The sequence below is a fragment of the Photobacterium angustum genome (assembly GCF_002954615.1).
Lineage (GTDB): Bacteria > Pseudomonadota > Gammaproteobacteria > Enterobacterales > Vibrionaceae > Photobacterium > Photobacterium angustum_A.
In genome coordinates, this window is the sequence record NZ_MSCJ01000001.1 from 1,903,159 (window position 1) to 1,960,829 (window position 57,671).

The 57,671-nt window shown below is 41.1% G+C and carries 50 protein-coding genes (2 of these 50 only partly in view); 20 read left to right on the top strand and 30 right to left on the bottom strand.

Annotated features, from left to right (window positions below; translation table 11 throughout):
* Positions 1-618, top strand: partial view of a formyltetrahydrofolate deformylase gene (purU, locus tag BTO08_RS08215; protein WP_105060623.1) — the 3' portion only. 216 nt of this gene lie to the left of the window's left edge; 618 of the gene's 834 nt are visible here — the last part of the coding sequence; the start codon falls outside the window, past its left edge; its stop codon occupies positions 616-618.
* An 81-nt stretch (positions 619-699) separates the two neighbouring features.
* On the opposite strand, the gene BTO08_RS08220 is transcribed toward purU, so the two are convergent.
* Positions 700-1,284 (bottom strand): VOC family protein, encoded by a 585-nt coding sequence (locus BTO08_RS08220; protein ID WP_105060624.1) that lies wholly within the window; start codon positions 1,282-1,284, stop codon positions 700-702.
* Between the two features lie 418 nt (positions 1,285-1,702).
* On the opposite strand from BTO08_RS08220, the gene argS reads away from it, so the two are divergent.
* Positions 1,703-3,433, top strand: a complete 1,731-nt coding sequence (gene argS / locus BTO08_RS08225) for an arginine--tRNA ligase (RefSeq protein ID WP_105060625.1) — start codon at positions 1,703-1,705, stop codon at positions 3,431-3,433.
* 135 nt (positions 3,434-3,568) lie between these two features.
* Here argS and BTO08_RS08230 read toward each other — a convergent pair whose 3' ends face one another.
* Complete coding sequence (locus BTO08_RS08230) at positions 3,569-4,174, bottom strand: DUF924 family protein (protein ID WP_105060626.1); 606 nt, start codon at positions 4,172-4,174, stop codon at positions 3,569-3,571.
* Between the two features lie 141 nt (positions 4,175-4,315).
* On the opposite strand from BTO08_RS08230, the gene BTO08_RS08235 reads away from it, so the two are divergent.
* Positions 4,316-4,750: an HIT domain-containing protein gene (locus BTO08_RS08235; RefSeq protein WP_105060627.1), complete on the top strand. Its 435-nt coding sequence runs from the start codon at positions 4,316-4,318 to the stop codon at positions 4,748-4,750.
* A gap of 48 nt (positions 4,751-4,798) precedes the next feature.
* Here the strand turns inward: BTO08_RS08235 and BTO08_RS08240 are convergent, their stop codons facing one another.
* The 5 genes from BTO08_RS08240 to BTO08_RS08260 form a co-directional block, all read right to left on the bottom strand.
* Positions 4,799-5,041, bottom strand: coding sequence for a FeoC-like transcriptional regulator (locus BTO08_RS08240; RefSeq protein ID WP_105060628.1), 243 nt, complete (start codon positions 5,039-5,041; stop codon positions 4,799-4,801).
* Entirely contained in the window at positions 5,038-7,329 is a 2,292-nt protein-coding gene (gene feoB / locus BTO08_RS08245) for a Fe(2+) transporter permease subunit FeoB (protein ID WP_105060629.1), read from the bottom strand. The genes BTO08_RS08240 and feoB overlap by 4 nt, the downstream gene beginning before the upstream one ends.
* Positions 7,329-7,556, bottom strand: coding sequence for a FeoA family protein (locus BTO08_RS08250; protein ID WP_105060630.1), 228 nt, complete (start codon positions 7,554-7,556; stop codon positions 7,329-7,331). Before BTO08_RS08250 ends, feoB begins: the two co-directional genes overlap by 1 nt.
* A 292-nt stretch (positions 7,557-7,848) precedes the next feature.
* Complete coding sequence (gene mepM / locus BTO08_RS08255; protein ID WP_105060631.1) at positions 7,849-9,210, bottom strand: murein DD-endopeptidase MepM; 1,362 nt, start codon at positions 9,208-9,210, stop codon at positions 7,849-7,851.
* Positions 9,211-9,213: 3 nt separating this feature from the next.
* The gene (locus tag BTO08_RS08260) at positions 9,214-10,287 is read right to left on the bottom strand and encodes a zinc ABC transporter substrate-binding protein (protein WP_105060632.1); all 1,074 of its coding nucleotides are present in this window, start codon (positions 10,285-10,287) and stop codon (positions 9,214-9,216) included.
* A gap of 169 nt (positions 10,288-10,456) precedes the next feature.
* Here BTO08_RS08260 and znuC point away from each other — a divergent pair, with 169 nt between their 5' ends.
* The 3 genes from znuC (at position 10,457) to BTO08_RS08275 (ending at position 14,202) form a co-directional block, all read left to right on the top strand.
* Positions 10,457-11,221: a zinc ABC transporter ATP-binding protein ZnuC gene (gene znuC / locus BTO08_RS08265; RefSeq protein ID WP_105060633.1), complete on the top strand. Its 765-nt coding sequence runs from the start codon at positions 10,457-10,459 to the stop codon at positions 11,219-11,221.
* Entirely contained in the window at positions 11,218-12,003 is a 786-nt protein-coding gene (gene znuB, locus BTO08_RS08270; protein ID WP_105060634.1) for a zinc ABC transporter permease subunit ZnuB, read from the top strand. The genes znuC and znuB overlap by 4 nt, the downstream gene beginning before the upstream one ends.
* 141 nt (positions 12,004-12,144) lie before the next feature.
* Positions 12,145-14,202, top strand: a complete 2,058-nt coding sequence (locus BTO08_RS08275; protein WP_105060635.1) for a PhoX family protein — start codon at positions 12,145-12,147, stop codon at positions 14,200-14,202.
* A 71-nt stretch (positions 14,203-14,273) separates the two neighbouring features.
* On the opposite strand, the gene sucD is transcribed toward BTO08_RS08275, so the two are convergent.
* From sucD to sdhC, 8 genes are all read right to left on the bottom strand, one after another.
* A complete protein-coding gene (gene sucD, locus BTO08_RS08280) occupies positions 14,274-15,146 on the bottom strand; it encodes a succinate--CoA ligase subunit alpha (RefSeq protein ID WP_005370551.1) in 873 nt (290 codons plus the stop codon).
* Positions 15,146-16,312, bottom strand: a complete 1,167-nt coding sequence (gene sucC / locus BTO08_RS08285) for an ADP-forming succinate--CoA ligase subunit beta (protein ID WP_005370549.1) — start codon at positions 16,310-16,312, stop codon at positions 15,146-15,148. The genes sucD and sucC overlap by 1 nt, the downstream gene beginning before the upstream one ends.
* Before the next feature lie 147 nt (positions 16,313-16,459).
* Positions 16,460-17,665 (bottom strand): 2-oxoglutarate dehydrogenase complex dihydrolipoyllysine-residue succinyltransferase, encoded by a 1,206-nt coding sequence (gene odhB / locus BTO08_RS08290; RefSeq protein WP_105060636.1) that lies wholly within the window; start codon positions 17,663-17,665, stop codon positions 16,460-16,462.
* A gap of 27 nt (positions 17,666-17,692) precedes the next feature.
* Positions 17,693-20,524: a 2-oxoglutarate dehydrogenase E1 component gene (sucA, locus tag BTO08_RS08295; RefSeq protein WP_105060637.1), complete on the bottom strand. Its 2,832-nt coding sequence runs from the start codon at positions 20,522-20,524 to the stop codon at positions 17,693-17,695.
* 117 nt (positions 20,525-20,641) lie between these two features.
* Positions 20,642-21,355 carry a succinate dehydrogenase iron-sulfur subunit gene (locus tag BTO08_RS08300; RefSeq protein ID WP_005370542.1) on the bottom strand — a complete coding sequence of 238 codons (714 nt, stop codon included), beginning with the start codon at positions 21,353-21,355 and terminating at the stop codon, positions 20,642-20,644.
* Between the two features lie 15 nt (positions 21,356-21,370).
* Positions 21,371-23,137, bottom strand: a complete 1,767-nt coding sequence (gene sdhA / locus BTO08_RS08305) for a succinate dehydrogenase flavoprotein subunit (protein WP_105060638.1) — start codon at positions 23,135-23,137, stop codon at positions 21,371-21,373.
* Positions 23,138-23,485 carry a succinate dehydrogenase, hydrophobic membrane anchor protein gene (gene sdhD, locus BTO08_RS08310; RefSeq protein WP_105060639.1) on the bottom strand — a complete coding sequence of 116 codons (348 nt, stop codon included), beginning with the start codon at positions 23,483-23,485 and terminating at the stop codon, positions 23,138-23,140. It lies immediately after the preceding gene.
* On the bottom strand, positions 23,479-23,880 hold the full coding sequence (gene sdhC, locus BTO08_RS08315; protein ID WP_105060640.1) for a succinate dehydrogenase cytochrome b556 subunit: 402 nt from the start codon (positions 23,878-23,880) through the stop codon (positions 23,479-23,481). Before sdhC ends, sdhD begins: the two co-directional genes overlap by 7 nt.
* A 390-nt stretch (positions 23,881-24,270) precedes the next feature.
* Between sdhC and BTO08_RS08320 the strand changes: the two genes are divergently transcribed.
* Positions 24,271-25,560, top strand: a complete 1,290-nt coding sequence (locus BTO08_RS08320; RefSeq protein WP_105060641.1) for a citrate synthase — start codon at positions 24,271-24,273, stop codon at positions 25,558-25,560.
* Between the two features lie 84 nt (positions 25,561-25,644).
* On the opposite strand, the gene BTO08_RS08325 is transcribed toward BTO08_RS08320, so the two are convergent.
* Together BTO08_RS08325 and BTO08_RS08330 are read right to left on the bottom strand one after the other, a co-directional pair.
* On the bottom strand, positions 25,645-26,403 hold the full coding sequence (locus BTO08_RS08325; protein WP_105060642.1) for a Nif3-like dinuclear metal center hexameric protein: 759 nt from the start codon (positions 26,401-26,403) through the stop codon (positions 25,645-25,647).
* Positions 26,404-26,558: 155 nt separating this feature from the next.
* Positions 26,559-26,756 (bottom strand): DUF2517 family protein, encoded by a 198-nt coding sequence (locus BTO08_RS08330; protein WP_105060643.1) that lies wholly within the window; start codon positions 26,754-26,756, stop codon positions 26,559-26,561.
* Between the two features lie 127 nt (positions 26,757-26,883).
* Between BTO08_RS08330 and BTO08_RS08335 the strand changes: the two genes are divergently transcribed.
* Positions 26,884-27,672, top strand: coding sequence for a DUF1853 family protein (locus BTO08_RS08335; protein ID WP_105060644.1), 789 nt, complete (start codon positions 26,884-26,886; stop codon positions 27,670-27,672).
* 55 nt (positions 27,673-27,727) lie between these two features.
* Here BTO08_RS08335 and pgm read toward each other — a convergent pair whose 3' ends face one another.
* Positions 27,728-29,374 carry a phosphoglucomutase (alpha-D-glucose-1,6-bisphosphate-dependent) gene (gene pgm / locus BTO08_RS08340; protein WP_105060645.1) on the bottom strand — a complete coding sequence of 549 codons (1,647 nt, stop codon included), beginning with the start codon at positions 29,372-29,374 and terminating at the stop codon, positions 27,728-27,730.
* Between the two features lie 37 nt (positions 29,375-29,411).
* On the bottom strand, positions 29,412-29,957 hold the full coding sequence (gene seqA, locus BTO08_RS08345) for a replication initiation negative regulator SeqA (protein ID WP_105061328.1): 546 nt from the start codon (positions 29,955-29,957) through the stop codon (positions 29,412-29,414).
* Between the two features lie 104 nt (positions 29,958-30,061).
* On the opposite strand from seqA, the gene BTO08_RS08350 reads away from it, so the two are divergent.
* The 3 genes from BTO08_RS08350 (at position 30,062) to fldA (ending at position 31,938) form a co-directional block, all read left to right on the top strand.
* Positions 30,062-30,826 carry an alpha/beta fold hydrolase gene (locus tag BTO08_RS08350; protein ID WP_005370522.1) on the top strand — a complete coding sequence of 255 codons (765 nt, stop codon included), beginning with the start codon at positions 30,062-30,064 and terminating at the stop codon, positions 30,824-30,826.
* A gap of 172 nt (positions 30,827-30,998) precedes the next feature.
* Positions 30,999-31,217, top strand: a complete 219-nt coding sequence (locus BTO08_RS08355) for a DUF2788 domain-containing protein (protein WP_105060646.1) — start codon at positions 30,999-31,001, stop codon at positions 31,215-31,217.
* Positions 31,218-31,410: 193 nt separating this feature from the next.
* Positions 31,411-31,938 (top strand): flavodoxin FldA, encoded by a 528-nt coding sequence (fldA, locus tag BTO08_RS08360; RefSeq protein WP_005370519.1) that lies wholly within the window; start codon positions 31,411-31,413, stop codon positions 31,936-31,938.
* A gap of 73 nt (positions 31,939-32,011) precedes the next feature.
* Here the strand turns inward: fldA and BTO08_RS08365 are convergent, their stop codons facing one another.
* The gene (locus BTO08_RS08365; protein WP_105060647.1) at positions 32,012-32,497 is read right to left on the bottom strand and encodes a DUF4442 domain-containing protein; all 486 of its coding nucleotides are present in this window, start codon (positions 32,495-32,497) and stop codon (positions 32,012-32,014) included.
* Positions 32,498-32,687: 190 nt separating this feature from the next.
* Here BTO08_RS08365 and fur point away from each other — a divergent pair, with 190 nt between their 5' ends.
* Together fur and BTO08_RS08375 are read left to right on the top strand one after the other, a co-directional pair.
* Positions 32,688-33,134 carry a ferric iron uptake transcriptional regulator gene (fur, locus tag BTO08_RS08370; protein WP_045082713.1) on the top strand — a complete coding sequence of 149 codons (447 nt, stop codon included), beginning with the start codon at positions 32,688-32,690 and terminating at the stop codon, positions 33,132-33,134.
* A 144-nt stretch (positions 33,135-33,278) separates the two neighbouring features.
* Positions 33,279-34,319 carry a linear amide C-N hydrolase gene (locus tag BTO08_RS08375; RefSeq protein WP_105060648.1) on the top strand — a complete coding sequence of 347 codons (1,041 nt, stop codon included), beginning with the start codon at positions 33,279-33,281 and terminating at the stop codon, positions 34,317-34,319.
* Positions 34,320-34,411: 92 nt separating this feature from the next.
* Here the strand turns inward: BTO08_RS08375 and glnS are convergent, their stop codons facing one another.
* From glnS to nagE, 3 genes are all read right to left on the bottom strand, one after another.
* Positions 34,412-36,076 (bottom strand): glutamine--tRNA ligase, encoded by a 1,665-nt coding sequence (gene glnS, locus BTO08_RS08380; protein ID WP_005370511.1) that lies wholly within the window; start codon positions 36,074-36,076, stop codon positions 34,412-34,414.
* Between the two features lie 284 nt (positions 36,077-36,360).
* Complete coding sequence (locus BTO08_RS08385) at positions 36,361-39,024, bottom strand: beta-N-acetylhexosaminidase (RefSeq protein WP_105060649.1); 2,664 nt, start codon at positions 39,022-39,024, stop codon at positions 36,361-36,363.
* Positions 39,025-39,196: 172 nt separating this feature from the next.
* Positions 39,197-40,687: an N-acetylglucosamine-specific PTS transporter subunit IIBC gene (nagE, locus tag BTO08_RS08390; protein ID WP_105060650.1), complete on the bottom strand. Its 1,491-nt coding sequence runs from the start codon at positions 40,685-40,687 to the stop codon at positions 39,197-39,199.
* A gap of 257 nt (positions 40,688-40,944) precedes the next feature.
* Here nagE and nagB point away from each other — a divergent pair, with 257 nt between their 5' ends.
* From nagB to asnB, 5 genes are all read left to right on the top strand, one after another.
* Entirely contained in the window at positions 40,945-41,745 is an 801-nt protein-coding gene (gene nagB, locus BTO08_RS08395) for a glucosamine-6-phosphate deaminase (RefSeq protein ID WP_045082717.1), read from the top strand.
* Between the two features lie 18 nt (positions 41,746-41,763).
* Entirely contained in the window at positions 41,764-42,900 is a 1,137-nt protein-coding gene (gene nagA, locus BTO08_RS08400) for an N-acetylglucosamine-6-phosphate deacetylase (RefSeq protein WP_105060651.1), read from the top strand.
* 2 nt (positions 42,901-42,902) lie between these two features.
* Positions 42,903-44,117, top strand: coding sequence for a DNA-binding transcriptional regulator NagC (gene nagC, locus BTO08_RS08405; protein ID WP_105060652.1), 1,215 nt, complete (start codon positions 42,903-42,905; stop codon positions 44,115-44,117).
* A 115-nt stretch (positions 44,118-44,232) separates the two neighbouring features.
* Entirely contained in the window at positions 44,233-45,825 is a 1,593-nt protein-coding gene (locus BTO08_RS08410; protein WP_105060653.1) for a cation:proton antiporter family protein, read from the top strand.
* Positions 45,826-46,145: 320 nt separating this feature from the next.
* Positions 46,146-47,816 (top strand): asparagine synthase B, encoded by a 1,671-nt coding sequence (gene asnB / locus BTO08_RS08415; RefSeq protein WP_105060654.1) that lies wholly within the window; start codon positions 46,146-46,148, stop codon positions 47,814-47,816.
* 78 nt (positions 47,817-47,894) lie between these two features.
* On the opposite strand, the gene BTO08_RS08420 is transcribed toward asnB, so the two are convergent.
* The 4 genes from BTO08_RS08420 to htpG all read right to left on the bottom strand — a co-directional run bounded on the left by BTO08_RS08420 (position 47,895) and on the right by htpG (position 53,237).
* Positions 47,895-49,199: an inosine/guanosine kinase gene (locus tag BTO08_RS08420; protein WP_105060655.1), complete on the bottom strand. Its 1,305-nt coding sequence runs from the start codon at positions 49,197-49,199 to the stop codon at positions 47,895-47,897.
* A gap of 147 nt (positions 49,200-49,346) precedes the next feature.
* On the bottom strand, positions 49,347-50,324 hold the full coding sequence (gene hemH, locus BTO08_RS08425) for a ferrochelatase (protein ID WP_105060656.1): 978 nt from the start codon (positions 50,322-50,324) through the stop codon (positions 49,347-49,349).
* Positions 50,325-50,549: 225 nt separating this feature from the next.
* Entirely contained in the window at positions 50,550-51,194 is a 645-nt protein-coding gene (adk, locus tag BTO08_RS08430; protein WP_105060657.1) for an adenylate kinase, read from the bottom strand.
* A gap of 141 nt (positions 51,195-51,335) precedes the next feature.
* Positions 51,336-53,237 (bottom strand): molecular chaperone HtpG, encoded by a 1,902-nt coding sequence (gene htpG, locus BTO08_RS08435; protein WP_105060658.1) that lies wholly within the window; start codon positions 53,235-53,237, stop codon positions 51,336-51,338.
* A 194-nt stretch (positions 53,238-53,431) separates the two neighbouring features.
* On the opposite strand from htpG, the gene BTO08_RS08440 reads away from it, so the two are divergent.
* Both BTO08_RS08440 and BTO08_RS08445 read left to right on the top strand, forming a co-directional pair.
* Positions 53,432-54,301 (top strand): transcriptional regulator, encoded by an 870-nt coding sequence (locus BTO08_RS08440; protein ID WP_105060659.1) that lies wholly within the window; start codon positions 53,432-53,434, stop codon positions 54,299-54,301.
* Entirely contained in the window at positions 54,292-54,837 is a 546-nt protein-coding gene (locus tag BTO08_RS08445; RefSeq protein WP_105060660.1) for a regulatory protein ToxS, read from the top strand. Before BTO08_RS08440 ends, BTO08_RS08445 begins: the two co-directional genes overlap by 10 nt.
* A gap of 71 nt (positions 54,838-54,908) precedes the next feature.
* Here the strand turns inward: BTO08_RS08445 and recR are convergent, their stop codons facing one another.
* The 3 genes in view from recR to dnaX are tightly spaced (at most 37 nt apart) and all read right to left on the bottom strand, a layout consistent with a single transcriptional unit that may run on beyond the window.
* The gene (gene recR / locus BTO08_RS08450) at positions 54,909-55,508 is read right to left on the bottom strand and encodes a recombination mediator RecR (RefSeq protein WP_105060661.1); all 600 of its coding nucleotides are present in this window, start codon (positions 55,506-55,508) and stop codon (positions 54,909-54,911) included.
* A 3-nt stretch (positions 55,509-55,511) separates the two neighbouring features.
* Positions 55,512-55,841: a YbaB/EbfC family nucleoid-associated protein gene (locus tag BTO08_RS08455; protein ID WP_005370465.1), complete on the bottom strand. Its 330-nt coding sequence runs from the start codon at positions 55,839-55,841 to the stop codon at positions 55,512-55,514.
* Positions 55,842-55,878: 37 nt separating this feature from the next.
* Positions 55,879-57,671 carry the 3' portion of a DNA polymerase III subunit gamma/tau gene (gene dnaX / locus BTO08_RS08460; RefSeq protein ID WP_105060662.1) on the bottom strand. It continues 433 nt past the right edge of the window, so 1,793 of the gene's 2,226 nt are visible here — the last part of the coding sequence; its start codon lies beyond the right edge, outside the window; its stop codon occupies positions 55,879-55,881.

Genomic DNA, 57,671 nt, shown 5'->3' on the forward strand with positions numbered 1-57,671 from the left:
AAACGCCGTTTAATCAGTTCTGATCGCAAAAAAATCGTCATCATGGTGACAAAAGAAGCGCACTGTTTAGGTGATATTCTAGTTAAAGCCTTCGATGGATCATTAGATATCGACATTGCTGCGGTTGTCGGTAATTACGACACCCTACAAGGGCTAACGGAAAAATTTGATATTCCATTCCATCATGTTTGCCATGAAGGATTAAGCCGTGAAGAGCACGAACAAAAACTATTAGAGGCGGTACAACAGTATCAACCAAATTACGTAGTACTGGCGAAATATATGCGTATTTTAACGCCTAATTTTGTCGCACAATTCCCTAATAAAATCATCAATATTCATCACAGTTTCTTACCTGCATTTATTGGCGCCAAGCCTTACCAACAAGCATTTGAACGTGGTGTAAAAATCATTGGTGCAACCGCACACTTTGTAACTAACGATCTTGATGAAGGGCCAATCATTACCCAAAACGTCATCCCTGTTGATCATAGTTTCAGTGCAGTTGAAATGGCAAAGTCTGGTCGTGATGTAGAAAAATCTGTACTCAGTAAAGCATTAGGCCTTGCGGTAGACGATCGTATTTTTGTCTATGGTAACCGGACGGTTATTTTATAATCAGGAAAAGACACTATTAACCAAGCGAGCGTAGTAATCTTTGGGGATTACTACGCTTTTTATTATTCGTATTTACAGCAACTAGGCTTGTTCACTTTCTAATACTGCTTTTAATGAGTGTCCATGTAATTTAATACATACCCCATCACGTTTAAACGCAAAAGTAGGATTAGCTAAACGCTCATCTTCACCTGATGGTGAACTGGCTTTTACTTTAATCCCCTTCGCATCTAACCCATCCCAATCTAATTGTGGTAATTTTTCTAGTAAATCTGCTTTTAATTCTTCAATCGTTTTGGCACTGGATGGCACCACAAACTCAATATGCTCCCACCCCTGTTGCGGATATACTTTATCACTCGGATAAGGCAACTCTAACGCTTCAATTTTCCAACCATCTACAGCTAATGGCTGTTCAAACCCAATAATCACAATGGGACGACCATTGATCATATTGTTAGACCACTCTTCACCGTAACTCAGCCATGCCAAATGTAACTGATGCGCCACGTCTTGATCATTGACACGTAATGCGATGTGATCGGCTTGGTATCCAGCGAGTGAGATCCCTAAATCATCAATCAATGTATTAATCGCTTTCATAAACTCAGGTAACTGCGCAAGCATCTGCGTTGGATGAAGATTATATTGTTCAAGCTTGTGCATAGATTTATCCCATTATTGACAGCTATAACTATAATTAGACGGAGTGAATAATTATCCATTTTTCGTGATTTAATGAAACATGAATTTAACGCACTCTCTTTTCAATACAATAGCGTGTTACACATTATTTACCCATAACAAAAAAAGTTTAAAAAAAAACGTAAACAATAGGTTTTTCCAGTTGCCAAAGTACCTCCATCTGTGGGTATTATTAGGACAATACCTACTGCGTATTCAAGACTTCGGTGCATATTTAGATATTCGCGACCCCGTCAAAAATACTCACGTTAAACACTTGATTTATTTATGTTGTCATTTTGTTTTATTTCGTGATTATTTTTGACGGTGATCTTGTGATACGTAGACATTTTTGCCTTTTATTAATAATTGGCGTTACAAATGATTTAAGGATCAGCGTGTGAACATTCAAGCACTTATTAACGATAAAGTATCTCAGGCTTTAGAAGCCGCTGGCGCACCTGCAGGCAGCCCAGCCGCAGTTCGCCAATCAGCTAAAGCGCAGTTTGGTGATTACCAAGCGAACGGTGTTATGGGCGTAGCAAAGAAGCTAGGTACTAATCCACGCGAATTCGCACAAAAAGTTATCGACTGCTTAGAGCTAGATGGTATTGCTGAGAAAGTTGAAATTGCAGGCCCAGGCTTTATCAACATTTTCCTAAACAAAGCATGGTTAGCTGAGCGTGGCGAAGAAGCACTAAAAGATGAGCGTCTAGCCGTTAATACTGAAACAGCACAAAATATTGTTGTTGACTACTCTGCACCAAACGTTGCAAAAGAAATGCACGTAGGCCACTTACGTTCAACTATCATCGGTGATGCTGTTGTACGTACACTTGAATTCTTAGGCCACAATGTTATCCGAGCGAACCACCTTGGTGACTGGGGTACGCAATTCGGTATGCTTATCGCTAACATGCAGCGTAAAGAGCAAGAAGGTACTGATGTTTCTATGGACATCAGCGATCTTGAAGGTTTCTACCGTGAATCTAAAGTACTTTATGATGAAGACGAAGAATTCGGTAAAACAGCACGTAACTTTGTTGTTCGTCTACAAAGCGGTGATGAGTACTGCCTTGAGAAATGGAAGCAACTTGTTGCCATTACACTTAAGCAAAACCAACGCAACTACGATCGTCTAAGCGTGTCACTGACTGATGACAACGTAATGGGTGAATCTATGTACAACGACATGCTACCTGGCGTTGTTGCAGATCTTAAAGAAAAAGGTCTAGCTGTAGAAAGTGATGGCGCAATTGTTGTTTACCTAGACGAATACAAAAACAAAGACGGCGAGCCTATGGGTGTGATCATCCAGAAGCGTGATGGCGGTTACCTATACACAACCACTGATATCGCTTGTGCTAAATACCGTTACGAGCAACTTCATGCTGATCGCGTACTTTACTTCATCGACTCACGTCAGCACCAACACCTAATGATGGCTTGGGAAATCGTACGTAAAGCGGGCTATGTGCCAGAGAGTGTATCTCTTGAGCACCACGCATTTGGTATGATGCTAGGTAAAGATGGTCGTCCATTTAAGACTCGTGCTGGCGGTACTGTTCGTCTTGCTGATCTTCTGGATGAAGCTGTTGAGCGTGCTAACAAGCTAATTGAAGAAAAGAACCCAGAACTAAGTGCTGAAGAAAAAGCAAACATTGCACAAACTGTTGCAATGGCTGCGGTTAAGTACTCTGATCTTTCTAAGCACCGTACGACAGATTACATCTTCGACTGGGACAACATGCTAGCATTCGAAGGTAACACTGCACCATACATGCAGTACGCATACACACGTGTAGCATCTATCTTTAAGCGCGCGAATGTTGAGCTTGCAGATCTTACTCACCCAATCGTTATCACTGACGAAAAAGAGCAAGTACTGCTATCTAAACTTCTTCAATTTGAAGAAGCGGTACAATCTGTAGCACGTGAAGGTCAACCACACTTAATGTGTACTTACCTATTCGAACTTGCAGGTATGTTCTCTAGCTTCTACGAAGCATGTCCAATTCTTAATGCTGAAGAAGATGTTAAGCAAAGCCGCTTGAAGCTTGCATTGCTAACATCAAAAACTATCAAGCAAGGTCTAGACCTACTTGGTATCGAAACACTAGAGCGTATGTAATCTACATCCCTCTTAATATTAAAAAGCCTTCCATTTGGAAGGCTTTTTATTTTCTGTTTATCGCACTCTGAAATATGTTTAGAAATTAGGCTCTGTAAATTAAAACATAACCAAAGATTCAATAGTTAGATCTCTTTATTGACCAAATCGCTGACCGCCTTGGTTCAACCACATCAATTCACCTTGCGTAGAAAGTCGTCCCAGCACCGCATTGCGATATGGAAAACGTCCAAATTGCTTAATCACGTCATAATGGCTTCTCGCATAATTATAAAAGCCATCAAATAGTTCACGATTATTCAAAGAAGTAGATTCTCTTAAATGTTGAAAGCGAAACACACTCTCTTCTTGATCTTCCAAATCTTCTGCATGTTCTAACGGTAAATAGAAAAATACGCGTTCAATTGGCGATAAATCTACATCTTGATTCAATGCTAAACCACGTTTACACAATGCTAAGGCTAATGAGTCATAACGAAATGCCGCACTCAAGCCACGGTAGATGTTGCGGCTAAATTGATCGAGTAAAATAATCAGAGCCAAGCGACCATGGGCCGATTCACACCAATGATTTAACTCCCCTTTGCCAGCCTTACTCACCCAAGATTGAAAGTGGGTTTTAATGTAAGCATCAATCTCTTCACCACCTAGAAACCAAAGCGCATGTTTATTTTCTTTGGTTACTTCACCCTCTAACTCGCCAAACCAATAATCGAGTATAAACTGATATTCGCTTGCCATAAGTTGCCTCACAATAATTAGAACTCTTAACCAAATGTTAGAGAATACGTTAAGGATAATACCAATCGTTTTAAATTAGGCATACTATGATAAATAATGCTCTGGCTTGTGAGCCATAATGTACTGTGAAGGAATAATTACATGCGTTTCACTCTTCATCCTCGCCTACAATCTGATACCACTGTACTCGGTGATTTTCCGCTTTCTCGTGTTTTATTATCTAAAGAAGCGCTGGGGCCATGGATTATCTTAGTCCCTCGTGTTGACGAGTTACGTGAGATCCACCACCTACCTGAACAAGACCAATACCAACTAATGCGTGAATCAAGTGCCGTAGCCACATTATTAGAAAACGACTATCAAGCAGAAAAGATTAACGTTGGTGCATTAGGTAATCTTGTGCCTCAGCTTCATTTACACCACATTGCACGCTTTAGTCATGATATAGCATGGCCTGGACCAATTTGGGGAAATACAGATGGTACTCAACGCAGTGAAGCTCTACAAGCAGCACTCGCTGATGAGCTTCGCGAAGAGTTAAGTCAGGTTAAAGGCTTTACAGCAATCTCTAATTAGCATTAAAAAAGGCAGCTTAATTAAGCTGCCTTTTGATTTTATTGCCTTCTATCGCATTACCGTTATCGATAATTCGTTAACGGATAAACAACGGTACCAAATCTCTTTCGCTGGTTGGCAACAGTCTGAACTTTCACAGCCAACCAATTCTTTTCCAACCGAACCTTTACGAATCCATACATCAAGCATTGCTTCTACACCATCTTCAGACATCCCAAAGTGATCAGAAAGTTGCTTGCGACTCACACGTCCATGTTGTTCAATATATTGTTTTAGCTGCTGTAAGATCATTCGACTAATAACCCTTCAATTTCAATATTTTTTTGCTTTTTACCTTCTCGTTTCAATAACAAGAAGAGACCACCATTAATCAAGATAAAGAATGCTATCCAGAATGCACTAGTTGCAGGGTGATCAACAAAGTGAGCAATTTGGTAGAACCATGTTGCAAATGAGTAAGCAAGTAACATTGTCCAACCAGCAATAAACCACGCAAACTTCTGACCAAACTCTCGAACATATGCTCCCATTGCCGCAGCACATGGCGTATACAGCAGAATAAAGATCAAATAAGACATTGCCGCAGCACCACTCACAAAGTGCGCTTGAATATTACCAAAGACAGATTGATTCACACCCTGTTCTTCGGCAACGGCCGTTTTATCTTCCAAATTACCTACTTCAATGCCTAATGGATCACTAAAGCTTAACGCTGCTAAATTATCACCAATTGACTCGACAGCTTCTTTTAGGCTCCCAACCAAATTGTATTCTTCATGACTGTCATCAGTAGCGGGTGCGTATAAACTGTTTAGTGTACCTACGACTGCTTCTTTAGCAAAAATACCGGTAATAATACCAACCGTTGCTGGCCAATTATCAGCTTTTACACCAATAGGTTCTAATACTGGCGTTACAACTTGTGCGGCTTTTGAAAGTACAGATTTAGACGTATCTTCATTGCCAAATGAGCCATCAGTACCTAACGAGTTAAAGAAACTTAATACAGCAACCACTACAACAATTGTTTTACCAGCACCAAAAACAAAGCGCTTTAGTTTTTGCCATGTTTTTATCACTACATTTCGAATTGTTGGTAACTCGTAGTTTGGCATTTCCATAATGAAGCTATCGCTTGACCCAGGGTATAAGGTCGAACGTAGGATCAAACCAGTCATAACAGCTGCGGCAATACCTAACAGATATAATGAAAATACAACGTTCTGCCCATTTTCGGGGAAGAATGCTGCTGCAAATAATGCATATACAGGTAAACGTGCACCACATGACATAAAGGGTGCCATTGCTGCAGCTAACTTACGCTCACGTTCTTGTTCAAGAGTACGTGTTGCCATAATAGCAGGTACGTTACAACCAAAGCCAAGTACAAGAGGGACAAAGGCTTTACCGGGTAGACCGACCTTTTGCATGACTTTATCAAGTACGAATGCAGCACGCGCCATATAGCCTGAACTTTCTAGCACAGCAAGGAACAGGTATAAACAAGCGATCACGGGAATAAAGGTTGCAACCGTTTGGATACCACCGCCAATACCATTGGCTATAATCGTGACTAACCAAACAGGTAAATGATCATCTAATAAATGATGTCCACCATCGACCAATAGTGCGCCAAAGCTGATATCAAAAAAGTCGATAAATGCACTACCGATATTTATAGCAAACATAAACATCACGTACATTACGAAGAAAAAGAATGGAATACCAACCACGCGGTTTAATAAAATACGGTCAATCTTATCGGTTAAGCTATTACTTAAACGACCTTCTTGACGGCGTACTTTTTGGCATAACTGATGTAGAAAAGTATAACGCACATCAGCGACTTGAATATCAGGGTCAACAGTCTCTAATAAACGGCTACGAGCACTACATGCTGTAATTTTATGTTCATCTGACAGCGTATTAATAACGAGAGTATCATTCTCTAATACACGTATAGATTGAGCGCGTGTATTGAGTTTCTCATTCGTTTTAAATAAAGGTTTAAGCTCTGTAACAACTTGTTCAAAGTCTTTGCCATAATCTAATTCAAACTCATTAACGACAACACCTTGTGTCAGCATCTTATGTAGCTTGGTTTTAAATTCAGCAATACGCTCCATATTATTAGCAGATAACGCTAATACAGGGCATCCTAATGCTTTTTCTAACGCTTTAATATCAAGTAACTGACGCTGACGCTTCAATACATCCATCTTGTTAAGCACAACCACCATCGGGCGGCCTAACTCACGAAGTTGAAGTGTCATATATAAACTACGCTCTAGACTCGATGCGTCAACAACGTTAATGATAACGTCAGCAGGCGTAGTTAAAATTGCACGTGACGCGATTGCTTCATCAAGGCTATTCGCATCGTTTGCACTATCAAGGTTATAAATACCAGGTAGATCTGTCAGCGAAAAATCATCACCATTGTGTTGGTAACGACCTGTTTTTTTCTCAACCGTTACACCAGCCCAGTTACCGACTTGCTGTTTAGCGCCGGTTAAGCCATTAAACAACGTTGTTTTACCACTGTTCGGGTTACCAACAGTAAGAATATTATATTGCATTACAGTGCCTCAACCTCGATGTTTTCTGCAATTTGCTTACGTAAAGCGATATCAACACCACGTACACGCACTTGAAGCGGATCACCTAACGGCGCCACACGAACAACGGTAATTTCTGTACGAGGTAGTAACCCCATAACCATCAACTTTTTTCGCGTCGCTGAGGGTAACGCAGACATATTAATGACGGTCCCACAGTTTCCGCATGACATCTCTGACAGCTTCATAGTAAATCGTTACCTTAATAAGAATTATTAGCATTTCTGGTTTGAATTTTACATATTGATACATTTCATGTCTTGTCATAAATCAAAAAAACATTTGTTTTTTGACATTATATTGCTTAAAAGCGACATTAAATTGCCAAAAAAGAACAGAAATACAAACACTTAATTCCTCATAGGGATAATTTGTCAATTTTTAGTTAATTTTAAAAAAGTTTTTGATTAGTTAAATTCAGTGAGAAAAACCATAAAAAAAAAGCGCACGATATGTGCGCTTTTTTTACGATTAAACAACTTAGCTCGATATTACATCGTTAAACTTATTTTTATAAAAGCTAACTTGTTTCATGAAATTTTTACGTTCTTTACCATAGAGTGGATCGGCTTGTGGCAAGGATACTTTCATTGCGTCAACAGGACGACCATTTTTTATCAATTCAAAATGTAAGTGTGGACCTGTTGAGCGTCCGGTATTACCACTTTTAGCAATACGTTGTCCCATTTTAACTTTATCGCCCACCTTCACTTCACGTTTACTTAGGTGTAAATAACGTGTCATGTATTCTCGGCCATGCTTAACGACAATATAGTTACCTGCTAATGGATGGTAACGTGATTTTACAACGACACCATCACCTGCCGCCAAAACAGATGTACCAATCGGAACCGCAAAATCGGTACCGTTATGTGGGGATCGACGTCCAGTAACTGGGTGTAAACGATTTGGGTTAAAAGATGAGCTGATACGGTAACGTTTCGATGTGGGAATACGTCTAAATGCTCGGTTTAAACTGTGGCCACTACTGTCATAGAACTGATCATCATCACCTCTAATGATAAAGGTTGAATTCTTACCATTCGCTGATTTGTAGTAAAAAGCATTAACATCACCTTTACCCACAGCCTTACCATCAATAAATTCTCGATCAATACCTACAGCAAAACGATCCCCTTTACGTGCTTCACGCCCAAGGTTAAATTTCCATTGTAAGGCTTTAACTAATGTTTGGATCTGAGTCGGTGTTAGGCCAGCTGCTCGAGCTGAATTATAAAAACTGCCATTTACACGACCGATGAGAGTAACGGGTTTCATCTCACCTTTTTTAACTATCTTTTTATATACATAACCTTTTTTCGATAGTGTAAAGGCATCCGTCTCTTTTTTACTGCGGATAATTTTAAGTTCTGTTAATTTTCCATCATCATCAACTTCCCACTCCAGTGTTTGTCCAACACGCAAATTCTGTACTGACTTATTAGCATCAATTAAGCGGTACATATCTGAAATAGGCAAACCATACTGTGAAAAGATAATCCCTAACGTTTCACCCGATGCCACTCGATGTTTGTGCTCAACTTCAGCTTTTGCATCATCAAGTTGTTGCTCTATTTCATCTTTTGGCGCTTGGAATTCAGGATCATTTTGATCGAGAGACACACCTAAGGGCTCACTATCTTGTTCAGATAATAAATCCAATTTAGATGGCAATGTGACATCAACACGCTTGTTAACGCTTGATGATGGGAAAGTTACTTGTGGTTTTGATGGCTGCCACATTATGGCAGCCATCATAAGCACAGAGGTGGAAACTAACGCAATTTTGTGCTGACGCGGCAGCTCTTTAATAGAAGTTGCTGCCGCTTGATATAATTTCATTTTCTATTTTAAACACTTGGTAAAGCTCTGTCCGAGTTCCTTAATAAAACGGACGTATCCTCCCTTACCCACTTCGACATTTGTCGCCATTGGATCAAGGGTTCCTATGTTTACCTCTGTGCCTTTAGTTACACTATCAACAACTGCCGGTGAAAACTGCGGCTCACTGAATACACAATAAGCTTGCTTATCTTTTAATGATTCACGAATCGCGATCAGAGTTTTAGCACCTGGCTTACGGTCAGGTTCAACAGTAAAATGCCCTAAGTTATTCAGACCAAATTGATGTTCGAAATACCCATAGCCATCATGAAAAACAAAATAACCTTTATTTGAAACAGGTTTTAGTTCCGCATTAAGTTCACTGACAGCTTGATTAACTTCAGTGGTAAACGCTGAAAGATTATCGAGATAAACAGTTTTATGCAATGGATCATGTTTAATCAATGCTTCCGTGATCACATTTGCGGCTTCAATTGTCTGTTTTGGCCCCATCCAGAAATGCGGATTGAGTCCAGAATGGTTATGGTGATGTCCAGCATGGTCATCATGAGCGTCGTGACCAGCATGATCGCCATGGTCATCGTGAGCATCGTGACCGTCATGATCGCCATGGTCATCGTGATCGTCGTGACCAGCATGATCGCCATGGCCGTCGTGATCGTCGTGACCAGCATGATCGCCATGGCCATCGTGATCGTCGTGACCAGCATGATCGCCATGGTCATCACTCGGTTTAGCGCCATAATTTAGAAAATCGATACCAGCTTGTTTTGTCAAAGCGAAGCTATTTGGGTTTGTAGCCATAAGTTTTGTTAAAAAAGTTTCTAGTTGAGGCCCTACCCAAATCACAAGATCAGCATCATTCAATTTTTTTACATCTGATGGACGTAATGCATAATCGTGTGGAGAAGCTCCTGGTGGTAAGATTGCATCTGACGTTGCTGCACCTTGAACTAACTCACTTACAATAAGATTTAATGGTTTAATGGTTGTAACAACTTTAAAGTCGTCTGCCATTGCAGAACCTGATAAAGCCAGAGCTGCTGCACAAAACAATGATGATATACGCTGCATTATTTTATTATCCTAAAAAATAAGTGTTGCACTTTTATACTGCTAATTATTTATATGATATAACAGTATATTCCCTAACAAACATGATAATGTTATAATATAACACATCAAAAATGTTATATTATAACATTACCTTTTATTTCTAAAGCCTATTAAGACAACTTCCTTTATGTCAACCCTAATCGAACTACAATCAGTCACTGTCTCATTTGGTGAACGTGATGTTTTGGATAATATTACGCTCAAGCTAGAACGCGGTGAAATTACCACCTTAATTGGTCCTAATGGTGCGGGTAAATCAACCTTAGTAAAAGTCATAACAGGACTGAGCAAAGCCACAAAAGGAAAAGTGGTTCGTAAAAAAGGAATTCGTATTGGTTATGTACCTCAAAAGCTACGCCTAAATAATACCCTGCCTCTTTCTGTCGATCGTTTTATGCGTCTTGCTGGACGTTATAATCAAGAACAACGTATCGAAGCTTTAAACATGGTTAATGGTAGCCACCTACTTAACAGTGATATGCATGGGCTATCTGGCGGTGAGATGCAACGTGTCTTACTTGCGCGCGCCTTATTGCAAAAACCCGATTTACTGGTACTTGATGAGCCAGTACAGGGGGTTGATGTAAACGGCCAATTAGAACTTTATCGCCTGATCCAACAATTACGTGATTTACTTAACTGTGCCATCTTGATGGTTTCTCACGACTTACACCTTGTAATGGCGAAAACTGATAATGTGATTTGTTTGCAACATCACATCTGTTGCTCTGGTAGTCCACTAACTGTGACGAGCCACCCTAAATACATTGCATTATTCGGCCAGACATCGACAGAGCAGCTTGCTGTCTATGAACATAAACATAACCACCAGCATGACGATTCAAATAAAACTCATAAATGCTGTAATAACCATAAGGAATCAAAAGCATGATTGAGTTTCTTCTACCTGCACTGATCGCAGGTATTGGTATTGCAATTCTCGCCGGTCCATTGGGCTCATTTGTAGTTTGGCGAAAAATGGCCTATTTCGGTGATACATTATCCCATGCCTCTCTACTCGGTATTGCTCTCGGTTTTCTCTTTAATATCAACTTAAATCTGGCGTTGGTTATCTGTTGTTTAGTGCTTGCCGTTGTACTTGTTACGCTACAAAAACAACGTTATGTGGCCACAGATACTTTACTGGGTATCTTAGCCCATAGCGCTTTATCGCTAGGTCTGGTTGCAGTGAGCTTCCTAGACAATGTCCGTATCGATTTAATGTCATATCTATTTGGTGATTTATTGGCTGTAACCACTAACGATCTATTATGGATATATTGCGGTGGTGCTGTCGTTTTAGCTTTATTGATTTATCTATGGCGACCACTACTTTCGATGACTATTAGTGAAGAAATGGCTCAAGTAGAAGGCGTGAATGTCGATTTAATGCGCCTATTACTAATGTTAATGGTAGGTATGGTAATCGCTGTTGCGATGAAATTTGTTGGTGCATTGATCATTACATCATTACTTATCATTCCTGCCGCGACCGCTCGACGTTTTTCACACAGTCCAGAATCAATGGCAGTATTTGCGTCAATTATTGGCGCGATAGCTGTGGTTCTTGGTCTTGCAATGTCATGGCATTACGACACACCAGCAGGCCCTTCTGTTGTTGTATCTGCCGCTGCAATGTTTATGCTTAGCCAACTTAAACGAACTGCGCGTTAACCTTATCTTCATTAATTGGGTAGCTGACAATATTATTTAAATATAAATTTCACAATAATAGACAAATTCTGTCACTACCCATTCTTACTATCTTTCCTGTTCAACTTATTAAATAAATAATAAACACAGGAAAGCAAAGCAATGAGTAAGGAAACGTTCGATCCTACCCGCTATAACACCAGTAATAACAAAGCATTTGAAGATGTACTTCAAGCTAACTTGCAACGCCGAAGCATCCTAAAGGGTGGCTTAGGTATGAGTGCAATGTCAGCTCTTGGTGCATTAGGTCTTGCTGGTTGTAACTCTTCAGGTTCAACTGAAGCAACGTCTAAGGTAGCAGATCGTTCTCAAGCTGTTTTAAATTTCGATTCTATCCCTGGTTCGTTAACTGATGCCGTATCAATTCCTTCAGGCTACACCGCACAAGTATTAGTCCCTTGGGGTACACCATTAAATGCGACTGCAAAAGCATGGAAAAATGATGGTACAAATAACAGTACTGATCAGTTAAATGCATTAGGTATGCACCATGACGGCATGCACTTTTTTCCATTAAACGAACAATCTACTGATGGATTACTTTGTATTAACCACGAGTACATTGATCAGCAAGCACTGCACTCAAACTGGGACAAAGATGCCGAAAGAGCAAAAGAAGTACGTACTGATATAGACGAAATCCGCAAAGAGATAAACGCTCATGGTATTTCTGTTGTTCGTATCCAACTTGAAAATAACCAATGGAAGTTAATCGACAGCGACCCACTTAACCGTCGCTACACCGGTGCAACTGTAATGGATTTATCTGGCCCTCTTGCACATTCAGAATTAACCGTCACTCGCTTCTCACCTGACGGTAGTCAAGCACGTGGAACACTCAACAACTGTGGTAACGGCTATACTCCGTGGGGAACTTACCTCACCTGTGAAGAAAACTGGCCTGGCTATTTTACTAACACTGGCACTCGCACTAAAGAGCAAGATCGTATTGGTATTTCGGGTACAGGTAAGTATTTACAAGGTCGCTATAAGTGGGAAACGTTAGCAGGCCACAATGAAGAACGTCTTGATGAATTTGCTCGTTTTAATTTGGCACCGACAGGTACTTCATCACTTGACGATTATCGAAATGAAGCCAATGGTCATGGCTATATTGTTGAAATTGATCCATATACAAAAAACTCTCGAGCTAAAAAACGTACCGCGTTAGGGCGTTTCCGCCACGAAGGCTGTACCTTTGGCAAACTAGAAGATGGCAAGCCTGTTGTGTTTTATTCAGGCCATGACTCACGCTTTGAGTACCTATACAAATTTGAGTCAGCAGCGCTATGGGATCCAGCTGATGCTTCACCTTCAAACCGCTTATTAACCGGTGATAAGTATATGGATGAAGGCACACTATATGTTGCTCGATTTAATGAAGACAGTACTGGAACGTGGCTACCATTAACCCTTGATAGCATCACAACTTCAGGTGACACACTGGCTTCACACTTCAATTCTTTGGCTGAGATCATCGTTAATACTGCAGGTGCAGCTGATTTGGTTGGAGCAACGCCGATGGATCGTCCTGAGTGGGCAGCGGTTGATCCATTTACGGGCTCTGTCTACCTCACTCTAACCAATAACACTAAACGCAAAGACACTACTAACCCTGCAAACCCTCGCTTAAATAATAAATTTGGTCATATCATTCGCTGGGATGAAGGTGAAAATCCAACGGATTTCAACTGGGATATTTTTGTTTTTGGTTCACCAAGTGATGGTGATGAAGAGACAAACCGCTCTGGTTTAACTGACCTCAATCAGTTTGCTAGCCCTGATGGTTTAGCATTCGATCAGCGTGGAATTATGTGGATCCAAACCGATAATGGTGCAGATGAAGTTAAAGAATATACCAATGATCAGATGCTTGCAGTAGTGCCATCTCAGTTACTAAATGCAGATGATAACCAAACAGTTATTGCTAGTTCAAATCAGGCTGAGCTAAAACGCTTCTTTGTTGGTCCAAATGGTTGTGAGGTCACAGGTTTTACCATTAGCCCTGACTACAAATCTCTATTTGTTAATATTCAACATCCGGGCAATTGGCCATATAGTGATAATGCCGCTGAAGCAGCACCTAGCGGTACAGAAGTTCGACCGCGTTCATCTACGGTAGTTATTCGCCGTGAAGATGGTGGTGAGATTGGTGTTTAACGCTCTGTATTACTAATCAATAAAAAAGCCCTGCAAATGCAGGGCTTTCATTTTCAATGGGTAGGTAGAGATTACCAGTTAGTTACTTCACGTAACGCCTTACCGATATCTGCTAGACTTTTTACTGTCTTAACACCTGCTTCTTCAAGTGCAGCAAATTTATCTTCAGCCGTTCCTTTACCGCCAGAGATAATAGCACCTGCGTGACCCATACGCTTACCAGGAGGCGCTGTAACACCCGCAATGTAAGAAACAACAGGTTTTGTCACGTTCTCTTTAATGTAAGCTGCCGCTTCTTCTTCAGCAGTACCACCGATTTCACCAATCATTACAATCGCTTCTGTCGCTGGATCTTTTTCAAACATCTCAAGGATATCAATGAAATTTGAACCTGGGATTGGATCACCACCGATACCTACACATGTAGATTGACCAAAGCCTTCATCTGTTGTTTGCTTAACCGCTTCGTAAGTCAATGTACCTGAACGCGATACGATACCTACTTTACCTGCCTTATGGATATGACCTGGCATGATACCAATCTTACACTCATCAGGTGTAATAACACCCGGACAGTTAGGACCAATCATACGAACGCCAGCTTCATCAAGGCGAACTTTAACATCTAGCATATCCAGTGTTGGAATGCCTTCTGTAATCGTTACGATAAGCTCGATACCAGCATCAATTGCTTCTAAGATTGCGTCTTTACAAAACGGCGCGGGTACATAGATAACTGTCGCTGTTGCACCAGTCACTTCAACTGCTTCACGTACCGTATTAAATACAGGTAAGCCTAAGTGTGTTGTTCCGCCTTTACCAGGAGAAACACCACCAACCATTTGTGTTCCGTACTCAATCGCTTGCTCTGAGTGGAATGTACCTTGTCCGCCAGTAAAACCCTGACAAATCACTTTCGTATCTTTATTAATTAAAACTGACATTATTTACCCTCCGCTGCAGCAACAACTTTTTCCGCCGCTTCTGTTAACGAAGTCGCAGCAATAATATTAAGACCACTATCTGCAAGTTTCGCCGCACCTACTTCTGCGTTGTTACCTTCAAGGCGAACAACAACTGGTACTTTAACGCCAACTTCTGCAATAGCGCCGATGATGCCATCAGCAATCAAATCACAACGTACAATACCACCGAAGATATTAACCAATACGGCTTTTACATTGCTATCAGAGAGGATAATTTTAAATGCTTCAGTAACACGCTCTTTCGTTGCACCGCCACCTACATCAAGGAAGTTAGCCGGCTGTCCACCATGCAGGTTAACGATATCCATCGTACCCATTGCAAGGCCTGCGCCATTGACCATACAGCCAATGTTTCCGTCGAGTGCAACGTAATTTAATTCCCACTGTGCAGCATGTGCTTCACGCTCATCTTCTTGAGATGGATCATGCATTTCACGTAGCTTAGGCTGGCGATACATTGCGTTAGAATCGATATTAATCTTACCGTCTAGGCACAATAGGTTATTATCACCCGTGATAACTAGTGGGTTAATTTCAAGCAATGCAAGATCATATTCAGCGAACATATTCGCTAAGCCCATAAAGATCTTAGTAAATTGTTTAATCTGATCGCCTTTCAGACCCAGTTTGAATGCCAGCTCACGTCCTTGGTATGGCTGAGGCCCAACCAATGGATCAATCGCTGCTTTATGAATAAGTTCAGGTGTCTCTTCTGCTACTTTTTCAATTTCCACACCACCTTCAGTTGATGCCATGAAAACGATACGACGAGAGCCACGATCAACCACTGCACCTAAGTACAACTCATTGGCAATATTAGATGCTTCTTCAACTAATATTTTTGTTACTGGCTGACCATTAGCATCTGTTTGATAAGTTACTAGATTTTTACCTAGCCAGTTTTGAGCAAACTGTTTAATACCATCTTTGGTTTCATGTAATTCCACACCGCCCGCTTTACCGCGACCACCAGCGTGAACCTGACATTTAACTACCCACTTACTACCACCAATTTTACCTGCCGCTTCTGCCGCCTGTTGTGGCGTATCGCAAGCGTAACCTTCTGGTACTGGTAAACCATATTCAGCGAATAGCTGTTTTGCCTGATATTCGTGCAAATTCATGATGTTCTATCCGTTTTCTTATCCCTTTGGGACTTGTTATATCCATACGAGGTACTCTTGGGAACCTCTTCGTGATTAGATTTGGCTATTTGACTTAATGTCAGTAACAGGCTGAATAATGAGCATTTATCCAGCCTATTTACCAAATTATACGTCTAGTAGTAGACGCGTTGGATCTTCAAGTAACTCTTTAATCGTTACTAAGTAACCTACTGATTCACGACCATCAACTAAACGGTGGTCGTAAGATAACGCAAGGTACATCATAGGCAAGATTTCAACTTGTCCATTCACCGCCATTGGGCGATCTTGGATTTTATGCATACCTAAAATCGCAGCTTGTGGTGGATTAATGATCGGCGTCGACATCAATGAGCCAAACACACCACCATTAGTGATCGTAAAGTTACCACCGGTTAAATCTTCAACAGTTAACTTGCCGTCACGACCTTTAATTGCAAGTTCACGAATACCCTTCTCAATTTCAGCAAGGCTTAGCTTATCGCAATCACGTAGAACAGGTGTTACCAGACCACGAGGTGTTGATACTGCAATGCTTACATCAAAGAAGTTGTGATAAACAATATCGTCACCATCAATAGATGCATTTACTTCTGGGTAACGCTTTAGTGCTTCAACCACAGCTTTTACGTAGAAAGACATAAAGCCAAGACGAATACCATGACGTTCTTCGAAGACATCTTTGTATTGCTTACGAAGATCCATGATCGGTTTCATGTTCACTTCGTTAAACGTTGTTAACATCGCCGTGCTATTTTTAGCTTCAAGCAGACGCTCAGCTACACGCTTACGTAAACGTGTCATAGGCACACGTTTTTCGCTACGGTGCGCTAGTGGCGCATCGACAACAGGTGCTTTCGTCACAGCAGGTGCTGATTGATTCTTTAAGTATGCTTCTACATCTTCTCGAGTAATGCGACCACCAACACCAGAGCCTTTAACAGCACCAGCATCAATACCATGCTCGCTTAACAAACGACGAACTGCAGGGCTTAATGCTTCACTTGTTTCTTCTGTTAAAGAGGCAGTGTTACGCTTATTCGGTGACGCTTCAGCTTCTGTTGGTAAATCTTTTGTTGGTTCACCAGCAACTGCGCCAACTTTGATTTTACCAATCAACTGTTTGGTAAGAACAGTCGTACCTTCACCTTCAAAAATAGCTTCTAACACGCCATCTTCAGGAGCTGGAACTTCAAGTACTACTTTATCTGTTTCAATATCAACCAGTACCTCATCACGAGATACGGCATCGCCAGGTTGTTTGTGCCAAGTGGCAACGGTTGCGTCAGCCACAGATTCCGGGAGGTCGGGAACCAGAATTTCGATTGTCATATCGGTTTTGTCCTTTTTGTTCCAGTTCTAATTATTATTTTGCTCTTGAGGAGCAATTGTTAAAGCGTCTTCTATAAGTGCTTTTTGTTGTTTCAAATGCACCGACATGTAACCTACCGCCGGTGAGGCTGATGCTGGACGTCCGGCATAACTTAAACGCGCACCAGCTGGTAACGCAGAATAGAAGTTATGTTGACTTGAATACCACGCGCCTTGGTTTTGCGGCTCTTCTTGACACCAAACAAAATCAGTAACGTGCTTATATTCAGCAATTGCAGCTTCAACGTCTTCTTTCGGGAATGGGTACAGTTGCTCAATACGAACAATCGCCACATCCTCTTGTTCATTCTTGCGGCGTTGCTCCAGTAAATCGTAATAAACTTTACCTGAACAGAAAACCACACGTTTCACTTTATTAGGTGCTAAATCATCAATTTCAGCAATCGCAGGTAAGAAAGTACCGTTAGCTAAATCGTCTAACGTAGACGTACATAGCGGATGGCGCAGCAATGATTTTGGCGACATTACAATTAATGGTCGACGCATTGGACGAACCACTTGACGACGTATCATGTGGTAAACCTGTGCAGGTGTTGATGGAACAACGACTTGCATATTTTGCTCTGCACACAATTGTAAGTAACGCTCTAAACGTGCCGATGAGTGCTCTGGGCCTTGACCTTCATAACCATGTGGTAGCAGCATGGTTAAACCACACATACGCCCCCATTTTTGTTCACCAGAACTGATGAATTGGTCAATCACAACTTGAGCACCATTGGCAAAATCACCAAATTGCGCTTCCCATACCGTCAAACCACTAGGCTCAGCCGTTGCGTAACCATATTCAAAGGCTAATACCGCTTCTTCAGATAACACTGAGTCGATCACTTCAAACGGACCTTGTCCATTGTGAAGATTAGCTAACGGCACGTAAGTACTAGCATCTTCTTGGTTATGCAGTACAGCATGACGATGGAAGAATGTACCACGACCAGAATCTTGGCCTGTAATACGAATACGATTACCTTCGTCAACTAATGTGGCATAAGCCAATGTTTCAGCCATGCCCCAATCAAACGCTTTTTCACCCGCAATCATAGCTACGCGATCGTTATATAGCTTTTGAACACGGCTCTGTAAAACATGACTATCTGGATATTGGCAAAGGCGAGCACCTAACTCTTTTAAACGCTCAACTGGCACTTTGTTATTCCAATCAACTGTCCAGTCATGGCCTAAGTACGGTGACCAATCAACTGTATGAAGATGCATTGGACGCCATTCTTTTACCACACACTCGCCACGATCTAACGCATCACGATATTCATTGACTAAGCTCGTTGCTGTATCTAAACCAAACACGCCAGTGTCGGTTAGATAATCTGCATAAATCTTACGAGGCGTAGGATGCTTTTTGATCTTTTGGTACATAAGAGGCTGAGTTGCATTCGGCTCATCCGCTTCATTGTGACCATGACGACGGTAACAAACCAAATCAATAACAACATCACGCTTAAATTCATTACGGAAATCAAACGCAAGTCGAGTTACAAAAGCAACCGCTTCAGGATCATCAGCATTAACGTGGAAAATAGGTGACTGCACCATCTTAGCGATATCAGTACAGTATTCTGTCGAACGTGTATCATTTGGATTAGAAGTCGTAAAACCAACTTGGTTATTGACGACAATACGAATAGTACCGCCAACACCATAACCACGCGCTTGGGACATATTGAACGTCTCAGCAACGACACCCTGTCCAGCAATCGCTGAATCACCATGGAGTGTAATAGGTAATACTTTAGATCCAGTATCATCACCTAAGCGATCTTGACGAGCGCGTACAGAACCCACAACAACTGGGTTTACAATTTCAAGGTGAGATGGGTTAAAGGCAAGAGCAAGGTGAACATCGCCACCTGGTGTAGCAAAATCTGCAGAAAAGCCTTGGTGATATTTTACATCACCCGTACCCCAGCTTTCGCCGTGCTTACCTGCAAACTCATCAAATAAGTCTTGTGGCTTTTTACCTAATACATTAACTAACATGTTTAGGCGACCACGGTGGGCCATGCCAATAACAACTTCGCGTACACCTTGAGAGCCAGCATGACGGATCAGCTCTTTCATCATTGGAATAAGCGCATCACCGCCTTCTAATGAGAATCGCTTAGCACCAGGGAATTTCGCGCCTAAATAACGCTCAAGACCTTCAGCTGCGGTCAATTCATCAAGAAATGAAAGTTGCTCTTCTTGTGAGAAGGAACCGTGCCCCATTACCGATTCAAGACGTTGTTGGATCCAACGCTTTTCCTCAGTATCTGTGATGTGCATGTATTCTGCACCAATAGAGCCACAGTATGTTTTCTTTAACGCAGCATAAATTTCAGAAAGCTTCATGGTCTCTTGACCAACAGCAAACGAGCCTACGTTAAATGTTTCATTAAAATCTTCATCAGTAAGATTATGGAATGCTGGATCAAGATCTGGAACTAAATCACGCTGCCATAATCCTAATGGATCAAGTTTTGCATTTTGATGCCCACGGAAGCGGTATGCATTAATAAGTTGCAATACCTTTACTTGTTTCGCATCAACATCTGGATCACTGACGGTAGCACTTAAAAAGTTGGTTTCTTTCGCTAAACGTCGGAAATAATCACGAACGCGTGAATGAGGTTGTTCTACAGCAGTCTCATTGACTACCGGTAATTCAACGAAAATATCACGCCATTGCTCGTCAACTAATTCTGGGTCGCTAAGATACAACTCGTAGAGATCTTCTACGTAAGTCGCATTGGCGCCAGCTAAATGTGAAGACTCAAGCCATGCCTTCATAACGCCGTTCTGCATTATTTTCCCTTAACCACTAGTTATCGCCGTTTACACCGATTGTTTAATCAGAGCATTAAGGCCGGATCAATTACTCATTCATTGAATTAACGTCACCGGCATATCGATATTATTTTTTTATACTGCTCGTTTAAGCAGCATTGATTTAATGTGACCAATCGCTTTTGTTGGATTTAGTCCTTTAGGACAAACATTTACACAGTTCATTATGCCATGGCAACGAAAAACACTAAATGCATCATCAAGATTTGATAATCGTTCATCTGTTGCTGTATCACGGCTATCAATTAACCATCGATATGCTGCCAATAAGCCTGCAGGTCCAATAAATTTATCAGGATTCCACCAAAATGATGGGCATGATGTCGAGCAACATGCACACATAATACATTCGTACAAACCATCTAACTGCGCGCGATCTTCTGGCGCTTGTAGGTTTTCACGTGCCGGTGGTACTGCTCCATCATCAATTAAGAAAGGTTTTACTTTTGCGTAATTGGTGTAGAACTGTTCCATGTCGATAATAAGATCACGAACAACTGGTAAACCCGGTAAAGGGCGGATAACAATCGTGCTCTTATCCATTAAAGCTGATAATGGTGTAATACACGCTAAACCATTTTTACCGTTCATATTAATGCCATCAGAACCACACACACCCTCACGACATGAACGACGGAAAGACAGCGTAGAATCTTGCTCTTTTAACAGAATAAGTGCATCAAGCACCATCATGTCTGAGCCTTCTGGCACTTCTAAGGTATACCCTTTCATGTGTGGTGCATTATCCACATCAGGGTTATAGCGATATATTGAGAAGTTGAGTTTCATCTTATCTATCCTCCCTTAGTAAGTACGTGCTTTCGGCGGGAAAGCTTCACGATGAACTGGCGACATATTTACATCACGCTTAGACATAGCTTCTGTCTCAGGATTGTAAATAGAGTGGCATAACCAATTAGCATCATCACGTTCAGGGAAGTCGAAACGAGCATGAGCACCACGACTTTCAGTACGGTAGTTAGCCGCTACTGCCGTTGCCATTGCTGTTTCCATTAAGTTTTCAAGCTCTAAGCATTCAATACGTTGTGTATTAAACTCAGAAGAAGTGTCATCTAAACGCGCATGCTTTAAACGTTCACGAATTTCTTTTAGCTCTGTAAGACCCGTTGCCATCGCATCACCTTCACGGAAAACCGAGAAGTTGTTTTGCATACAACTTTGAAGATCTTTACGAATTTGAACAGGATCTTCACCTTTTTGCGTAGTGTTCCAACGGTTAACACGAGCTAAAGAGGCTTCTATATCAGAATCTGTAGCAGGACGAGCTTCTGTTTGTGCAGCCAACGTTTCACCTAGATGTAAACCCGTTGCACGACCGAAGACGACCAGATCAAGTAATGAGTTACCACCTAAACGGTTAGCACCATGCACAGATACAGATGCGATCTCACCACAAGCGAAAAGACCTTGTACTTCTTGATCAACACCAGATGCTGTTTGTTTAAGGGCTTGGCCTGATACCTGAGTCGGTACTCCCCCCATCATGTAATGACAAGTAGGGATGACTGGAATCGGCTCTTTAACAGGATCAATATGGGCAAAGGTACGCGATAATTCACAAATACCCGGTAGACGTGATTCAAGAACATCTTTACCTAAATGATCAAGTTTCAATTTAATGTGAGGTCCCCATGGGCCATCGCAACCACGACCTTCACGGATCTCAACCATCATTGAACGTGCAACCACATCACGACCAGCCAAATCTTTAGCATTAGGTGCATAACGCTCCATGAAGCGTTCGCCATCTTTATTTAAAAGATAACCACCTTCACCACGACAACCTTCAGTTACCAGTACACCCGCGCCAGCAATACCCGTTGGGTGGAATTGCCACATTTCCATATCTTGCATTGGCACGCCAGCACGAAGCGCCATACCAACACCGTCACCAGTGTTAATGTGCGCATTTGTTGTCGAAGCGTAAATACGACCAGCGCCACCTGTTGCAAGGATAGTAGCTTTAGATTTGAAGTAACAAATCTCGCCTGTCTCCATACACAAAGCAGTACAACCTAAAATTGCACCATCTTGGTTTTTTACTAAATCTAACGCATACCACTCAGAAAAAATCGTCGTTTGATGCTTAATATTTTGCTGATAAAGAGTATGAAGTAACGCGTGACCAGTACGGTCAGCAGCAGCGGCTGTACGCGCGGCTTGCTCGCCACCAAACTCTTTAGATTGACCACCGAATGGTCGCTGATAAATCGAGCCATTATCAAAGCGAGAAAATGGCAACCCCATTTTCTCTAATTCTATTACTGACTTAGGGCCATTTTGACACATGTATTCAATGGCGTTCTGATCACCAATGTAATCAGAGCCTTTTACCGTGTCATACATATGCCACTGCCAGTTATCTGGGTGTGAATTACCCAGCGCAACAGTAATACCGCCCTGCGCAGATACAGTATGAGAGCGCGTAGGGAACACTTTTGATAACAAGGCACATTTTAGTCCTTGTTCTGAAATTTGTAATGCGGCTCGCATACCCGCACCACCCGCACCGATAACAACGGCATCAAACTCACGAACTGCAATGCTCACTTACACACCCCACACAATGAAGAAACCCGCAAATAGGTAAACAAAAAGAACTGCTACAACAACAAACTGCAATCCCACTCTTAAAACGGCAGGTTTAATGTAGTCTGTTAACACTTGCCACAAACCAATCCAAGCATGAACAAGAATGGAAACCAAAGCTAACATAGTAAAAACTTTGGTACTGATTTGATTGAAGAATGCACTCCAAGTTTCAAACGTTAGCTCTGGGCCAAACGCAAAGAAACCAACCATGTATACGGTGTAAAGCGTCAAAATGATCGCTGTAGCGCGGATCAAAATAAAATCGTGTATACCATTACGGCCGACGGAAGATACGTTATTTACCATACTAAGCCTCCTGCAAATACTGCTAGTACAGCGACAATTGCAAAACTAATTTTGGTACTTGCAATGCCTGTGTCCATTTCTTCGAAATAACCTAAATCCATCAACAAATGACGGATACCTAAAACAATGTGATAAAACAATGCGGTCAGTACTCCCCACAGAATAAATTTCACAAAAAAGCTATCAGTAATACTGGCAGCGGATGTAAAACCTTCAGGAGAAGATAGAGATAGGTTTAGCAGCCATAGCAAGATGGCAAGGGATACGAATGTAATCACACCTGAAACGCGGTGTAGGATTGACGCTATCGCAGTTAGCGGAAAGCGAATCGTTTGTAGGTCGAGATTGACAGGTCTTGGCTTTTTTACTTTCACGGTTTGCCCACTCAGCTCCATTGAAGCAATTTATTTTTTTATTAAATTCTCTGAGATATACGTACAAGCCAGCAAACAAGTGCAACAAAAATTCAATATTAGGTTATTATTATGTTGAGCAGACGTTGTAAGCGTCATTACCTAACTCTTAAAAATAAATGACACATGTTTGTAAAATCCTGGCGGGTAGTATAACCAGAGACCTAGCCTCACTATACGCCCCGTAACATTCAAAAACAATTCCAGTTACATGATGTCAAACACGATTCTCATAAATTCATACTTTTTGATTTAAAGTTATTAACAAGCGCACACAAAGAAGCACAATAATTGACAAAGGTTGCGCCTAACGGTACAACAAATGCACATCCGCATCGGATTAGGATTATAAAAATAGCAAAGGAGATTGTTATGGCAGATAAGAAAGCTACTCTTCATATTGAAGGGAAAGCACCTATCGAACTGCCGATTATCGGGGGCTCTGAGGGCCAAGATGTAATTGATGTGCGTAAACTTGGTGCAAACGGCTTTTTTACATTTGACCCAGGTTTTCTAGCAACAGCCTCGTGTGAATCTCAAATTACATACATTGATGGCGAAGAAGGAATCTTGCTTCATCGAGGTTTCCCGATTGATCAATTAGCCAATAACGCAGACTATTTAGAAGTTTGTTTTGTCTTGTTATACGGTGAGGTCCCTACCCGAGCTGAATACGAGCAGTTTAGAACAACAGTTACACGCCATACGATGGTGCATGAACAAATCGCAAGCTTTTTCCATGGCTTCCGTCGTGATGCACACCCAATGGCAGTAATGTGTGGTGTTGTAGGTGCTTTATCTGCGTTTTATCATGACTCTCTTGATATTAACAACGATACACACCGTGAGATTGCAGCATTTAGATTATTATCTAAAATGCCAACACTAGCGGCAATGTGTCATAAGTACACCATCGGACAACCATTTATTTATCCTCGTAATGATCTTGATTACGCGGAAAATTTCCTTCATATGATGTTTGCAACACCTTGTGAAGAGTATGAAGTAAGCCCTGTCGTTGCTCGTGCTATGGATAAGATCTTTACCCTACACGCGGATCACGAACAGAATGCTTCAACATCAACGGTTCGTCTTGCGGGCTCTTCTGGTGCTAACCCATTTGCTTGTATTGCGGCGGGTATTGCATCTCTTTGGGGGCCTGCGCATGGTGGCGCTAATGAAGCTTGTCTTAAGATGCTTGAAGAAATCGGAAGTGTTGAAAACATTCCTGAGTTCATTGAGCGTGCAAAAGATAAAGATGATCCATTCCGTCTAATGGGCTTTGGTCACCGTGTTTACAAAAACTACGACCCTCGTGCAACCGTGATGCGTGAAGCTTGTCATGAAGTGCTTGAAGAGCTGAAGATTGAAGATCCACTACTAGATGTTGCAATGGAACTAGAGCGTATTGCGCTTTCTGACGAGTATTTTGTCAGTAAGAAATTATACCCTAACGTAGATTTTTACTCAGGTATTATTTTAAAAGCGATTGGTATTCCAGTATCAATGTTTACAGTGATCTTTGCGATGTCTCGTACCATTGGTTGGATTGCTCACTGGAACGAAATGCACAGTGACCCAACAAATCGTATTGGTCGACCTCGTCAGCTTTATACTGGTGAGTCATTTAGAGAATTTAAGCCTCTTCATGAGCGCGAATAAATTTTCTTGAAAGTGATGATAAATAAAAAGGTTGAGTTTAATACTCAACCTTTTTTATTTCACTTATCGAAAGGGCCAGCTAGCCTATACTGGATTATCAATGTCGATAAACGTCACATCAAAGTTATATTCTTGTGCTAACCATTCACCCAATGCTTTCACGCCATAGCGCTCTGTTGCATGATGACCAGCAGCAAAATAATGAATACCTAATTCGCGTGCAATATGAGTCGTTCTTTCAGATACTTCACCAGAAATAAAGGCGTCACAGCCTTGCTGAAATGCTAATTCAATATAATCTTGCCCGCCTCCAGTACACCAACCCACTTTTTTTATTAAATGAGATGTACTCGGTGCGATATGTAATGGTTCGCGTTGAAGTGCCATTGCAATTCTTGCCGCGAAATCCTCTCCTGTGATCGCTTGATCTAACTCACCATAAATCGCAACAGAACGGGGGTTACCTAACTCTAAACCTCCAGTAATGTCTAAATCTAAACGCTGTGCTAGTTGTACATTATTACCAACCTGCGTATGCACATCTAATGGTAAATGATAAGCATATAAATTAATCCCATTTTCAATCAACGCTTTAATGCGACGATATTTCATACCACGAATTTCAGCCGCCTCGCCTTTCCAAAAAAAGCCATGGTGGACAACAAGAGCATCAGCTTTCTCTTCGATGGCTCTATCAATTAGAGCCTGACAAGCCGTTACACCAGTAACAATTTTTTTAACTTCAGTTTTACCTTCAACTTGCAACCCATTAGGACAATAATCTTTAATCAAGTGAGGAGAAAGAAACTCATTAAGTACAGTTTCTAAAGCAAAATTATTCATCTAATGTTGTCCTTAATCTTATAACTAAAATCTTTTTTAATACTACGATATTAGTTTACTAAAGCTATCTTTATATTAAGAGTTTTCTCTGCATTAACAGTAAATAAATGGTATAAAAAAAGCTGCCAATGGCAGCTTTTCGTATTTCATAGAATTTATTTTAAGCCTTGCTCAACTTTTTTAAGCCATACAGGCTGAGCGCTAGTTTGCACCCAATAACGGTGTAAGAAACTACCCATACGCGTACGTTTATTGACAGGTAATAAAAGTAAAACAGGTAATGAAAGCAATCCTGCTAGTACAACAAAAACACGACGAAAAGTAATATTGAACTTTGAATACTGAGTGTACATAACAGAATCTCTTTATAATCAAATCTGTCACCACTTTAATAGAGTTTATGAAATATTACTACAAATTTTCGTGTGTTTTTCCGTCAATATTGTGTCATACGCCTATATATAAGCGAGTTATGTAAGAATGTTACAAAAAGAAAGAGATAAACAATTATCGAAGGATTATCTCGCTGTACTCAATATGCCAAATTTGATCTCATCATACGATTATGTCTGTGACGACACTTGGTTTGAAGTTTTTAATCGCCACGCACAACTTCCCCACATAGCGCTCTACACTGGAAATCGTCGCTTAGGGTTTTATTATCAATGGCTATGGCAGCAATTAATTATTTCTCACCCTCACTACGAACTGATGGAAGAAGAAGTCCAACTTCATTGGCATAAACAGACTATTGGCTCTATTGATTTTCTTGTTAAAAACCTATTGACTGATGAAATTGAACATTGGGAAGTCGCCATCAAATTTTATCTCGCCTATAACAATAACTGGCCAGGACCAAATGCTAAAGACAATCTTGACAAGAAAACAAACCGAATGATTGAGCATCAACTCACTCTTAGCGAGCATGAGGCATTTAAAACTACATTTGATGAACAACCGACCAAACGTCGACTTATCATGCAAGGACGATTATTTCACGCTTGGCCTGAGCCACAACAAGGCTCAGCTATTAATGTTAACCCAAAGGCTAACACTGGGTTATGGTGCTACCAGTCTGATGCTGCACATCTAGTTTTGAAAGCATTGACGAAAAAACAGTGGATCGCGCCACCAGCTTTCGCTGAACTTGATGAGTATCTCGACCCAAATCAAATTACCGTACCAACACAAGCTGTTGATAGAAAAGACAGGGTGTGGTTTATCGTTCCGAATCATTGGCCAAAGCATAATAGTGAATTGAGAGCATAACCTGCATATATAAAAAAACGCCCATTGTGGGCGTTTTCTTTATGCATATAACAGGTTATAAACCTGCGTCGGCAAAGACTTTACTGACAATTTCCTGTGCTTCTTGCTCAATAAGCGCTAGATGTTCTTTGCCCTTAAAGCTTTCACAATAGATCTTGTAAATATCTTCTGTGCCTGATGGACGCGCAGCAAACCAACCATTTTCAGTCGTCACTTTTAAACCGCCAATCGCAGCACCATTACCTGGCGCATGAGTTAGACGTGCAGTGATTGGTTCACCAGCTAGTGTTTCAGCTGAAACCATTTCGGGAGAAAGCTTACTTAATACCGCTTTCTGCTCTTTATTCGCGACAGCTTGCAAACGAGAATATTCTGAACGTCCAAACTTATCTGCTAACTCTTCGTAATATTCTTGCGGTGTTTTACCTGTTACAGCAGTGATCTCTGCAGCTAACAAACACAGTAAAATACCGTCTTTATCTGTTGACCAAGGCGTGCCGTCTTTACGTAAGAAAGATGCGCCCGCACTTTCTTCACCGCCAAAACCTAACTTACCGCTAAATAAGCCATCAACAAACCATTTAAAACCTACTGGAACCTCAACAAGTTCACGGCCTAATGCTGCAACAACACGATCAATCAAAGCACTAGATACTAATGTTTTACCTACTGCAACTTGCTTACCCCAATCGTTACGATGACGGAATAAGTAATCAATACATACGGCAAGATAATGGTTAGGATTCATTAAACCTGCAGGTGTTACGATACCATGACGGTCGTAATCAGGGTCGTTACCAAACGCTAGATCGTAGTTATCTCTGTACGCCAGTAACCCTGCCATTGCATATGGCGATGAACAGTCCATACGTACTACGCCATCTTTATCTAATGACATAAAACGAAATGATGGATCAATAGATTCATTAACAAGTGTTAGATCTAGCGCATAATATGCGGCAATTTGACGCCAGTATTCAATACCTGAACCACCAAGGGGATCTACACCCAACTTAAGCTCTGATTTTTGAATCGCTTCCATATTTATAACATTTACAAGATCTGCAACATAAGGTGCGACTAAATCTTGCTCAACAACAAGTTGAGAAACTAAAGCGTCAACAATATATACACGCTTAACATCAGCCAAACCGTTTGCAATGATTTCATTAGCACGGCGTTCAATCGCTGTTGTTAATTCACTTTCAGCGGGCCCACCATGGACAGGGTTATATTTAATACCGCCATCTTGAGGTGGGTTATGCGATGGCGTGATAACAATACCATCAGCTTTATCATCATGAGCTTTGTTGTAACAAAGGATAGAATGAGAAATGCCAGGTGTCGGGGTATATCCCTTACCTTCTTGAATAACAACTTGAACATTATTAGCAACAAGTACTTCTAATGTTGAAGTAAAAGCAGGCTCTGATAATGCATGGGTATCTTTTCCTAAAAAAAGTGGTCCCGTCACTCCATTTTCAGCACGCACTTCAGCAATAGCTTGCGCAATAGCCCAAATATGATGCTGATTAAATGTGCCTTTATCTGCTGTTCCTCGATGACCTGAAGTACCAAACTCTACTTGCTGCGATGCATCTTGAGCACTAGGCTCTATAAGAAAATAATTAGCGATAAGTGCTGGAATGTTATGCATATCTTCTTGCTGAGCTCGTTGCCCAGCACGAGGATGAATAGCCATAGTTTTATCCTTGTTATTTGACCTCAATACCTGACGATTAGATTTCGCCACATACCTTATCAATAATGTCTGAACCAAATCCCATCTTAGTCATCAGCTGGTCAATCATTTGACGCTTACGCTCAGTATTTGTATTTGTAATCACCCAGAATGGTGTTGATGGAATCGACTTAGGTTTCGTCGTTTTACCACTTGCTAGCAACGTTTCTTCGTCATGAGCAAAGTAAACGCGGGTACGACCTTTAATTGCAGCAGCTTCAGAAAAACCTTCTGCATCAATGCTATACAAAGAAGATAAGATCATCATAAAACGACCAATTGCTTTTTCTTGTGCTGCAAATTCATCAGAGATCAATACTGTTCGCATTTCTTTAACACGATCCATCGTTGGTACATTGCCAGCATCTTTACTAACAACGATCCCTTTCGGACGAACAGGCATTACCACAGCAGGTTGCTGCTGTAGTTGCTCTTCTGGCACCATAAGCAAGCGACGCAAAATATCAGAAGCACTTTCACCAATATGTTGAGTTTGGCTAGCAATATAACGATATAGTTCTTCGTCTACTTCAATAGTCTTCATCGTATTATTCATTATCGTTCCGTTAAAAAATCTGGCTACGATTATAGCTTGATCCGAGGTTATACTCTACGGTAAATACCACAACTAATTAGAGAAAATAGTCAGTGAATCTTCATTATCAAGTTGAAGGCGATGGAAAAACGATCATTTTGATCCATGGTTTATTCGGCAGTGCCGCTAATCTAGGGCTCTTAGCCAGATCTTTGAAAAATAACTATAAAGTAATTAGCGTTGATCTTCGCAATCATGGATTATCCCCACACAGTGATCATTTTACCTATCAGGAAATGGCGCAAGATGTACTTAATGTGATCAAGCACTTAGGTATTGATCAATTTTCGGTGATTGGTCATTCAATGGGTGGAAAAGTAGCCATGGCATTGGCTGCATTAGCACCAAATCAGTTAGAACATTTGGTTGTACTGGATATGGCTCCGGTTAGCTATCAAGCACATCGACATCAAAATGTGTTTAACGGCTTACAAGAAGTGAATAAACATACCATTACCAAACGTAGTGAAGCCGAACAGTTTCTTGCTCAACATGTTGAAGACGCCGGTGTAAGACAATTTTTACTTAAATCTCTCGCCAAGCAAGGTGAACATTATCAATGGCGATTTAATGTTGATGGGATTATTGCCAACTACAGCACCATTATGGGTTGGCAACCAGCTGTAGAGCCGTTCAAAGGCAAAACATTATTTATTAAAGGCCAAGAATCTGACTATATCATGCCAGAATATCGGGATGAAATTATGCGGCAATTCCCTCAGGCCAAAGCACATATGGTGGCAAATACTGGGCATTGGCTCCATGCAGAAAAACCAGAAACGGTGACCCGTATCATCACAAACTTCCTTGATAAATAAATAACATGACGTACCTCGTTGTTAGCATGCTCACTAGCAACGAGATATTGCATCACCACAGTGTTAAATACCTTTTTTAACTATGCTATAGTCTCACTAGATTGATATACCTGAGTGACTTTAAAAACCAAGTACCTTGAGGTTACTTGGGTATATATCAAAACGATTTGTTTTGCTTCATGAATACATAGGCTTAATTAAATCCATTGGAATTTATCTTGTTTTTACCGTTATTTTTTTCTTTATCGGTATGGCAGTAAAAGATGTCTTAAAACAAGGTAATGTCCTTCCCTTTGGACAAAAAATTGTTTGGCTAGCCTTGTTCCTTGGCTTTGCTGGATTTATAACCAAAGGTATTATTCAACTAAATTGGGAAGGTACTGGGATTTAATTATTAGCGTTAATTGTGTAACTTATGATGATTATATCAACACCTAAACACTTAGTTCTTGCGGGTAATGCTACCGTTTAGACGAAAAAACAAACAAAACGTCAGTAAACAGTAATTATCATTGCACCGTTTCTACTGATTTCTGTAAACTGCGATGCAGCAGTTAACTATTTATATACGGGTAATCTCTACTATGGCAAGCGTTGGACTCTTCTTTGGTAGCGACACAGGTAATACCGAAGCTGTCGCTAAAATGATTCAAAAACAACTTGGTGACAAGCTAGTTGAAGTAAAAGATATCGCAAAAAGCAGCAAAGAAGATATCGACAACTTTGATCTACTACTACTTGGTATTCCTACTTGGTACTACGGTGAACCACAGTGTGATTGGGATGACTTTTTCCCAGAGCTTGAGCAAATTGATTTTTCAACTAAGCTTGTGGCTATCTTTGGTTGTGGTGACCAAGAAGATTACGCAGAATATTTCTGTGATTCAATGGGTACAGTACGTGACATCGTTGAAAGTCGTGGTGCAACGATTGTGGGTAACTTCTCAACAGAAGGCTTTGAGTTTGAAGCTTCAAAAGCACTTGTTGATGACAACCACTTCGTAGGTTTATGTATTGATGAAGATCGCCAACCAGAACTTACAGCACAGCGTGTTAAGCAATGGGTTGAGCAAATTTATGATGAAATGTGCTTAGCAGAACTTGCTGATTAATCACATTGAGATCATCAAAAAAACGCGCTTATCGAGCGCGTTTTTTTATACGTATTTTTAGCGATATTTTCACTCAAGATATCACATTCGATTCCATTCGATATTCTGGTTTTTTTCTTACATATAAGGTTCGCTCAACTTGAGAAACTAACTCCCCTCGGCAATTCAATACATTCACCGTAAAAGAGGGAAAATACTTCTCTCCAGATTTTGTAACACGCTTTATCTCTTCGATACACTGTTCCGAAATCACAAAATCAGCGGTTAAATCACTATCGCCCGGTTTAATAAAGTTGATATTTGCTTGTTTATCCCAGACAAAATACTCACGTCCAAGTATGCCCATTAACATCAAAGAATAAACAGGATCTGTAAGTGAAAAAATACTTCCACCATACTGTGTACGGTTTGCATTCTTATTCCACCAGCGTAATTTCAACTTTATTCTAACAAATCGAAAATCATCACTGATCGTAACAATCTTGATACCAGCTCCCCAGAAAGGTGGCCATAGATTAAGTGCAAACTTTACAATGCTGGGTTTATAAACTTTGTACAATGTGAGTGCCTCATCTGGTACGATGAGTTTATATTTACATAAATTTTACATACATTCAAACACTAGAAATTATACATATCTCCTAGTTTCCTCTGCTTTTAAGGTTTATTGTTATCGTTGCGTCACTTATAATAGTTAGAAATGAAAAGACTACTGCAACATCTTTGCGGATAGCCAATAGGAAATTTTGATGTCAGATAATAATCATGCGCTAAAACAAGCAGGCTTAAAAGTTACTCTTCCGCGCCTTAAAATTTTGGAAGTACTGCAAGAACCTGATTGCCAACATATCAGTGCTGAAGACTTGTACAAAAAACTTATCGATATTGGCGAAGAAATTGGCCTAGCGACAGTCTATCGCGTACTCAACCAGTTTGATGATGCAGGCATTGTCACCCGACATCATTTTGAAGGTGGTAAGTCTGTTTTCGAACTATCAACTCAACACCACCATGATCATCTTGTTTGTCTTGATTGTGGTAAAGTTATCGAGTTTTCAGATGACATCATCGAAGATCGTCAAAAACAAATTGCAGAAAGCTTCAATGTTCGCCTAACAAATCATAGCCTTTACCTATACGGTCATTGCATGAACGGCAACTGCGCCGAAGATGAAACACTTCACGACCCAAAGTAATATTTTAAAAAAGCCAGTGTATCTCCACTGGCTTTTTTATTTGATATTTAGTTATCCTTTCAAACATTGTTACAAATAACCAGATTACAAAAAGGTGGTTTTTCACTATATATCTATGCCAACTATTTTATATGGATGTTATAGATGAAAGTAAAACCATTAGTACTCGCATTAATCACCACCCTATCCCTTTCAAGCCTAATATCTAGCGCGAATGCTTGTACTCGTATCCTTTGGCAAACAGAAGATCATGGCGTCTTTGTTTCTCGTACTATGGATTGGTCTGAGTCCACAAACCCTTACTTAGCAAACTTTCCTCAAGGTTCAGAATATACAACGCACCTGAGTGATAAGAACCTTGTTACATCCAAATTTGCTGTCACGGGGATCACTGCTTACGGCGTTCTAATGGATGGTATTAACTCACAAGGACTCAGTGGTAATATTCTTTATGATGGTGGAATGGATCTAGGCAAAGGTAATAATAAACAAACCGACGGCGCAATTACCTATCTTCGCCATATGTTGTCGCAACATAAAACAGTGAATGATGTTGTAAAAGCAGCCACAGCGCTGGCACCTAACGAAGAGTTTATTGAAGGAATTCCTGTTCGTATTGCTCTGCATTTATCTTTCCAAGATCCAACGGGCGATAGCGCTATTATTGAATGGCGTGAGGGCAAACCTCAAATTTGGCATGGAAAACAATATACCGTCATGACAAATCAGCCTGGTTATGCCCAACACCTTGCGAATATTAAACGTTCTGCACGTGGATGGGGCGAACAAGCTCAACAATGGAGCCAAACAAATTTAGGCACTGGCGGTAACACTAACCCTGAAGATCGTTTCGTTCATGCCACCTATTTTTCAGAGCACTTAAAAGAACCAACCAGCATCATCAATGGCATTTTAAAGCTCGAGTCAACGATGTTTCGTATTCCTCATGATGCGCCAAACCGCCCTATTAACGGAAAAATGGCAGGTTACGCAACTGAGTATTCGGTAAATAGGCATTTACAATCAGGTGAGACTTTCGTTCGCTATCAATGGGGAGATATATTTAGTCAATTTAAATACAACACCCAAGATATTCAAAAATCAGGCAAAATGATTTTCTTCAAATTAAGCAATGCTGAACTTGCGGGGAATATTACAGAGCAAATAATTAATTCGGGACATTAATAGCCATGTAATATCATCGATGAGATAGCTATTAATAAAAAACCGCATCACAAGAGTGATGCGGTTTTTATTAGCTAAAATCAGAGACTAAATTAGTCGCCAATTTTCGCCCAAGTATCACGAAGGCCGACTGTGCGGTTGAAGACTAAATGCTCAGGGCTTGAGTCTTTGTTATCTGCACAGAAGTAACCCATACGCTCAAATTGGTAAGCTTTTTCAGCTTCAGCAGCAACCAATGATGGTTCAACGAAACCGTTAACTACTGTTAGAGAGTCAGGGTTGATCACTGATACAAAATCATCTGCTGCACCAGGGTTTGGTACTGTAAATAGGCGATCGTATAAACGAATTTCTGCTGGAATGCCCGCTTCTGCTGATACCCAGTGAATAACACCTTTCACTTTACGACCATCTGCTGGGTTCTTACCTAATGTATCTTTATCGTAAGAACAGAAGATTGTTGTGATATTACCTTCCGCATCCTTTTCGATGCGATCCGCTTGAATCACATATGCGCCACGTAAGCGAACTTCTTTACCTAACACTAAACGCTTGTATTTCTTATTCGCTTCTTCGCGGAAATCTTCACGCTCAATGTATAGCTCGCGGCTAAATGGCACTTCACGCGAACCCATTTCAGGTTTATTCGGGTGATTAGCTACAGTAAGCATTTCTGTCTCACCATCAAAGTTTTCAATCACAACTTTAACAGGATCAAGAACCGCCATTGCACGTGGTGCGTTTTCGTTTAGATCGTCACGAATACAAGATTCTAGTGAGCTGATCTCGATGGTGTTGTCTTGCTTAGTCACACCGATACGCTTACAGAACTCACGCATAGATGCAGGTGTGAAACCACGACGACGTAAACCAGAGATAGTTGGCATACGTGGATCATCCCAACCATTAACCAATTTATCAGTCACAAGTTGGTTCAGCTTACGCTTAGACATCACAGTGTATTCAAGGTTTAGACGACTAAACTCATACTGATGCGGTGTACAATCGATAGTGATGTTTTCAAGAACCCAATCGTATAGACGACGGTTGTCCATGAACTCAAGCGTACAAATAGAGTGCGTAATGCCCTCTAGCGCATCAGAAATACAGTGTGTAAAGTCGTACATTGGGTAAATGCACCACTTATCACCTGTTTGGTGGTGAGTAGCAAAACGTACACGGTAGATCACAGGATCGCGCATAACCATAAATGGTGATGCCATGTCGATTTTCGCACGAAGACACATTTTGCCTTCTTCAACTTCACCGTTCTTCATTTTGTCGAATAGAGCTAAGTTTTCTTCAACGCTACGATCGCGGTATGGGCTATGCTTACCTGGCTCAGTTAATGTGCCACGGTACTCACGCATCTGCTCTGGACTTAGCTCATCAACGTACGCTAAGCCTTTATTAATTAATTCAATTGCGAACCCGTATAGCTTATCGAAGTAGTTTGATGAATAACAAATCTCACCGCTCCACTCAAAGCCCAACCAGTTAACATCGTTCTTAATAGACTCAACGTATTCGATGTCTTCTTTCTCAGGGTTAGTATCATCAAAACGAAGATTACATTGACCCTGATAGTCCTGAGCAATACCGAAGTTCAAACAAATAGATTTAGCATGGCCGATATGCAGGTAACCATTCGGCTCCGGCGGGAATCGGGTATGTACGCTTGTATGTTTGCCACTTGCTAAATCCGCATCAATAATTTGGCGGATAAAGTTAGTTGGACGAGCTTCAGATTCACTCATCAATTACACCTCGTGTGCTTACAGGATTGAGAACTGTATATGATCCATAAATATGGCTCATGACTCAACAAATAGTATGCATTGTTTGTCGATATGGATAAAAAAGCCCCGTAATAACGGAGTTTGTATACTGACACTATACATTAATGCCCTAATTAGGCGCATTAAAAACATGACCATTAATATGATAGCCATGATTTTTACCTAACTTAATGAAAAAAGCCGATGAAGGTTACCCTCCATCGGCTGATATTTTAACAGTTAAAGCGTGTTTACATCGTAACTTATAGTGATGTTACACGACTGAAACGTTTACCGTCTGCACTTACTGCTCGGATTTCAACTTTACCCGTCACACTTGGTTGTGCTTTCGCATTGTAAGTGTTCCACGTTTTGCCTTCGTCCGTTGAGTATTGTAGCGCTAAGCCAGGCATACTTACGTTCATTGCAAGTTTACCATTTTCAATTTTTGCACCTGGTACTGGTACACGGTACTGAATACCTGCTGCATCAAGTTTAGCTAGTTCACGTTGACCAAGAACGTTAGCAAAACGCTCCCACTCGTTGTGAAGGGCTTTCTTATTCACAAGATTAGAGTCTTGTGAGTACTCAACACCAGCTTGGTACTCATTTTCCCACTCGCCTTTGTGCCATGCACGCTCAGCTGCTGCTAGTACGCGAGGGAATACCATGTACTCGTATTGATCATCGTTACCTACAGTTTCACTCCAAAGCTGCGCTGACAGACCGTGGAAGCCTTTCGATTCAACCGTACCTTTACTTGCAAAGCCATTGCCATCACGATCGAGTGATGTTTCTGCGTTCTGAGGTAAGTTCTCTGGCGCAAAACCAAACATCTTACGGGTGTCAGTTGCACGTGTTGCCCAGTAGTAACCACGCTCTGATGGATCTACTTCATATGGCATATCCATGTATACGTAATCTGGGTTTGATACTACAACATCGTAGCCTTTGTTAGCCCACTCGTATGCAGATGCACCACCGCCCCAGTATAGAACGTCCCAGAAATTCACACGTACGTTATCTGTTTCAAATGCTTTAGCATCTTTCGAGTACTTCAAGCCATCTTGCCATGCTTGGAAGTTCTCAATACCTTTGCCATTCACCACAGCACTTACACGCTCAGCAAAGTAGCTTGGTAGGCGATCGTAATCACTTACCACACCTTCTGCGATCAATTTCTGACACATTGGTGATTTTTGGTATGGCTTATCTTGCTTAGATTGATCAATAGACCCCGTCCAAGCTGTTGGCTCTGCAGCGTTAATATCTTGGAAGCCCGCATTTAACTTAATATTCTTCGCTTCATCACCACCAAAGTGCCATGTATTTAGCGGCATACCCGCATCTTTGTGCATTGCTTGAATTTCAGTAATAACTTTATCAACAAACTTTGCAGACGAATCCATACATGGGTTAATGAAACTACGCTTATCGTAGAACTGTACTGTCGTTACGTTTGACGTATCTTGTGGATCCATCAAGCGATATTCATTCGCTTCATCCATCTTGCCTTCAGCAGCTAGACGCTTGTAACGTGCTTCCATTGCTACTACCGCTGCACGTGCGTGAGCTGGCATATCAATTTCAGGGATCACTTCAATACCACGTGCTTTCGCATATTTTAGAATATCTAAGTAATCTTGCTTGCTGTAGAAACCTGAACCATCGTTCTCAGATGTTGGGCCTGAGCCTAGCTGAGGAAGAAGACAGCTTGTTTCTGATAAATCATGACAACGCTTACCACCAATTTCTGTCAATTCTGGAAGACCCGGAATTTCGATACGCCAACCTTCATCATCAGATAGGTGGAAGTGGAATTTGTTCATCTTGTACGCTGCCATTTGATCTAGCGTACGTAGGATCGCTTCTTTAGAGTGGAAATTACGACCCACATCAACCATTACACCACGATAATCAAAACGTGGTGCATCCAATACATTTAATGTTGGAATGTTGTTCTCTGCACCGGTAGACATCAGTGAGATCAGAGACTGCATACCGTAGAACGCACCTTGGTTATCAAAACCAGTAACGGTTGCGCCCTTCTTAGTGACGTCTAGCTTATAAGCACCAACAATTTGCTGATCCTTCTTAAACGAACCCGGTAAAATTGTTACTTTTACTGGGTACTCACCCTGCGCGTTCACACCAAGCTGTGCTAAACGAGCATCTACTGCAGCCATCATATCTGCAGGTAGTGTTAGGTTGTCGATCTTAATACCGTTAGCTAGAGAAACAGTATCGCCAGTTAATTTAGTACTTAGCGGTGTAGGTAAAATAGTGCCAGCTACTTCTTCAGAAGCCACTAAGTTTACATCGCTGTTTTTCTCAAAACGTGTTTCTGGTGTCGCTAATACGTTGTTATCCGCTTTAACACGCTTAAATTGATCGCCTTTTAGTGGCGTTAAGTAATCTGCAGGGTTAGCTGTATCTGTGCTAACAATTGTTTTTGGTTCTGCATTACCTGCTGTTACGTATGCACGAGGCATGTAATCGTTTTCAAATAAAGTCCAATATTCACCGATGTAAGGGATAACAACCTTTTCACCTTCAGCGAAACCATCGAACTTATCAGTTGGCTCTAGTGTGTGTAGATCACCTGTTACGTGAGTAACTTTGAATTGTTCATTCTGCACTTCTAGGATTTGACGAATACTGCTGAAGTAAATTTTCCAGTCTTTATTCGTCACCGCTGGGCCTTTATTTTCCAGCGTTAAATTAATCAAATCACAAGATGCCCATTCCGCACCCAATGTTTTACATGGCAAGCCTTCTTCTGCACCATGCTGAATAGCGACTTCATAGTTAAGATCTAGGTTTGACGCTAGGTTATTAACTACAGTTTGATCATTGTTTCCCTGAGTTGCACAACCAGTCACCGCTAGTGTAATAAAAGATGCTAACGCCGTAAGTTTAATAGTCATGATATATTCCTTTTCTCCCGATATCTCTTCTAAAAAAGTGAAGAGAAAATCTATACGAGCCCAAACGTTGGGTACTCAAAATGCCGGCCCTATCATTCCATGTTTGAAAATAATAAGGCCGGTTTTATTAAAGGTCTTGCGGTATTACTTAATTACTGAAGAATTCAGGTAATTATGGAAGTTTTACAGAAGATAGATCTTCTGACGCTGGGATTTTCTTCATTTCGCCAGCAACGATTTCAGCTAGAGGGCCAAGGATAACCTGAAGGTTATTTGAACCTAGTTTAACTACACCCATTGCACCTAATGCTTTTAACGTTTTCTCGTTAGCAAGACTGCTGTCTTTTAGCGTTAGACGTAGACGTGTAATACAAGCATCGATGTTCTCTAAGTTACCGTGACCACCAAGTGCTTTTAAGTACTGCTTAGCTAGCTCGCCAGTTTCTGCAGAACCTGCAACAGATGAAGTCTCTTCTTCGTCGTCTTCACGGCCAGGCGTTTTAAGGTTGAACTTAACAATCGCGAAGCGGAATACAAAGTAGTAGATGAAGAAGAATGCAATACCTTGAACAATCAGCATGTACCACTGAACAGCTAGTGGGTTGCGTGATGACAAGAACATATCAACTAGACCTGCAGAGAAACCGAAACCTGCAATCCACTGCATTGATGCTGCGATGTATACAGATAGACCCGCTAGTGCTGCGTGAATTACGTACAGTACTGGTGCTAGGAACATGAATGCAAATTCTAGAGGCTCAGTAACACCTGTGAAGAATGATGCAAAACCAGCAGCGATAAGTAGTGATGCTACACGCTCTTTGTTCTTCGCTTTTGCAGTGTGGTACATCGCAAGTGCTGCACCTGGTAGACCAAACATCATGATTGGGAAGAAACCAGCTTGGTACATACCAGTGATACCTGGAGTAGCTGTACCTTCAGCGATAGATTTCGCGCCGCCTAGGAAGTTAGGAATATCGTTAATACCTGCAACGTCAAACCAGAATACTGAGTTTAGTGCGTGGTGAAGACCAACAGGAATCAATAGACGGTTGAAGAATGCGTAGATACCCGCACCTACAGAACCCATACCTTGAATGCTTTCACCAAAATGTACTAGACCGCCGTAAATTGATGGCCAAACGAACATCAAAATACCAGCAATAACGATACCAGCAATAGATGTTAGAATTGGTACTAAACGCTTACCACTAAAGAACGCTAGTGCTTTATGTAGTTCTACGCTTGAGAAACGGTTGTACAACTCAGCTGACACGATACCTACTAAGATACCTACAAATTGGTTATTGATTTTACCAAATGCAGCTGGAACTGCGCTTGGGTCAATACCTTGGATTTGCGCGACTGCACCCGGTGCAAGAAGCGTTGTAACCACAAGGAAACCAACAAAACCTGATAGTGCTGCTGCACCATCTTTATCTTTAGACATGCCGTATGCAACACCCACTGCAAACAGTACTGACATGTTATCAATAATTGCCGCACCAGCCTTGATCAAGAAAGCAGCTAATGCAGAGTTTGCACCCCAGCCGTTCGGATCAATCCAGTAACCGATACCCATTAAGATTGCCGCTGCAGGAAGTACTGCAACTGGCACCATTAATGCCTTACCTACTTTTTGAAAATATCCAAGAATATTCACCCTTAGTTCCCCCTATGGTTTTCTTAGATGCGATTGAATAACTGAATTTAAGCTATCCGTATTTGGTTATCCGCAGTTTAAGAAATTAATTTCGCCCCGCAAATTAAAAGCTCACCATTTGTGATCTCAATCACCGACGGAGGTTAGAAGTGAGTGATTTTGCTAGCTCGATCATAAAACTTATTTTATCATTCGAAACAAAGGCGCTATGTCGCTAAGATTTTTCCTGTTTTAACTTTCTTCAACGAGGTATCAACGTGAGACTAATCCCGCTTAATAACGCTAAAGATGTTGGTTTATGGTCTGCTCGCTACATTGCAGATCGCATCAATAAATTCGAACCAACAGCAGAACGTCCATTTGTATTGGGGCTACCTACGGGTGGTACACCTCTAGCGACATACAAGCGCCTTATCGAGCTATACCAAGCAGGTGAAGTAAGCTTCAAAAATGTTGTTACTTTCAACATGGATGAGTATGTAGGCATGGCTTCTGATCACCCAGAGTCATACCGTAACTTCATGTACAACAACTTCTTTAACCACGTTGATATTCAAGAAGAAAACATCAACCTTCTTGATGGTAACGCAGAAGATCACGCTGCTGAATGTCAGCGTTACGAAGATAAGATCAAATCTTACGGTAAAATCAACCTATTCATGGGTGGTGTAGGCAACGACGGTCACATTGCTTTCAATGAGCCAGCATCATCATTAGCATCTCGTACACGTATCAAGACGCTAACCCAAGAAACGCGTATTGCTAACTCTCGTTTCTTTGATGGCGACATCAACCAAGTACCTAAATACTCACTAACTATCGGTGTAGGTACATTACTAGATTCAGAAGAAGTAATGATCCTTATCACTGGCCACAACAAAGCCCAGGCACTACAAGCTGCGGTTGAAGGCAGTGTGAATCACCTATGGACTGTATCTGCACTTCAGCTACACCCTAAATCAATGATTGTTTGTGATGAGCCATCAACTCAAGAGCTAAAAGTGAAGACTGTTAAGTACTTCCAAGAGCTTGAAGCGGAAAATATTAATCACCTTTAATCCTATTAAGGAATATTCATGTACGCGCTTACCAACTGTAATATTTTTACCGGTAGCGAAGTGCTGAATAACCACGCCGTCATTATTGACGGCGTGAACATTCATGCAATCTGCCCGATTAATCATTTACTCGATGGCATCGACACTATCGATCTTCATGGTGCAAACCTTTCTCCTGGCTTTATTGATTTACAATTAAATGGTTGTGGTGGGGTGATGTTCAATAATGAAACCACCGCAGAAGCCATTGATATTATGCACCAAGCCAACCTAAAATCAGGTTGTACTAGCTTTCTTCCTACACTTATCACCTCTCCTGACGAAGATATGAAACGTGCAGTTTCAGCTATTCGTGATTATCAAGCAAAATACCACAATCAAGCATTAGGCCTACACCTAGAAGGCCCTTACATTAATGTTGTAAAGAAAGGGGTTCACCGCCCAGATTTCATTCGTCCAGCTAGTGACGAGATGATTACTTTCTTATGTGAAAACGCAGATGTTATAACTAAAGTCACTCTCGCTCCTGAGTTGAATTCACCTGAACATATTCAGAAACTGATTGATTCAGGTATTGTGGTCTCAGCGGGACACAGTAATGCAACATACGAAGAAGCAAGACAAGGCTTCGATCTCGGTATTAGTTTTACTACGCATTTATTCAATGCGATGAGTCCAGTAGAAGGTCGTTCGCCAGGTCTAGTTGGTGCTATTTACGATAGCAGTGAAATCTATACAGGCGTTATTGCTGACGGTTTCCATGTTGACTATGCCAATATCCGCATGGCTCATAAAATGAAGAATACGCGTTTAGTTTTAGTGACCGATGCCACAGCTCCAGCAGGTGCAAACATCGATAGCTTTCTTTTTACTGGGACAAAGGTATATTACCGGAACGGCATGTGTGTAACTGAAGAAGGCACACTTGGTGGTTCAGCACTGACAATGATTGAAGCGATTCAAAATAGTGTTGAACATGTAGGTATCGCCTTGGACGAAGCGATTCGTATGGCCACACTTTATCCTGCTCGCGCTATTGGTGTAGACAAGAAACTTGGGGCTATAAAAAAAGGCATGGTAGCAAATCTTACTGTGTTTGATCGCGATTATAATGTTCAGGCGACAATTGTTAATGGTGAATACAAACAGAGCTAATTATGACAGGCGGACAAATTGGTAATGTTGATCTCGTAAAACAGCTAAACAGTGCAGCTGTTTATCGCTTGATTGACTTGCAGGGCCCTATTTCACGTATTCAGGTGGCTGATGTTAGTCAGCTTGCTCCTGCCAGTGTTACTAAAATAACCCGCCAACTACTTGAGCGCGGCCTAATAAAAGAGGTCGCGCAACAAGCATCAACCGGCGGTAGACGGGCAATATCGCTGACAACTGAATCAGCAGCATTTCATTCTATTGCGGTGCGTATTGGTCGAAATTACATTGAAATAACCCTTTATGATTTAAGTGGTAACCATATAACAGGTACCGCTCACCCATTTTCTTATACCAGCCAACAAGCCTTAATTGATGGTTTACTTGAGCATATCCAAAACTTCATCAGTAATAACCAAAATGTAATGAAGGAATTGGTTGCATTTGGTATTACGCTCCCCGGCTTAGTGAACCCTGAGCATGGTATTGTGGAATATATGCCACATATTGAAATTGATGACTTTCCATTAGCTGACATTATTAAAAAACAATTCGGTGTTATTTGTTTTGTCGGTAATGATATTCGAGGCCTAGCGTTAGCTGAACATTACTTCGGTGCAAGCCGCGATTGTAAAGACTCAATTCTAGTCAGTGTTCACAACGGTACAGGTGCCGGTATTATTGTTAATGGTCAAGTATTCTTGGGCTTTAACCGTAACGTGGGCGAGATCGGTCATATTCAAATCGATCCATTAGGCGATAAATGCCAGTGCGGTAATTTTGGTTGCTTAGAAACAGTCGCAGCCGACCCCGCTATAGTGAAACATGTTCAACAGTTGCTCGACCAAGGTTATCCAAGCTCACTACAAGAGCTTGAAGATATAACAATGCTTGCGATTTGTGATGCGGCAAATGATGGTGATGAGTTAGCAACCCAAGCGTTGATAAAAGTTGGAAATCAATTGGGCAAAGCCCTTGCGATGACCATCAATTTGTTCAACCCTCAAAAAATCATTCTTGCGGGTAACATTACTCATGCCCAAGAGATTGTTTTTCCAGCGATTCGACGTTGTGTTGAAACACAATCACTCTCAAGATTTCATCATGACTTACCGATTGTTGCATCTGAGCTTTATAACCAACCGACCATAGGTGCATTTTCAATGATCAAACGCGCTATGTTAAACGGTGTATTATTACAGCTCCTATTAGAAGACTAATCACAGCAACATATAAATTCAGAGCAAAGGGGCGTATTTAATTAATACGCCCCTAATCTCATCAGCTTCATGCTATTTCTCCAGATTGTTATCTTGCAAGGATGTTGTACAAGATATGGAATTTATCTACATACTTACCGCTTTTATCATTGGTTTTATTGCTCTACGTTGCAAACTCCCCCCTCTTGTCGGATTTCTTGTTGCTGGCTTTAGTCTCAACAGTTTTGGCTTTACTTCTACACCTACATTAGAAACCTTAGCTAACTTAGGGGTGACACTGCTTCTTTTTACCATTGGTTTAAAACTGGATGTGAAGTCCTTACTTAAAAAAGAAGTTTGGGGTGGCGCTACCCTACATAATCTCTTATCAACAACCTTATTTACCCTCTGTCTATTGGTATTAAAACAGCTTGGTTTAACCATGTTCAGCGACATGGCGTTCAGCCAACTTATCCTCATTGGATTTGCGCTGTCTTTTTCCAGTACAGTATTTGCCATTAAGCTGTTACAAGAAAAAGGCGAGTTAAATGCAAAGTACGGTACCGTCTCTATCGGTATTTTGGTCATGCAAGATATCTTCGCCGTTATATTCTTAACTATCTCAAGTGGAAAAATGCCAGAAGTGTATGCGCTTGGGCTTTTCGCTCTACCGTTATTACGCCCTATCCTATACAAGATCTTAGACAAAGCAGGTCACGGTGAAGTACTGGTACTCTATGCCATTACTCTTGCGCTAGTGCTCGGTGCAGGGTTATTTAAACTGGTTGGTATGAAGCCTGATTTGGGTGCACTATTGATCGGGATGCTAATGGCAGGACACAGTAAGTCTTCTGAAATGGCAAAATCACTCTTTAACTTTAAAGAGTTGTTACTTGTTTGCTTTTTCTTAAATATTGGCCTGTCAGAAACCCCGACTCTTAATGGGTTGCTGATGGCATTTGTTTTACTACTCTTATTACCGCTTAAGGGTCTGTTGTACTACGGCATATTCCATTTGTGTCGTTACCGTGTCCGTACCTCAATGCTCGCGACGTTAACACTATTTAATTACAGCGAGTTTGGTTTAATTGTCGGTGGTGTGGCTTATAAACTCGGACTATTACCGGGTACTTTTTTAGTGGCTATCGCCATTGCTGTCTCTTTTTCATTTTTGCTCGCAGCCCCTCTCAACAGCATGAGCCATAAACTTTACACTGAAGCATCAAAATGGCTAAAAGAATTTGAACCAGAAAAACTCAACGCCGATGACAAACTGATCGATCTCGGTCAATCAAAAGTGTTGATTCTTGGTATGGGTCGTATAGGCACGGGAGCATATGATGAATTACAAGCGCGTTACGGCAAGCAAATCATAGGCGTTGAAACCCGAGAGGAATCCGCCGAGCAGCAACGTAAAGAAGGACGCAATGTTATTCAAGGCGATGCGACTGACCCTGATTTTTGGGCGCGAGTGATCAGCAAAGAACGCATAACGCTTATTTTATTAGCAATGCCTCATAGTCAGGCGAATGTTTATGCCTTAGAGCAAATTAAAGCTCGTCATTTCCAAGGTAAAATTGCGGCAATTGCTCAGTACAATGATGATGAGGAGTTACTGTATGAGCAAGGTATTGATGCCGTCTTCAACATCTTCAATGAGGCAGGCAGTGGTTTTGCTCGTAATGTATGTGATCACTTAAAGCCAGACATAACAGCAATCAAATCATAATCCTATAAGTATGCCCCCTTATTTCGCAGTAAAAAATAAACAGTGGTAACAACTACTGTTTATTTTTTTTAAATAAAAAGCCAAACACATTAGATTTAATTCAGTTAAAGGTGATTTAAATGAATATGATTCACCTAAGACGTTTTATTTTAATGGATTGAAGATTTTTTATTGCAATTTACTTCAGAATACGCAATTTTAACAATCAAAGAGAAACACACAGAAATAAAAAGATTTGTTTTCATTATAAAAACCTTTTGGTTACATCAGTGTTTCTAAGATTTATGGATATAAAAAGATAACGTTGGAGTGGTATTACTATGTGTTCTGTATTTGGGATCCTAGACATTAAGAGCGACGCAGCAGCATTGCGTCCTATCGCATTAGAAATGTCGAAAAAGCTTCGTCACCGCGGCCCAGACTGGTCAGGTATTTATGCATCAGAACATGCCATTCTTGCGCATGAACGTCTTGCTATTGTTGGTCTAAACAGTGGTGCTCAGCCCATTTATAGCCCAGATAAAAAATTGATCCTTGCTGTTAACGGTGAAATCTACAACCACAAAGAAATCCGTGCTCGCTATGAAGGCAAATACGATTTCCAAACAGATTCAGACTGTGAAGTTATTCTTGCGCTCTACCAAGATATGGGCGAAGAGTTACTTGAAGAACTTAACGGTATTTTCGCCTTTGTTCTTTATGATGAAGAAAAAGACACCTACCTTGTTGGTCGTGATCACATTGGTATTATTCCGCTATACCAAGGTTTTGATGAAAACGGCAACTACTATGTTGCATCAGAAATGAAAGCGCTGGTGCCTGTGTGTAAAACAGTGAGCGAATTCCCTCCAGGTTCTTACTACGGTAGTGCTGATGCCGAGCCGCAGCGTTATTATACCCGTGATTGGAATGAGTACGCAGCCGTACAAGGTAACTCAACCAGCAAAGAAGAATTAACTGAAGCACTAGAAGCGGCTATTAAGCGTCAGTTAATGACAGATGTACCTTATGGTGTACTTCTATCGGGTGGTTTAGATTCATCAATTACATCGGCAGTGGCAAAACGCTTTGCTGCAATGCGTATTGAAGATAATGACCAATCTGAAGCATGGTGGCCACAACTTCACTCTTTTGCCGTCGGTCTTGAAGGCGCCCCTGATTTAAAAGCAGCGCGTGAAGTTGCTGATAAAATTGGTACCGTTCACCATGAAATGACCTACACGATTCAAGAAGGTCTAGATGCTATCCGTGATGTGATTTATCACATTGAAACTTACGATGTGACAACCATTCGTGCTTCTACCCCAATGTTCCTAATGGGTCGTAAAATCAAAGCGATGGGTATCAAGATGGTTCTTTCTGGTGAAGGTGCAGATGAGATCTTTGGTGGTTACTTATACTTCCACAAAGCGCCAAACGCGAAAGAGTTCCATGAAGAAACTGTACGTAAATTGCTTGCTCTGAACATGTTTGACTGTGCCCGTGCAAACAAATCATTAGCAGCATGGGGTGTTGAAGGTCGAGTACCATTCCTAGATAAAGAATTTATCGATGTGGCAATGCGTCTAAACCCTGAAGATAAAATGTGTGGTAACGGTAAGATGGAAAAACACATCTTACGTGAGTGTTTTGAACACTACCTACCAGAATCTATTGCATGGCGTCAAAAAGAGCAGTTCTCTGATGGTGTAGGTTACAGCTGGATTGATACGCTAAAAGAAGTGGCTGAAGAGAAGGTAACGGATCAACAACTTGAAACTGCAGCTTACCGCTTCCCTTACAACACGCCAACAACCAAAGAAGCTTACGCATACCGTGAGATCTTTGAAGAGCTATTCCCACTCGAAAGCGCAGCGAAATGTGTTCCAGGTGGTCCATCTATTGCTTGCTCAAGCGCAAAAGCGATTGAATGGGATGAAAGCTTTAAGAATGCTGCTGACCCATCAGGTCGCGCTATTGCCGCTGTACATAACGAAGCTTATAAAAAATAATCTTGCACTAAATTGCAAATAATAAAAAAACCGCCAAACATAAAATGCGTTGGCGGTTTTTTTATATTCATAAGAAACTTAACGTTCCCAGTATGCTTCTTCCAAGCTATCTTCACGCTCAGGCAGACCACGAGATAAACGTGGAGAGTACTGTGCCAATACTTCGTAGCTTACACGGTTTGAATATAAACAAACCTGTGAGAACGATGAGTATGTTAAGAAAGAATGTTGGTGCTTACTAGAGTTCGGCACGTTTTCTTTATGGTAACGGTTTGCAGACATATCATGCAGTAATGCTGAAAGTGCACCATCACCAGCGCCATTCGTATTCTTAATACGCTCAGGGCCGCCCATGTAAGGAGCAATGTGTGAATACGCCTTAATTGGGTTCTCACACGCAGCTTTAAGCATTGGTCGACTGAATTCATAGCGGTTAAACTCAGCAATATCACCTGGAAGTAACGGTAAACTTGTTTCACGCTTAGCGTTATCATCAGTGTAACCTGCGGTATATAAACCTACAGGGCCTGCAGTACAAAGAACAAGATCAACCCATTCTAATGCTTTATCTGCCGCCACAAGCGGATCAGACTCACCAGTCAACGCTTCACCTTCATCTTCGTTCATTGCAACAACTGTTACATGATCACGAAGGAAGTCACGCCACCATTGTGGATCGTCTTGAATAACGAACTTTGTACCTAGTGTTAATACCACTGGCACATCGTATTTTTTCGCATATTCAATGGCACGCATTGTTGCTGCAGGCATAGGATCGCCAGGCTTACAACGCACTAAATACGCTGTTAGCACAAGCGCAGAGGCATTTTCAAATACATGTTCAGGAATACTATTCGGTTCAAGTTGGTTCATCTTACCTTCGTTGATAGCGAACGTACGTTCACCGTCTTTTGAAATAAGAGCAAAACAACGACCAATAGGGCCATCAACAGGTTGAAGATAGTTCATATCCATACGGCTTGATGTATTACAAAGGTAACGGTACGCGTAACTACCGATCTCAATGTCTTTACTCATCACGCCTAAAAGAACAGATTTATCATCCGCTAGCACAGAATAGTTGTGTAGCGTATTACCAATAGTGCCACCAGCAAACTCGTGAGTAACAAGATTGTTCTCTTTTAGCTCTTGATATAGCGCTTCTGCTTTTTCATCAGTAATAACCAAAGAATGGCCTTTACTTAACTCATAGCGTTCCAGGAATTCATCATCCACATAAGCTTCAATATCTACCAATGTTTGGTCAATACCTACAACATGAGTACGTGCTAGACGCTTCTCTTGTTTCGTTTGACTTAAAAGTGGATCGCGAGCATGTACCGGAAAGTAATGCTTAGATTTTCGTTGGCCTGGAAATTTCATGTCTATGCGCTATCAAGTTGTAAATTTTGCGAATTCTATCACAGAATATAGAACATAAAAGCAAAAGCTCTCATTGGTTTTGAGATATATCAACACAAATGAGAGCGTAAACGTTATCGTCAATGTAAGTTACAGAATAAAAACTGACTATTCCCAACCTTGAACATGTTGTTTCACCAAGTTTTCCATCATTGTTATATGTGCTTGGCTATCATTAAGGCAAGGGATCAAATTAAATTCTACCCCACCCGCTTCAATGAACACTTCTTTGCACTGCTCTGCAATTTCTTCAAGAGTTTCTAAACAATCAACAGAGAACGCAGGACACATTACATCAAGACGTTTTACGCCTTTCTCAGCCAATGATTTTATCGTGCCTTCAGTATACGGTTTTAACCATTCTTCACGTCCAAAAATAGACTGATAGCTCATGCTCATTTTCTCACGCGGCATCTCAAGCATCTTCGCTAATAGTTCCGTTGTACCATTACAATGATCTGGATACGGATCGCCATTATCAGCATAACGTTTAGGAATACCGTGATATGAACATAATAAATAATCAGGCTCGCCTTTTTCTGCCCACAAAGTTTTAGCAGTCTCGGCCAACGCTGAAATATAATCAGGGTGATCGTAATAATGATTAATAAAGCGCAACTCTGGGATATACGATATTGACTTTAAATCTTTCGCAATACGATCAAATACAGCAGCTGTGGTAGTGCCTGAATACTGAGGATATAACGGTAAAACTAAAACCTTATCACAACCTTGCTGCTTTAGACGCTCCAAACCAGCCTGAGTACTCGGGTTACCATAAGTCATACCCAGTTCAACTGGGACTTGAAGTATCTCTGTTAATGCTTTTTGTTGGCGTTTTGAATACACCATCAATGGTGAGCCATCTTCCATCCAAACAGATTGATATAATTTAGCAACTTTCGGTGAGCGAATCGGCAAAATTACGCCGTGTAAAATTGGGCACCATAACCAGCGAGTCATATCGACGACACGGTGATCGTGTAAAAATTGAGATAGAAATTGTTTCACCCCAGCAGCCGTCGGTGCATCAGGCGTACCTAGGTTAACTAACAATACACCGTATTTTTTATTGTCTTTATTCATCGGTTTTCGCTCTTATCTGTCCTATACCAAGCTTTCTGATCAAGAAAATAATAATCATGCAACCGAACCTAAACGAAAGCCCACTGCTTTTAGATCACTTTGATCAGAAAAAGACGTATCCCGCCTTTATTAACCCTATTTAAACCATAAAAAAACGGACTATACCAATAGGTAAGCCCGTTTTTTTTCATTGTTACAAGCTATCTAAAACAGCCTATATCAATATTAAGCTAATGCTTTTTCTAGCTCAGCGCTCACTTCAGCAACAGGAAGTGTACCGTCAAACTTAAGGTATTTCGTGTTACCCGCTGCTGCTTCTTTACCGTAGTATTCGATAAGAGGTGCAGTTTGTGTGTGGTAAACATTTAGACGAGCACGAACTGTTTCTTCTTTGTCGTCTTCACGGATAACAAGATCTTCACCTGTTACGTCATCTTTACCTTCAACCTTTGGTGGGTTGTAAACAGCGTGGTAAGTACGACCAGAAGGAAGGTGAGCACGACGACCCGCCATACGCTCAACGATCACATCGTCAGCCACATCAAACTCGATAACGTAATCAACGTTAACGCCGTTTTCTTTTAGGCCATCAGCTTGAGGAATTGTGCGTGGGAAACCATCTAGTAGGAAGCCTTTTGCACAATCATCTGCCGCAATACGCTCTTTTACAAGACCAAGGATGATATCGTCAGATACCAATTGACCTGCATCGATCACTGATTTCGCTTGTTTGCCTAGCTCAGTACCTGCTTTGATTGCAGCACGTAGCATGTCACCAGTTGAAATTTGAGGAATACCAAACTTTTCCATAATGAATTGAGCTTGAGTACCTTTACCTGCACCTGGAGCGCCCAGAAGAATGATGCGCATTGTGATCCCCTTTAATAGAGTGGAATTTTTGCAAAAAAGTGAAAATACACTGAATAAGCAAGACTCGCAAGCCCAGTACAATGACTGGGCTTGGTTTACATGCTTTATCAGAATAGTATTTGATATAAGTAAGTTATTTGGTTATTTAATCAGCAACTTGTTAATAGCAGCAAGGAACTGTGAAGGGTCTTCCATCGTACCGCGTTCAGCTAACATCGCTTCACCTAGCAAGAATTCAACCCAACGACCAAACACTTCTTCATCCGCTTCATCAGCCATTTTCTTAACCAATGCGTGCTCTGGGTTTAATTCAAAAATGTATTGAACCTCTGGCGCATCATGGCCTGCTGCTGCTAGCAGTTTCGCCATTTGAGTACCCATTTCGTTTTCATCTGTCACAACAACAGCTGGTGTGTCATGAAGTTTGAACGTTGCACGTACATCTTTTACACGTGTGCCTAGGTAACTTTTTGTACGCTCAGTAACTGAAGCAAATTCTTTTTCCGTCTCTTTTTGCTTCTCTTTCACTTCTTCATCATCAAAGCTTGAAAGATCAAGATCAGATTTGGTAATCGCTTGGAACTGCTTACCTTCAAATTCAGGCAAGTGGCCCATTAGATATTCATCAATACGATCGTACATCAAGATCACTTCCAACCCTTTCGCACGGAATTGCTCTAGGTGTGGGCTATGTTTCGCTGCATTGAAATTATCTGCGGTTAGATAATAGATCTTATCTTGGTTTTCTTTCATGCGGCTCACGTAATCGGCAAGCGATACTGTTTGCTCTTGTGAGTCATTTTCTGTAGAGCTAAATCGCAGCAAGTTAGCAATTTTGTCGCGATTCGCAAAATCTTCAGCTAAACCTTCTTTTAATACCTGACCAAACGCTTTCCAGAACGTCTGATACTTCTCAGCATCATTTTTCGCCATACGCTCAAGCATTTGCAACACACGCTTAGTACACGCTTTACGTAGCGCTTGAGTCACCTTGTTATCTTGTAGAATTTCGCGTGATACGTTCAGTGGCAGATCGTTTGAATCAATTAAGCCGCGCACAAAGCGCAGGTATGTCGGCATGAACTGCTGTGCATCATCCATAATAAATACACGTTGTACATACAGTTTTAAGCCATGCTGACCATCTCGATTATTCAGATCCCAAGGTGCCGTCGACGGGATGTAAAGCAGACTAGTGTAATCTTGCTTACCTTCAACGCGGTTATGTGACCATACCAATGGCTCTGCGTAATCATGCGCAACGTGATTGTAGAATTCTTTATATTCTTCCTCACTGATGTCGGACTTATTACGTGTCCACAATGCTTGGGCCTTATTGATCTGATCCCACTTTGTTCCTGTTACTTTACCTTCTTCGTCTTTTTCTTCGGTTTGAATAAGAACAGGAATACCAATATGGTCTGAATACTTACCAACGATCTCACGTAAGCGATACTCATTTAAGAACTCTTTATCATCTTCACGTAGGTGCAAGATAATATCAGTACCACGATTCGCTTTAGTGATAGTTTCAATACTGTAATCACCTTCACCAGCAGACTGCCAACTTACCGCTTCATCAGCCGCAACATCAGCCGCACGTGTATTAACCGTTACCGAATCTGCCACAATGAATGCTGAGTAAAAACCCACACCAAATTGACCAATCAGTTGCGAATCTTTACTTTCGTCCTCTTTGAGCTGAGAGAAGAATTCTTTCGTACCTGATTTAGCAATTGTGCCTAAATGCTCAATCGCCTGCTCACGAGTCATACCAATACCATTATCACTAATAGTTAATGTACCCGCTTGCTCATTGATTGATAACTTAACGCATAGGTTAGAATCGTCACCATACAAATCAGACTGTGATAAGGCTTTAAAACGTAGCTTATCTGCCGCATCAGACGCATTTGAGATCAATTCACGTAAGAAAATCTCTTTATTCGAGTAAAGTGAATGGATCATTAGGTGAAGTAATTGTTTTACTTCCGACTGAAAACCACGAGTTTCCTTATTTTTATCAACTACTTGCTCGCTCATCTCTACTCCATAGGAAATTGTTAGGTGTTATTTTTAAGATAAATATGGTCAAACAGTATAATTTCAACCTAAAATAGCACGTTTTTTATTTTTTATATTTTTTCAGATTCCGTTTTATATTTTTAGATTAAGAAACCATTCAGCAAACTTATAGAACAATGAATAATTAGAAGATCATTGCTAAGGTTAAATAAATGCCTACACACGCAAAAAAGTTTTTAATCGGACAACGATTCATTTTTGATCCAAACGATAACAGTTTGATTGATAAACTAGAAAATAATGAGTTAATTCGTTTGGGCAGTAATGAAAGCCGTGCCTTGAGTCTTCTAATCGAAGATCCAAGCCTCATTATTACTCGCCAACGTATTCACGATTATGTTTGGCGTGAACAAGGCTTTGAAGTCGATGACTCAAGTCTAACTCAAGCTATTTCAACGCTACGTAAAGCACTAAAAGACTCAACCAAGTCGCCTGCATTCGTTAAAACTGTACCTAAACGTGGTTACCAAATCATTGCCACTGTGGATACCTATGTCGATGAAGAAGACGCTGATTGTAATGATGCACAACAAGAAACCTTAGCGCATCCAGAGCATATACCCCTTATTGATACACAAAGTGTTGATGTTACAGATAGCGAGATCGTTGAACAAATAACAGGGCCTGAATCATCTATACCACCCTCAATAGAAACCAAACCGAAGATAACATGGCTTGGTTGGGTAGCACTGGTGATCGCCTTAATATTACCCATTGCTGTCAATTTAAGTATGCCACCAAAATCGGCAGCTTTTCGTCCACTTCTTCAAGTTGATGGCGTAAAAATTTACACACCAATCAGTAATCCTGTGATGAAAGATTGGAACAATATGATCAGCAGTTGTGTAAGTAATTATTTGAAAAATCATCAAGATGAAGGTAAACCAACCGAAGTCATCGTCACCGGTGGACAAAATAATCAGCTGTATTTGAATTATTTACATAGCAGTAGTGTACCAATGGAAAACATCACCTTACGTTTGCTGACTAGCCATGAGGATAATGTGAAATTATGCCAGTAAATTCTCCTATTACCTTTTCGCATATTATTCGTAAGTATTGGCCTTTTGGGATCCTTGCTATTTCTATCACAGTCTGTAGTTGGGTTTATTTTTCAACGGATTACAAGCAAGAGCAGCTACTGATGTCACGAGAATGGCAAAGTACGACATTTAGTCGCATTGAGCCAACACAACTCGATAATTTAGGCACACTACGTAAAGTAAAACAAAACAGTAATATGGTGTATTTGCCTAACCATACCTATTCGCGTATTACGACGTTAGAGCTTTATAGTGAGAAACCAACGCCCGTAACAATTCATATTTCTGAATCTGGTCAATGGGATGTCAGTGGTGGCTATCTGCTCACTGAGCCAACAGAGTTTAAAGATGTAACATCGGGTACAAATATTGATTTTGATGATAAGCAACTTAATGTTGTAAAAGATATTTTCAGAATGAATGCGCAAGAAAGCCGTCGTATTGATGTGATAAACAAAAACTCACTGTTATTAACCAGTTTAACCTACGGCTCCAATATTCTTTACTCGCTGTAAAAATACAGGCTTGAAATAACACATAAAAAAACCGCGCTATATTAGCGCGGTTTTTATTTATTCTCGACAAACTACAAACGCTGACGCCCAGCTAATGAGTGCGATAGCGTTGTGCCATCAACAAGTTCTAACTCGCCACCGACAGGAACACCATGAGCAATACGGCTCGCTGGTACACCATATTCATGACATAACTCAGCAATGTAATGCGCTGTGGCTTCCCCTTCAACCGTTGGGTTAGTTGCAAGAATTAATTCACTGATATTTTCATGCTGTAATCGATTTTCAAGACGATCAAGACCAATATCAGAAGGTCCAATACCATCAAGTGGTGACAAGTGCCCCATCAAAACAAAATAACGGCCAGAAAATTGTCCTGTTGCTTCTACTGCGACAATATCCGCAGGACTTTCAACAACACAAATTAAACCGTTTTCTTGGCGACGAGGGTTCTCACAAATGGCACAAACATCATCTTCAGTAAATGTTCGACAATCACGGCAATGTCCAATTTCAGTCATTGCCTGACTCAGTGCATCTGCAAGCTGTAAACCACCTTGACGATTACGCTGTAGCAAACTAAAAGCCATACGCTGTGCAGACTTAGGACCAACCCCCGGTAGACAGCGTAAAGCTTCCATTAAATGCTCCAGTAAGTGACTGGTACGCATTAATTAGAATGGCAGTTTAAAGCCAGCAGGTAGGTTCATACCGCCAGTTACTGAAGCCATTTTTTCTTTTTGTGCTTCTTCGATACGACGAGCAGCATCGTTAAATGCAGCTGCGATAAGATCTTCTAGCATGTCTTTATCGTCTTCCATTAGACTTTCGTCAATTTCAACACGACGAACACTGTGGCTACCAGTGATAGTAACTTTAACAAGGCCAGCACCTGATTCACCAGTTACTTCCATGTTTGCTACTTCTTCTTGCATCTTCTGCATGCGCTCTTGCATCTGTTGCGCCTGCTTCATCATGTTACCCATGCCACCTTTACCAAACATATCTTTTCTCTCTCTATCTTGGTCTGGTTAAAAACCTTTAAATTGGTCGAACACTGTCTTCATCCAGTTGAGCTGCAAAACGCTGACAAATAAACATCACATTTTGATCGTTATCTAAGCTCTGTTTTGCTTGTAACAACTTTTGTTGATACAGCTCTTCACGTAATTCTAACGGTGTTTTTCCTTCTTCACCCAGTACGATATTCAACATGACTGGGTGTCCTAATACGGTACTTAATGCATTACATAATTGTTCTTTAGCACGCTCACCATTTAAATGCTGTTGCGATGCGCGTAAATGCAATGTGATTTGATCACCTTGCTGCTCAAAAGAAGAGTTCAAGGCTAGCTGTTGGATTAATTTCCCCACATCCAACTGCGTCACTAAGTTTGCCCAACTATCCTGATTTGCCGCTTCATTGACAAGTATTTTTGTCATTTCCGGTGTTTTTTCGTGCTCTAGTGCTTTCTTTAAAACACGTGGAGCCACATCGACTTTTTTAGCCTCTTCAGCATCAGGTTTTGCTGTCGGTTTCCAGCGGTATTCTTGATCTTCTTTCTCTTGTTGCTGTTGTGCTGGGAGATTCGACGTCGGCATCGCACGGGAAGCACTCGTAGGCATCGCTTTTTGCTTATTGGCAACGCGATCTAATACGGATGTAGCGACTTTTTTAGCTGACGTCGTTGGCGTCTTTTTTACCGATGAAACCTGTGCATCATCATTACCACGCTGTTTCTGGCTGCGTAATCTATTACGTGCCGCCAATAACCCACTAGCAGCCGAACCTGAACGTGATGTTTCAGCAGGTACTGCTGGCACTTCAGGCACACTCATCGATTGCGATATCTGTGGCACTGGTTCTTGAGAACGTTGTGGCGCAACGGGTTGTGATTGAGCACTTTGCTGAGCTGGTGCGACTTGAGGTTCTGGCATCACAGAATGAGGCTGCATTGGCGCCATATTCATTTCTGGATTAACAGCGGCATTAGATTGTTGCTGTATTGGATGCGGCTCGACTTGAGATGCAGGCTCCGTATGCGCGGCTTGCATCTGCGCTTTTAACGCTTGTACGCGTGAAACACCTTGCTGCCCAGTGGAATTAGGATTCACAGCTGGTACTGCCGCGACCGGCTGAGTGCTAGGAACATTGATCGCTTGTGGCTGGATCCCTGATGAAACAACAGGTCTAAATGCCAACATACGTAATAGCACCATTTCAAGTCCAGTTCGACCATCAGGCGCATAGCCTAAATCTTGTCGACCTTGCACCGCAATTTGATAGCATAGCTGCACATCTTGTGGCGTCATCAGTTGGCTTAACAAACTGATACGCTCAGCATCAGGCAACGCATCATCTAAACTCGCAGGTAAAGCTTGATACATGGCTACACGGTGCAATTGACTGGCTAATTCACGCAGTAGACTGTCCCATTCAACGCCAATATTCGCCAGTTCTTGTAAACTGTTCATCGCATTATTTGCATTTGCTTGCGCGACAGCTTCAAGTAAGAATAACGCTTGATCTGTATCTAATGTGCCAAGCATTGTCGCAACATTATCAATGCCGACTTGACCATTCCCTAAAGCAATGGCTTGATCCGTTAAACTTAACGCATCACGCATACTACCTTCAGCAGCGCGCGCTAATAAGCTTAATGCTTTAGCTTCATACTCCACTTTTTCTTCTGTGAGTACTGTTTCTAATTGCGTTTGAATTTGTTGATGATCAAGATGCTTTAAATGAAACTGCAAACAACGAGATAAGATTGTAACTGGCAACTTTTGAGGATCCGTTGTCGCTAAAATAAATTTAACGTACTCCGGCGGCT

Excerpts from the sequence above, each read along its gene's own strand:
- mepM (WP_105060631.1), bottom strand. The coding sequence starts at position 9,210 with ATGAAATTATATCAAGCGGCAGCAACTTCTATTAAAGAGCTGCCGCGT.
- fur (WP_045082713.1), top strand. The coding sequence starts at position 32,688 with ATGTCAGATAATAATCATGCGCTAAAACAAGCAGGCTTAAAAGTTACT.
- nagA (WP_105060651.1), top strand. The coding sequence starts at position 41,764 with ATGTACGCGCTTACCAACTGTAATATTTTTACCGGTAGCGAAGTGCTG.
- hemH (WP_105060656.1), bottom strand. The coding sequence starts at position 50,324 with ATGAATAAAGACAATAAAAAATACGGTGTATTGTTAGTTAACCTAGGT.
- adk (WP_105060657.1), bottom strand. The coding sequence starts at position 51,194 with ATGCGCATCATTCTTCTGGGCGCTCCAGGTGCAGGTAAAGGTACTCAA.
- BTO08_RS08440 (WP_105060659.1), top strand. The coding sequence starts at position 53,432 with ATGCCTACACACGCAAAAAAGTTTTTAATCGGACAACGATTCATTTTT.
- BTO08_RS08235 (WP_105060627.1), top strand. The coding sequence starts at position 4,316 with ATGCGTTTCACTCTTCATCCTCGCCTACAATCTGATACCACTGTACTC.
- fldA (WP_005370519.1), top strand. The coding sequence starts at position 31,411 with ATGGCAAGCGTTGGACTCTTCTTTGGTAGCGACACAGGTAATACCGAA.
- sdhD (WP_105060639.1), bottom strand. The coding sequence starts at position 23,485 with ATGGTAAATAACGTATCTTCCGTCGGCCGTAATGGTATACACGATTTT.
- sdhC (WP_105060640.1), bottom strand. The coding sequence starts at position 23,880 with ATGGAGCTGAGTGGGCAAACCGTGAAAGTAAAAAAGCCAAGACCTGTC.
- BTO08_RS08230 (WP_105060626.1), bottom strand. The coding sequence starts at position 4,174 with ATGGCAAGCGAATATCAGTTTATACTCGATTATTGGTTTGGCGAGTTA.
- seqA (WP_105061328.1), bottom strand. The coding sequence starts at position 29,957 with ATGAAGACTATTGAAGTAGACGAAGAACTATATCGTTATATTGCTAGC.
- BTO08_RS08410 (WP_105060653.1), top strand. The coding sequence starts at position 44,233 with ATGGAATTTATCTACATACTTACCGCTTTTATCATTGGTTTTATTGCT.
- znuB (WP_105060634.1), top strand. The coding sequence starts at position 11,218 with ATGATTGAGTTTCTTCTACCTGCACTGATCGCAGGTATTGGTATTGCA.
- BTO08_RS08445 (WP_105060660.1), top strand. The coding sequence starts at position 54,292 with ATGCCAGTAAATTCTCCTATTACCTTTTCGCATATTATTCGTAAGTAT.
- BTO08_RS08420 (WP_105060655.1), bottom strand. The coding sequence starts at position 49,199 with ATGAAATTTCCAGGCCAACGAAAATCTAAGCATTACTTTCCGGTACAT.
- BTO08_RS08320 (WP_105060641.1), top strand. The coding sequence starts at position 24,271 with ATGGCAGATAAGAAAGCTACTCTTCATATTGAAGGGAAAGCACCTATC.
- sucA (WP_105060637.1), bottom strand. The coding sequence starts at position 20,524 with ATGCAGAACGGCGTTATGAAGGCATGGCTTGAGTCTTCACATTTAGCT.
- recR (WP_105060661.1), bottom strand. The coding sequence starts at position 55,508 with ATGCGTACCAGTCACTTACTGGAGCATTTAATGGAAGCTTTACGCTGT.
- BTO08_RS08300 (WP_005370542.1), bottom strand. The coding sequence starts at position 21,355 with ATGAAACTCAACTTCTCAATATATCGCTATAACCCTGATGTGGATAAT.
- BTO08_RS08220 (WP_105060624.1), bottom strand. The coding sequence starts at position 1,284 with ATGCACAAGCTTGAACAATATAATCTTCATCCAACGCAGATGCTTGCG.
- BTO08_RS08375 (WP_105060648.1), top strand. The coding sequence starts at position 33,279 with ATGAAAGTAAAACCATTAGTACTCGCATTAATCACCACCCTATCCCTT.
- znuC (WP_105060633.1), top strand. The coding sequence starts at position 10,457 with ATGTCAACCCTAATCGAACTACAATCAGTCACTGTCTCATTTGGTGAA.
- BTO08_RS08455 (WP_005370465.1), bottom strand. The coding sequence starts at position 55,841 with ATGTTTGGTAAAGGTGGCATGGGTAACATGATGAAGCAGGCGCAACAG.
- sucC (WP_005370549.1), bottom strand. The coding sequence starts at position 16,312 with ATGAATTTGCACGAATATCAGGCAAAACAGCTATTCGCTGAATATGGT.
- pgm (WP_105060645.1), bottom strand. The coding sequence starts at position 29,374 with ATGGCTATTCATCCTCGTGCTGGGCAACGAGCTCAGCAAGAAGATATG.
- BTO08_RS08335 (WP_105060644.1), top strand. The coding sequence starts at position 26,884 with ATGTTACAAAAAGAAAGAGATAAACAATTATCGAAGGATTATCTCGCT.
- BTO08_RS08240 (WP_105060628.1), bottom strand. The coding sequence starts at position 5,041 with ATGATCTTACAGCAGCTAAAACAATATATTGAACAACATGGACGTGTG.
- glnS (WP_005370511.1), bottom strand. The coding sequence starts at position 36,076 with ATGAGTGAATCTGAAGCTCGTCCAACTAACTTTATCCGCCAAATTATT.
- asnB (WP_105060654.1), top strand. The coding sequence starts at position 46,146 with ATGTGTTCTGTATTTGGGATCCTAGACATTAAGAGCGACGCAGCAGCA.
- feoB (WP_105060629.1), bottom strand. The coding sequence starts at position 7,329 with ATGCAATATAATATTCTTACTGTTGGTAACCCGAACAGTGGTAAAACA.
- BTO08_RS08330 (WP_105060643.1), bottom strand. The coding sequence starts at position 26,756 with ATGTACACTCAGTATTCAAAGTTCAATATTACTTTTCGTCGTGTTTTT.
- BTO08_RS08325 (WP_105060642.1), bottom strand. The coding sequence starts at position 26,403 with ATGAATAATTTTGCTTTAGAAACTGTACTTAATGAGTTTCTTTCTCCT.
- odhB (WP_105060636.1), bottom strand. The coding sequence starts at position 17,665 with ATGACAATCGAAATTCTGGTTCCCGACCTCCCGGAATCTGTGGCTGAC.
- BTO08_RS08275 (WP_105060635.1), top strand. The coding sequence starts at position 12,145 with ATGAGTAAGGAAACGTTCGATCCTACCCGCTATAACACCAGTAATAAC.
- BTO08_RS08385 (WP_105060649.1), bottom strand. The coding sequence starts at position 39,024 with ATGACTATTAAACTTACGGCGTTAGCATCTTTTATTACACTAGCGGTG.
- BTO08_RS08260 (WP_105060632.1), bottom strand. The coding sequence starts at position 10,287 with ATGCAGCGTATATCATCATTGTTTTGTGCAGCAGCTCTGGCTTTATCA.
- htpG (WP_105060658.1), bottom strand. The coding sequence starts at position 53,237 with ATGAGCGAGCAAGTAGTTGATAAAAATAAGGAAACTCGTGGTTTTCAG.
- nagC (WP_105060652.1), top strand. The coding sequence starts at position 42,903 with ATGACAGGCGGACAAATTGGTAATGTTGATCTCGTAAAACAGCTAAAC.
- BTO08_RS08250 (WP_105060630.1), bottom strand. The coding sequence starts at position 7,556 with ATGAAGCTGTCAGAGATGTCATGCGGAAACTGTGGGACCGTCATTAAT.
- sucD (WP_005370551.1), bottom strand. The coding sequence starts at position 15,146 with ATGTCAGTTTTAATTAATAAAGATACGAAAGTGATTTGTCAGGGTTTT.